The organism is Pseudomonas sp. Z2-11 (genome assembly GCF_054161305.1).
Window position 1 is genome coordinate 670,763 of record NZ_CP096395.1, and the last position, 55,968, is coordinate 726,730.

Consider the following 55,968-nt stretch of genomic DNA (forward strand, 5'->3'; position numbering starts at 1 on the left):
TATTCCACCGCCGGGATCGCCTGTTGGTTTGGCGCGGCGCCGGTGTAGAAAACGTTCGGCGACATCTCTTCGCCTTCGTACTGCACCGGATAGAACAGCAGGCCGTTGAGTTCTTCGAATACCGGCAACACGGATTTGCGCGACACCGAGGTCCAGCAGCCGAACACCACGGCGACCTTGTCCTGGGTCAGCAACTGGCGGCCCTTTTCAGCGAACAGCGGCCAGTTCGATGCCGGGTCCACGACCACCGCTTCAAGCTTCTTGCCGTTCACGCCACCCTTGGCGTTGATCTCGTCAATGGTCATCAACGCCATGTCCTTGAGGGACGTTTCGGAGATCGCCATGGTCCCGGACAACGAATGCAGGATGCCGACCTTGATGGTCTCGGCGGCCTGGACGGTCCAGGCCATGCCCATCGCGGCAATGCTTGCCGAGAGTGTAAAAGCCTTGATCAAGCTACGACGCTTCATTGTGCGATCTCCGTGGTCTTTATGTTTTTCTGGATGGCAGATGCAAACGCTGAAAGCGCTTTTGCAAGGGGTGTGCCCGGTCGGGGAAAAGCTTTGAAATGCGGGGTCGACGGCGAGAGAGGGAAGTGACGATGCACCATCAGCGACCACATCGCTGATGCTGGTGCAGGATGGCGCTCCGCATTGGGGCGCGGATGAGGTTGACCCAAGGTGAAATTATCGCCCGCCCGACTATGCTGACTCTTCTGCCATTGCGAAGTAAGGAAAGCCGTTTGAATACTGACTCTGGCGCTGCAAGTTATTTTCTTCTCGACGAGACGGCAGCATTCGCCGTGTTGCCTGAAGTCAAACCGGCCGGGCATCCGCAATGGATGCACGTGACGCATTTGCGAGAAGCGAGATATTCGCTGATTCTCACCGCCGGGGAACATCTGCGAAGTAGCCAGCTGGATGTGTTTTCCGATTCCAGACTCTACATTCGTTTTTCGGCAGCGCTGCCAGGCATCAGTGTCGACGGGCTCACGTGTTCAGTTGTTTTTGTCGATGATCCAGGTCAAACCAAATTCCCACTCGGGATCTTTCATATTTGCGGAGGATCTACGCCGTCGGAATGGCGGTCGGTGGATCTGGATCTGGCTTGGTTGGCGGGGAAACGTGGCCGTCTCTTGGTAACGTGCGGGCCAGGGGCCAAAAATGACCCTACAGCCGACTGGTTGGCGATAGCTGACTTGTGCGTTGCCAGGGAAGGAGTGATGAAGCTTCTCCTGGCGAAAACACACCATCAGATGCGCGTGAAAAACGAGATAGCACACTTCAGTAGCGTCTACCGGAACGAGTTTTACTCGAGCGTTCAGGAGCGACAGAGTGAAGCGGCCATGGGCGTTGCTCGCAACGTTCGCCGATTGAATGGACTGGCTCCGGCGCAAGGGCAGGGTGCCCAGTCCGAGATGGTGATTCTGGAGCCGTTTGAAGGAGAGGTCGCCTACTCCTATGCCACTCGTATGCTGAGGGCGAACGTCCCGCAAACGCCGCCCGACTTTCAAGCAAGGCTACGTCGGAAAGTCAGGGATCACGGTGCAATAAAAGTCCTGTCGATCTGCAGTGGTGCCGCGCGGATAGAAGCTGGTTTGTCGGCCGCTGTTCCGGAAGGCGTGGAATGGTCACTGCTGGATATCAATGAAGACCTGCTTCACATCGCGGCGAAGCAGTTTTCTTCAGGGGTCGTCCTCGATCTGATCGTGGCCGATGCGAATAACCTGGTGCCTACCGGTGAGCAGTGGGACGTTATTATCTGCGTCTCGGCATTGCACCATTTGATCGAGCTGGAAAAAGTGATGCTCTTTATCTCCCATAGTTTGAAAAACGATGGCGAGTTCTGGAGTGTGGGTGAGGCCGTGGGGCGCAATGGCAATCGCTTGTGGCCTGAGGCAATAATTGCGGCTGATGCCGCGTTCTCGGCATTGCCGGCACGCTACCGGCTGAACGCCGATACCCAGGTTGTCGATGCTGTCATTCCAGACAAGGACCACTCGATCGGGTGCTTCGAGGGTATTCGAAGTGAGGAAATTACCGCGCTCCTCGAACGTTGGCTCAAGCCGGTAGATGTTTACCGTACCAACTGCTTCCTCTGGCGAATGGTCAATCTCGCCTACAGTGGAAATTTTAATCTTGCAAAGGCCGAGGACCGGGCGTTGGTCATTGATATGGTTCGAGCGGAGCTGGAGCATTTTCGAAATGGCGGCCTTGGTACCGAGCTATTCGGCGTGTACAAGAAGAAGCACCTTTTCAGCGACGGCGCATCAGACCCATAAAGAACAGCCCACCGATAGCGGCTGTAGCGACCCCGATCGGCAAATCCTCCGGCGCGATCAGCGTGCGAGCCGCCACGTCCACCCATACCAGGAACAGGCTGCCGAGCAGCACGCAGGCCGGCAGCAGCCGACGATGCTCGGCGCCCACCAGGCGTCGCGCGATGTGGGGCACCATCAGCCCGACAAAACCGATCGAGCCGCTGATGGACACCAGTACGCCGGTCATCAAGGACGCGATCAGGAAAATCCATAGCCGTACCTTTGCCGCGTTCAGCCCCAGCGTCACGGCGGTCTGCTCCCCGGCCATCAGCGCGTTCAAAGGCCGGGCCATGCCCAGCAGCAGCACCAGCCCCAGCAGCACACTGGCGGCTGGTACCGCGAGCAGTTCCCAGCGTGCCAGGCCCAGGCCGCCGAGCATCCAGAACATCACCGCCGAACTGGCGCGATGGTCACCGAGGAACAGCAGCAGGTTGGCCGCCGCCATCATCACGAATGACACCGCTACGCCGCAGAGCAGCAGGCGATCGCTCTCCAGGCGGCCCTGGCGGGCAGCGATGGCCAGCACCAGCAACATACTCAACAGCGCGCCGATGAAGGCGGCCAGCGGCAGGGTCAGCAGGCCGATGATCTCGCCGACGTGCAACACCACGATGACCGCCCCGAGGGTGGCGCCGGAGGTGACGCCGAGCAGGTGCGGATCGGCCAGCGGGTTGCGTGTCACCGCTTGCAGCACCGCGCCGATCAACGCCAACCCTGCGCCTACCAGCGCCCCGAGCAGCAGGCGCGGGACGCGGATCAGCCAGACGATGTGTTCCTGGCCGGGCGTCCAATGCACCTCGCCGACACCGAAGGCCTTGTGCAGCAGCAGGTCCCAGACCACGGCCACCGGTATCCGCGCCGGCCCGAAACCCAGCGACACCACGCACGACACCAGTAGCAGCGCGCCGAGCAGTAGCAGCAGTGCACCATAGCGACGATCGTTCATTGGCCGTGGAAACCCCGCGCCAGGGTTTGCACCGCCAGCACGTTATCGATACCTGGCGTGGCCTGCACGTAAGGGATCACGACGAAGCGCCGGTGCTTGATCGCATCGACTGATTGCAGGGCCGGGTTGCTCAACAGGAATTGCTGTTTCTGCTCGGCACTGACTTCGCCGTAATCGACGATCACGATGACCTGGGGATTGCGCTCTACCACGTTCTCCCAGTTGACGCGGGTCCAACTGGTATCCACGTCATCCAGAATGTTGTGCCCGCCGGCCGCGTCGATCAGGGCCTGGGGCATGCCCAGGCGGCCGGAGGTCATGGCCCGGTCTTCGCCGCTGTCATACAGGAACACCCGCGGTTGTCGGGTTGGCAGGTGCTTGCGCACTTCGGCCACCTGGGCCTGCATCGTGGCGATCAGCGCGTTGGCGCGATCCTGGACGTCGAAGATTTTTCCAAGGTTGCGCAGATCGTTGTAGGTGTCCTCCAGCGAGGCCGCCGGACGTTTCATCACGAACGCGCAGGACTCGGTCAGTTCGTAGACGTTGATGCCCAGCGGCTGCAGGGTCTGCGGAGTCAGGTCGCCGCCGACGCGCATGCCGTAGTCCCAACCGGCGAAGAAGAAATCGACGTTGGCGTCGAGCAGGGTTTCCACCGAGGGATATTTGGCGGCCAGTTCCGGCAGGCCATCGAGGATCCTGGCCATGTCCGGCGTCACCGATTTCCAGCCGCTGATGCCGCTGTAGCCAACCATGCGTGGCTTTAGCCCCAGGGCCAGCATCATCTGGGTCATGTTGATGTCATGGCTGAGGGCGTGCCGAGGGGCCTCGTTGAACACCACCTGGCGGTTGCAGCTCTGGATCGTCAGCGGGTAGCGGCTGGTCTCGGCCTGGACATGCAAACTTGCCAGCAATAACGGAAGCAACAGCAGGGGACGCAGGATCATGGTTGGGTTATCCAGGTGATTCGTGGGTAGTCGGCCAGCGGGTGTTCGTCCACCAGGGCCGCGACGCCGAACACTTCGCGCAACAGGTCTACAGTGAGGACGTCCCTGGGCGTGCCGCTGGCGACGATGCGCCCGTGTTCGATCACGTACAGGCGGTCGCAGAACGCGGCGGCAAGGTTCAGGTCATGAATGCTGGCGAGGGTGCCGATGCCCAGGCCTTTGATCAGTTGCAGCAACTGCAATTGATAGCGCGGGTCGAGGTGATTGGTCGGTTCGTCGAGGATCAGCAACTGCGGCTGCTGGGCCAGGGCGCGAGCGAGGATCACCCGTTGTTTCTCACCGCCCGAGAGCGTGGCGAATGCATGGTCGCCAAAGCCTGCAAGCCCGGCCGACTCCAATGCCTGGAGCACCAGTCGGCGATCTTCCTGATTGTCACCATCGAACAGACCCTTGTGCGGCGTGCGCCCCATCGCGACCACCTCATCCACCGTCAGGCCGAAGGCGTCGGGAAACTCTTGCAGCACCACGGCGATGCGTTGGGCGCACCAGCGCGAGGGCTGTTTCCAGACGTTGTGGTGTTCGAGTCTGACCTCGCCGCTTTCTGGCCGGCTGAAGCGGTAGGCGCAGCGCAACAGGCTGGTCTTGCCGCTGCCGTTGGGCCCGATCAACCCGACAAACTCCCCGGCCGCCACCTGCAACGTGGCATCACGCAGTTGGAACTGGTGATGGCAGTGGCCATGGCCCAGCGGTGTCCAGGCGAGGTGGGAGAGGGTTAGCGAGGTCATGCATTTACTCAGATTATCGGATCGACACCCAACCCTGTGGGAGCGAGCCTGCTCGCGAAGGCGAGAGGTCAGTCACATCACTGTTGGCTGATTCAGCGCTTTCGCGAGCAGGCTCGCTCCCACGGTTTGGCTGTGGTTACAGCCGGAGAGCGCCGCGATTGTAGAGGCTTCGCGCCGCTTTCCGTTAACGCGCAATTCTCAGCTTGAAGATGAAGCGGCCTCAGGCTGGCGATTGAACCGGGTAACAAGCCGGTCCAACAGCCACACCACCACCAGCGACGCCCCCACCAACGGGAACACCACCGCCAGGGCCAACATGATGAACACACCGGTCTTCCACGTCGGCAGGTCGTGGCGCAGTGGCGGCACGCCGAACTTGCCCTGGGGCCGGCGTTTCCACCAGATCACCATTCCGCTCACGGCGCTGAGCAGGATCATCAGGCAGATCAGCAGGACGATGATCTGGTTCACCGGACCGAACATCTTGCCTTCGTGCAGCATCACCCCGGTCTCGGTGGCGCGGGCAACGAGGTTGTAGTGCTCCCAGCGCACGTCGGCCAGGACGTTGCCGGTGTACTGGTCCACGTGCAGGGTTGCGTCGTTGCGCGGGTCATCGGCGAACACGGCGATGGTGAATACGCCCGAGGCGGTCGTTGGCAAGGTAATGCTGTAGCCGGGCTCGACTTTGCGCTCGGTGGCGATGTCCTGCACCGCTTGCAGGCTGACGGTGGGTGCGGCGGGGCCTTCGTGCATGCCGCCGTGGGCCATGTGTTCGGCGTGGTCGCCGGACATCGGCATTGGCGTGTTCTCCACCGCCCAGGGCACGGTCTGGCGATGGGCATTGTTGAGGCTGCCGGCCTCGATGTCGGACTTCGGTACGTCGTTCCACATCGCCGCCGGGAAACGGTTCCACAGGTCCGCGTACTGCTTGCCCCAGAAGCCGGTCCAGGTCATGCCGCTGAGCAGCATCACCAACAAGAACGCTGCGCCCCAGAAACCGACAACGATGTGCAAGTCGCGCCAGAACACCCGACCGCGAGCACCCCAGCGCGGCCACAGCACGCCGGCCGAGGATTGCCCGCGCGGCCACCACAGGTACAGTCCGGAAACCACCAGCACCACGCCCCAGCCGGCAGCCATTTCCACCAGCCGGTCACCGACGGTGCCGATCAGCAATTCACCGTGAATCGCCCGGGCCATGGCTTGCAGGTTGTCTTTCGCGTCCTGCTCGCCGAGCACGTCGCCGTGGTACGGGTCGATGAACACATTCAGCTCCCGACCCTTGTCGATCACCACGAATTGCGCGCTGCGCTCGGCGTTGATCGGCGGCAGGTACTGTTTGACCTGGCCTTCGGGGTAGGCCTGGCGGACCTGCTTGAGCAGGTCGTCCGCCGCCAGCCTGTGATGCCCGGCCGGTACGTTCAGCAGGTTGCCGTACATCAATGGATCAAGTTGCGGCTTGAACAGGTAGATGATCCCGGTCAAGGCCAGCATCACCATGAACGGCGCCACGAACAGCCCGGCATAAAAATGCCAGCGCCAGGCCAGGTTGTAGAAATTGGGTTTCGGTTGGCTCATTGCAAAGCGCTCCGCAGGGCAAATTCGGTTCTTCAAATATCGGCTGAGCGATGCAACCTCTGTGGGAGCGAGCCTGCTCGCGAAAGCTTTCGCGAGCAGGCTCGCTCCCACGGGTTTTATGTTTGCTTCGGCCCAGATGTCAGGCACTCATCCGTGTCCAGGGCAGCGTTGGGCTGTCCTTTGCGACCGGGTGAGCAGGTGCGGGCTTACGCGTCGAGTGGCGGTGCGCGGGTGCGGGCGCCCGGAAAGAATGCCGTCCGGGCATGACCCAGGCGCGGGGAAGGGCTGGTGTAGGTGTGGCTGGGAGGGGTGTCGAAGACGGCGAATGTGTGGCCGCCAGGCAGCGCCGGGCAGTTGAACAGCAGGCTGCAATAACCGCATTTTTCCCATAACGCGTGGTGTTCGCTCTGGGGCGCGCAGTGTTCGTGCGCCGGCATGTCCATGCTCATCTCCATATCCATGCTCATGGACACAGGCATGGACATGCGCTGATCCATCGGCATCGACTGGGAAACCAGTGGTCCGATAAAGATCATCAGCATGGCGAACAGGCTGATCCAGCTGCCGCGTGTCAGGCTCATGGGCTGACGGCGGTGCCTGGACGGGCTGGCGCGACGAGGTTGCATGGGCGGCTACGTCTACTGGGCGTGCTGGTGTGTCTTGGTGCCGTCGGGTGCTTTTTTCTGCACCGCGACATCCACCGTCACGTCCCCGGCCTTTTCGAAATGCAGGGTCATGGGGAAACGTTTGCCGTCGCTGAGCAAGCTGCGGTCCTTCAGGTCCAGCAACATCACGTGATAGGCCATCGGCGCGAAGGTGACGGTCGCACCGGGGGCGATGGCGACGACGGGCACCGGTTGCATTTTCATCAGGTCGTTTTGCATCACATGCTCATGGAGCTCGGCCTTGCCGGCAATCGGCGAGTCGACGCCGAGCAGTTTGTCGGCGGTGGCGCCGCCGTTGTGAATCACGAAGTACGCGGCCACGGTTGGCGCGTTGGGTGGCAACTCCTGAGACCACGGGTGGGCGATCTCAAGCTCGGCGGCCTTGTACTGGTGAGCCTGGGCGAAGCCAACCGGGAGCAGCAGGGCGGCCAGCAGGATGAGTCTGTTCAACATGGCAATTCTCCGGAACGATTCAGGACGCAGTTTCATGCGGGAAGAATCAGACCAGAGGCGAAGCACGGGGATTGAGGCTGGGCCATTGCTGGCGCGGGGTCGGGCTGTCGAGCTTTGCGTGGGCCGTACCGCGATCGGCCCGTTGTGCGTCCAGATACAACTGCGGGGCGTGCCCGGCGAGCGCCATCAGCGGCGCCGGGCCTGAGCAGCACCAGCAATGCTGCATCGTCGAGTGATTGTCTTTCTGTGGCGTGCCTTGTTCCAGCTTGCCCAGGGAAACCGCCAGCATCTTCGTGCCGCTGGATGAGCAGAAACTGCCCCACAGCATTTGTTCCGCTGGCGTACTGGCGGCTGCACCGGCGCTATTGGAAAGCGGCATGGCAAGCATGTTGAACAGCACTGCGAAGCAGGCGATCCAGGCAAATGCAAGCCGTTGTCGGGACATGGGGCAATCCGCTCGGTTGGGCGATCAGGTGGCGGTATTTAGCCTGATCGGTGTCGAGAAGTAAAAAGGCCACGTGCGGTGTAGGGTCGCAGGGCTGGTGTTAACAGTAGCAATGGATTTTCAAATGGTCGTCGCACGTAACTTCAAGCCCAGAGCTTTCATGACTTTTATGATAGTTGTGAATTCTGGATTGCCCGCACTGCCCAGGGCTTTATAAAGACTCTCTCGCCCGAGCCCGGCATCACGGGCGATCTGCGTCATGCCTTTTGCCCTGGCGATATCGTTGAGAGCTGCGCGAACCAGTGCGCCGTCACCGCTATCTTCTTCAAAACAGGCATCCAGATAAGCGGCCATCTCCTCCGGCGTCTTGAGATAGCTGGCTGCATCGAAACGTGTGAATTCTGCGGTCATGATTCACTCCTCATCACCCATGGCTTGCGCTATTTGAACAGCGCGTTTGATGTCCCGTTTCTGAGTTGATTTATCACCTCCCGCAAGCAGCAGGTAAAGCACGGAATCTCGACGGGCAAAATACACTCGGTAGCCTGGGCCCGAGTGAATGCGCATCTCATACACGGCGTTGCCGACCGGTTCGCAATCACCAAGATTGCCATGTTCGGCAGATCGAATCCTGGCAATAATGCGAGCTTTCCCTGTGACGTCTCTCAAACCGTCAAGCCAGCTTGAGAAGATCCGGGACTGTACAAATTCGATCATTGGATCGTATTCCTTGGGATACGCTGTGGCAAGCAGCGCATTTCCAGGCGCGAGACGGATCGCTCATGCTTGATGACTGCCAGACGCTGCGGTGGGTATCAAGGAGCGGAACTATAGAATTGAACGTCTTGGACGAAACAGCCGGCTGCGTCTGGAAACTTGTCAGAAATGTCTCGCTGATCTGCTGAGTTCAAAAGCCGTTGGGTACGGATAAAGCATCCAGCACGTCATTGACCGCTGCGAACTCCCGATCCACCCCCGCCAACACCGGCCGCTTCAACACCAGCACCGGCACCCCCCGCTCCCGGGCCACCTCCAGCTTCGGCTCGGTGGCCGTGCTGCCGCTGTTCTTGCTGACCAGCACATCGATTCGTCGCCGTTCGAACAGTTCGCGTTCACCATCAATGTGAAACGGCCCACGGGCGCCGATGACTTCGCAGCGTTCGTTGCCGGGATAAACGTCCAGTGCTCGCAGGGTCCAGAACTGTTCGGCGGGGATTTCATGCAGATGCTGCAGCGGCTCCCGGCCGAGCGTGAACAAGGGGCGGCGAAAAGGCTGCAAGGCCTGGATCAGTTCGGCCCAGTCGGCCACTTCGCGCCAGTCATCGCCGGCCCGTGGGTGCCAGGCCGGACGGCGCAGGGCCCAGCAGGGGATGGCGCAGGCGCGGGCGGCACGGGCGGCGTTGTAGCTGATTTGCGCGGCGTAGGGGTGGGTTGCGTCCAATAGCAGGTCGATGCCTTCGGCGCGGATGAATTGCGCCAGGCCTTCGGCGCCGCCGTAGCCGCCGACACGTACCTGGCAGGTCAGGTCGGTGGGGACGCGACCGATGCCCGCCAAGCTGTAGATGTGCTCGGGGCCGAGCGTGCGAGCGATGGCCAGGGCCTCGGTGACGCCACCGAGGAGCAGGATGCGTTTCATTTAAAGGCTCCAGCGTGGCCGACGATTGCGCCCTGACGGTCGATGGCGAAGACTTCGACCTGGACCTGGGCCGGGACCACGCTGCGAGCGAAGGCCAGGGCGTGCTCGCACACGGCATCACCGAGGGCGATGCCGACGGCGCTGGCCATCGCGAGGGCTTGCTGGCTGGTGTTGGCTTGACGAATGTCGTGCTGCAACCTCTCATCGGCACCGATTGCCGCCGCCCATTTGGCCAGTTGTGGCAGGTCGATGCTTGAATGGCGGCTGTGCAGGTCCATATGTCCGGCGGCGAGTTTGCTGATCTTGCCGAAGCCGCCGCAAAGACTGAGCTTTTCCACCGGCACCTTGCGCACATGCTTGAGCACGGCGCCGACAAAGTCGCCCATTTCGATCAGGGCGATTTCCGGCAGGTTGTAGACCCGGCGCATGGTGTCTTCGCTGGCATTGCCGGTGCACGCGGCGATGTGCAGGTAGCCGTTGGTTTTCGCCACGTCGATGCCCTGGTGGATCGACGCTATGTAGGCTGCGCAGGAAAACGGCCGGACGATGCCGCTGGTGCCGAGGATCGACAGACCGCCGAGGATGCCCAGTCGCGGGTTCATGGTTTTCAGCGCCAGGGCTTCGCCGCCCTCGACATTGACTGTGACTTCGAACCCCCCGGCATAACCGCTTTCCTCGGCCAGGCGACCCAGGTGATCGTTGATCATTTTGCGCGGCACCGGGTTGATTGCTGGCTCACCGACAGCCAGGACCAGTCCCGGTCGCGTCACCGTGCCGACGCCACGACCGGCAACAAAACGCACGTCAGGTTCGGCAATCAGGCGCACCTGGGAAAACAACAGTGCGCCATGAGTCACGTCCGGGTCATCACCAGCGTCCTTGATCGTTCCGGCCTCGGCACCTTGTTCGGTCAGCCGGCAGAACTCCAGGCGCATCTGCACCTGCTTGCCCTTGGGCAGGACGATTTCCACGGCATCGGCCTCGGTGCCGCACAGCAGCAGTCGCGCCGCCGCCAGGCTGGTGGCCGTGGCGCAGCTGCCGGTGGTCAGGCCGCTGCGCAGGGGGGCGGGTTGCTCGGCGGTTTCGTCACGCATCGAGAGGTTTCGTCAGGTCCAGCAAGGTGATTGGCAAGGCTTGGCGCCAGGTATCGAATGCGCCCAAAGGCTGGGCCTGGGCGACATGGATGCGGGTCAGCTCACCGCCGTGGCGTTCGCGCCAGCTCATCAGTGTCATCTCGCTTTGCAGGGCCACGGCATTGGCGACGAGCCGACCGCCAGGCTTGAGCCGGGCCCAACAGGCATCAAGCACGCCTTCACGGGTGACGCCGCCACCGATGAACACCGCGTCCGGACGCTCCAGGTTCTCCAGCGCCTGCGGGGCGCTGCCGCGAATCAATTGGAGGCCGGGCACGCCAAGGGTGTCGCGGTTGCGTTCGATCAAGGCTTGGCGGCCTTCGTCGGCTTCGATGGCCAGGGCTCGGCAACTGGGGTGGGCGCGCATCCATTCGATGCCGATCGAGCCGCTGCCGGCGCCGACGTCCCAGAGCAGCTCGCCGGGGGTCGGGGCGAGGCGAGCCAGGGTGACGGCACGCACGTCGCGCTTGGTCAGCTGGCCGTCATGCTCGAAAGCGCTGTCCGGCAGGCCGGCCAGGCGTGACAGGCGCTGCGTCGACGGATCGGCGCGGCATTCGATGGCGATCAGGTTCAGATCGGCGACCGCCTCATCGGACCAGTGCGCAGCGCAACCGTCGATCCGTCGTTCTGCCGCACCGCCCAAGTGCTCCAGCACGGTCATGGCGCTCGGGCCGAATCCGCGCTCGCGCAGCAGCATCGCCACGGCGCTGGGGCTGTGGCGGTCGTTACTCAGCAGCAACAGCCTGACGCCACTGGACAAGTGCGCATTGAGCGCTGCCAGGGGGCGGGCCACCAGCGACAGCGTGACCGCGTCCTGCAACGGCCAGCCCATGCGCGCCGCCGCCAGTGAGCAGGAGGACGGCGCGGGGATGACCTGCATTTCCTCGGCCGGCAGCTGTTTCGCCAGGCTGGCGCCGACGCCATAGAACATCGGATCGCCACTGGCCAGCACGCACACCGGCTCGCCCCGTCGAGCCAGCAGCGGTTCCAGGGAGAACGGGCTTGGCCACAGCTCCCGCTCGCCGCGGATACACCGCGGCAGCAGTTCCAACTGACGGGCGCTGCCCAGTATCCGCGACGCCCGCAGCAATGCATGGCGAGCCGTTCGGCCCAGGCCTTTGAAGCCCTCTTCACCGATGCCCACTACGGTCAGCCAGGGGGTCATCTCTGTTCCTCGAATAAATGGGTTGATCGCCAGGCTTGTTGCCGCCGCGAACCGGGTCGCCATCATACCGTGCCTCGCCCGGTCAGGCGCTCCCACAATGTTGATCGGGTTGTTCACAAAAGTTGTGTTCGCCGCCATCCCCTGTGGGAGCGAGCCTGCTCGCGAAGACGTCGGTCCACTCAACATTTTCTGTTCAGGCAGACGCATTCGCGAGCAGGCTCGCTCCCACCGTTTTGGATAACGGCGTGCCGAAGTCGGGGCTTGCTGTCAGCAATCCGACCGGCAAGCTTTTCATGACCGCAGGCAAAGCAGGCATAATGGCGGCCTTCGCCGCTGCGGCGTTTCCTATTTACCGGTTCTGCCTTGAACGAACGTCCCTCTTCCAATGTCATTCGCCCCTCGGGTTGTCCGGGGTTGCTGCGTGTCGTCCAGGCACTGGACGGAGGAATCTGCCGAGTCAAGCTCGATGGCGGCGTCATCCACGCGGATCAGGCCGAAACCGTCGCGTGGGTGGCCGAGCAGTTCGCCAGTGGCGTGATCGAGGCCACCAACCGCGGCAATTTGCAGATCCGCGGTATCGGCCCTGAGCCGGATGCGTTGATCGAGCCGTTGCTGGCCGCCGGGCTTGGCCCGCGCAAGGCGGCCGGCGATGACGTGCGCAACCTGATGCTCAGCCCCTCGGCGGGGCTCGACCGGCAGATGCTGTTCGACACCCGTCCGCTGGCCGCGCAGATCCTCTTCACCCTGCAAACCCACGAACATTTCCACGAGCTCTCGGCCAAGTTCGCCGTGCAGTTGGACGGTGGCGAAGCCTTGGCGATGCTCGAGCATCACCATGACCTGTGGCTATCGGCGCTTGTTCAGCACGGCGAGCCCTGGCTTGCCTTTGGCTTGGCCGGTTCGCCATTGGACACGCCGGCGGGCAAGGTGCCCCTGGCCCAAGGGCATGCCCTGGTGGTAGCGGTGCTGGAGCTGTTTCTCGAACTGGCCCGCCCGGACCAGAACCGCATGCGCCAACTGCTGGCTGAATGTGCCGTGGATGAATTCATGACCCGGTTGGCCGGCCGCGTGCCGCTGCAACCTTGCCTTGACTGGCGGCGGAGTGCGTCGCCCGGCGGCCTGCACATCGGTATTCATTCCCAGCACGACGAACGGGTCTATGTCGGCGCGGCGGCGCCCCTCGGCCGGCTTGATACGGTCATGCTGCGCGGCGCGGCGCAGTTGGCGCGGGAGAAGGGCGACGGCAATCTTCGCTTCACTCCCTGGCAAAGCCTGTTGCTGCCCAACGTGCGCCGCGAAGATGCGGATGCCGTGTTGACCCAGCTCGACGCGCTGGGCCTGTTGTGTTCGCTCGATCACTCCCTGGCGCAACTCATCGCCTGCACCGGCTCCAATGGCTGTGGCAAAGGCCTTGCCGACACCAAGGGCGATGCCCGCCAGTTGGCGGATCTGCTGCAACGTCGGGGCCAGGCTTTGAGCATTCATCTGTCCGGCTGCCAGCGATCGTGCGCGGCGGCCCACGTCGCCCCGGCGACGTTGCTGGCGGTCGCCCCTGGTCGTTATGACCTCTATTTTCGTGATGCCGCGTTGCCGGGTTTCGGCGCGCTGCAAGCACACAATCTGACAATCGAAGCGCTCGGCCACTGGCTCGACGCTCATCCCCGGAGCCCCCTTGATGCTTGATTACATCCGCGACGGTCAGGAGATCTATCGCAACTCCTTCGCGATCATCCGCGCCGAGGCCAATCTGGCGCGCATTCCTGCCGATCTGGAAAAACTCGCGGTGCGGGTGATCCACGCCTGCGGCATGGTCGAGGTGGTCGATGGCCTGCAGTTTTCCGCAGGCGCAGGCGCGGCGGGGCGCCAGGCACTGACGGCCGGTGCGCCGATCCTGTGTGATGCGCGGATGGTGTCCGAGGGCGTGACCCGGGCGCGCCTGCCGGCCAACAATCCGGTGATCTGCACCTTGCGCGACGACAGCGTGCCAGCGTTGGCCCGCGAGCTGGGCAACACTCGCTCGGCGGCCGCGCTGGAGCTGTGGCGTCCACACCTGGAAGGTAGCGTCGTGGTCATCGGCAACGCACCGACCGCGCTGTTCTATCTGCTGGAAATGCTCGATGCCGGCGCGCCGAAACCGGCCCTGATCCTTGGCTTTCCGGTGGGTTTTGTTGGCGCCGCCGAGTCCAAGGCCGCGCTGGCGGCTGACAGCCGAGGCGTGCCGTTCGTGATCATGCAAGGCCGCCTGGGCGGCAGCGCCATGGCCGCCGCCGCCGTCAATGCCCTCGCCACGGAGGTTGAATGATGCAGCAGCCTGGACGCTTGATCGGCCTCGGCGTAGGGCCGGGTGACCCGGAACTGATCACGGTCAAGGCCCTGCGCCTGCTGCGGGAATCGCCGGTGGTGGCGTACTTCGTCGCCAAGGGCAAGAAAGGCAACGCCTTCGGCATCATCGAGGCCCATCTGCAGGACGCGCAAACCTTGCTGCCACTGGTCTACCCGGTCACCACCGAAGTGCTGCCGGCGCCGTTGTCCTACGAAAAGGTAATCGCTGACTTCTATGACACCGCCGCCGAGCAACTGGCCGTGCACCTGGATGCCGGTCGCGACGTGGCGGTGATCTGCGAGGGCGATCCGTTTTTCTACGGCTCCTACATGTACCTGCACGACCGCCTGGCCGAGCGCTACGAGGCCGAGGTCATTCCCGGCGTGTGTTCGATGCTCGGTGGTGCCTCGGTGCTGGGAGCCCCGCTGGTCTATCGCAACCAGAGCCTGTCGGTGCTCTCCGGCGTCCTGCCCCACGACGATCTCAAGCGTCGGCTGGCCGATGCCGATGCGGCGGTGATCATGAAGCTGGGGCGCAATTTTCCCAAGGTTCGGCAGGTGCTTGAGGAATTGGGCATGGACGGGCGGGCGCTGTACGTCGAGCGCGCGACCATGGCCAACCAGAAAATCGTGCCGCTGGATGAAGTCGAGCCGATGTCTTCGCCGTACTTCTCGCTGATCATCGTCCCGGGCGAGCGGTGGCAGGGATGAGGAAACCGGCGGCAATTGTCATCCTCGGCCCGGGCAGTCTCGCGACGGCCCGACGAATCCAGCAGTGCTATCCCGATGCGCTGATCCATGGCCTCGTCGGGCGGGTCGAGGGCGATCGGCAATACCTTGAGTTCGGCACCACATTGCGCGAACTCTATCAACAGGACACGCCGATCATTGCGCTGTGCGCGGCGGGCATCGTCATTCGCACCCTCGCGCCGCTGTTGCTGGAAAAAGGCGTCGAGCCGCCGGTGCTGGCGGTGGCCGAGGATGGCAGCGCCGTGGTGCCGCTGCTGGGCGGTCTGGGCGGCGTGAATGTCATGGCCCGGGAAATCGCGACAGCGCTGCAAGTTGCCCCGGCGATCACCACCAGCGGCGAGTTGCGTTTTGGCACCTGCCTGCTCAATCCACCGAGCGGCTACAGCCTCGGCGACCTGGAGCAGGGCAAGCGCTTCGTGTCCGACCTGCTCGCCGGCGAGCCGGTGCGGGTCGAAGGCGCGGCGCCGTGGCTGGACCAGGCGCAATTGCCCCAGGATGCGCAGGCACGGTTGGCGATACGCATCGACAGCGCCGCGGGTGTGCCCGCGCCGGACGAATTGCGGATCTATCCGCGCAACGTGGTGGTCGCGGTGAGTGCCGGCACGCCGGATGTGTCGACTGCGGTCAGCGACGCGCTGCACCGAGCCGGCCTCGCCGTGCAATCGCTGGCGTGCCTGCTGGCGGCGGACAGCGACATGGCCCGCGTCGAGTTGCACCACGCTGCGCTGGCGCTGGGTGTGCCGCTGCGCTTCGCGCGGGCCAGCGATGACATCGAGCAATGGTTGGGTGATGCGTTGGGCCTGCCGGTTTCGTTGCAACCAATGGGTGGCGTGGCCATCGCCGTGGCTGAGCGGCCCGTCGACCCGCTGCAGCTTGGCCGTGCGCGCGGACGTCTGGCGGTGATCGGCCTTGGCCCTGGAGCGGCAGAGTTGATGGTCCCGGCCGTACGTGCCGAACTCGACCGCGCCAACGATGTGCTCGGCTATGAGACTTACGTGCGCATGGCCGGGCCTTTGCGGGCCGACCAGGTGCAGCATTGCACAGACAACCGCGAAGAAATGCAGCGTGCCCGACATGCCTTCGTACTGGCGGCTCAGGGCCGGTCGGTGGTGGTGGTGTCATCCGGTGACCCTGGCGTATTCGCCATGGCTGCCGCTGTACTGGAAGCGCTGCATGAGTCGACTGATGCCGACTGGCATAATGTCGACCTGCAAATCCTGCCAGGCGTCTCGGCCTCCCTGGCCACGGCGGCCCAGGCCGGCGCGCCGCTGGGTCATGATTTCTGCGTGATGTCCTTGTCGGATAATCTCAAGCCGTGGTCGATCATCGAGAAACGCCTGGACCTGGCGGCCGAGGCGGACCTGGCCCTGGCGTTCTACAACCCGATCTCCCGCTCCCGTCCTTGGCAACTGGGACGAGCGCTGGAAATCGTCGCACAACACCGCGCGGCTGATACTCCAGTAGTGCTGGGACGTGACATCGGCCGACCGGGCCAGACCCTGCGCGTCATCACGCTGGGGCAACTGACCCCGGACCAGGTGGACATGCGCACCATGGTGCTGATCGGTTCTTCCACCACCTGCGTATTTCCGCGCGCTGAAGGTGGCGACTGGGTGTATACGCCGCGTTGGTACGGCGATAAGCCGTTGTGATTAATTGGCGGGCCCGCTCGGGCCGCTGTCGTTACGTTGACTGCTGTTCGTTAATCGCGCAGCAGTTGGCGTACTGGTTATTAGGCAAGGAGCGATCGCTCAGGTGGTCATTCGTAACGTAAACCGCCTGACAAGTTGCTCGTCCATCTTCTTTTTAACCAGTGCCCGTTTACTATCCAGTTCACTTCTGTTCAGCTTCAGATACGCCTTGCGTTGAATGATTTTTGCTGAGTGTTTTTCCCAGTCCCAGAACAAGAAGCTGCGCCTCCTTACCTTGACGTCCAATTCGAGTTTGAACAAGGCAATATGGAGGTTGCCCTGTGAATCGTAGCGCGCCGGGATGATCTGAAATGACTGCCCCTCCCGAGTCTCGGTATCTAGAGAGAGCAGGGCCGGATTATTGATTTTCAGTGTGTCTAGCGTATCGATCATTGCATTGGCTTGCGAAGAGTCCTTCATTGTTTCGGCGCTTTCTACCAAGAATTCCGCCACGGAGCGCGTAACGATATGTTGTGTGCTTGTATAGATGGTATCGCCACGCACCGACCAACCTAGAAAGTCCAATGTACGAGCATATTCATGAAACCAGGCCTCAGGGTTCGCGTAGCGTCGAGCGCTAAGGTCGGCTGATCGCGTCGCGATATTGTTGCAGTCGGCAATGTCATCGTGGTCTTGCTGGGAAAGTGCAGCTATGTAAGAAAATAAGTTGGGTCCTGTTACCAAGCCGATCAAGGGTCGTTGGCTCATGAAATATGCTCTACGTCGCTGTGGGTGTTGTTTTATTTCAATGCAGCGGGCGTGAGGTTGCAAGTGTGCTATGCGTTAATTTGAAGTCTGAATGTTTTGGTGGGCTTTCTTTGAGTTGTGTGGGCGATACATATTAAGCATCGAGTTTTAGTTGCTGGTGAGTGTTCAGTAATTTAAGTTAAGGCTTGTCCGCAGGAGCGGTCATAAATTAACTAAGGATGGGCTTATGTATCAGTTTGAAAGCGAAGTCAGTGTTGCGAAAAGTGTGGAATCGATTACCGCGCGTATAAACAGGCGCAAGGCGTCGGTTGCTACCCGGATCCGTGTGCGCAGGTCCGTCGTGCAGTCGCAGGACAACCCCACCAAGGAACTGGATGCGCTGATGCTGGGCGATGCGCTGGTGGGTTATGGCAATAACATGTCGCTCAATAACATGGCGATCATGGAAAATCTGATGTCCATGGCGATCATGGAGGCCAATTATGAGGTCCCCGCCGGCAAGAATTCTCGCGAGTGGTACGAGGCGTTCATTCGATGCCTGGTGGAGCTTGGATGTTTCGTTCCCGACAGTGGCTACACCCGATATTCCGAAAGTTCCGTGCGGGTAGACCTGGATCTGGTGATCAAGGATATCGTCAAAGGAATCATTGATGGAGTGAAGGCCGGTTTCCCGGCAGCGACGGTGCTTGGGGCCGTGGTGGAGACCACGATCGATGGTTTGAAGCAGGACGACAAGACCATCAACCTCTTCCACAGCCAGGCGAAGACTTTTGAGGGCGCGCGCTTGTCCGTCATTCCTTGTGAGCAGCTGTCCAACGGTCTGCTGATTGCTTCTGCCGCCTCGATAAAACAATCCGGCTCTTCAAATGAAGGCGGTGTTCTTTTCGTAAACTGGCGGGCCTCGGCGCGGGAGTTTTTCCGTGGCAGGTCGTTCGTAACCTTCAACCCCGCCCGCTATGAAGAAATCAGAGAGCAGATCGAGGAGTATCTGGGTAAATATCGCAAGGAGGTATTGAGCAAAAGGTTCAGCCGGCGCAAGCGCGGATAAATGGCTATGGGGCCAGATACCCTTTTACGCCGGTAAAAATGATCTGCGCCGCCAGCGCGCAGACAAACAGCCCCATCAGGCGGCTGACGATCTGCAGGCCCTGGTCGCCGAGGATCCGCTCGATGCGGCTGGACAGGTACAGCACGACCCCAACGGTGAAGCTGGCCAGGGCGATGCTGATGATCGCCATGAGCTTGTCGTCCCAGTGCGGCTGGCTTACGCCCATCACCAGCAGGGCACCGATGGTGCCGGGGCCGACGGTCAACGGAATGGTCAGCGGGACGATGGTCACGTCCTGCTGGACGTTGTCGGTCTGTACCGCCGATTTGCCCTGGGCCATGCCCAGCGCCGATATGAACAGCACGCTGCCGGCGCCGATACGGAATGCATCCACGGTGATGCCGAACACGCTGAAGATGACCCGCCCGAACAGATAGAGCAATACGCTGGATACCAGCGTCGCGGTCGCGACCTTCCAGGCCAGCCGACGTTGCTCCTTGCGCGAATAGCCGCGGGTCAGGCTGATAAAACACGACAGCACGAAGAACGGGCTATAAAGCACCAGCATTTTCAGGTAAACGCTGAACAGCACATGGAGCATGGTAGAGGCTCAAGGCGGAGGAGGACGACGGGAGTCTATCAGGGGTTTTGGTGCCTGTCGGCTCAGGACGTCTGCGCCGTACGGTTCTGTTGGTCGCGCTGGGCCACCCAATGCTCGATCAGCTCGCGCAACTGCGACAGCTCCACCGGCTTGGCCATATGCCCGTCCATCCCGGCCTGACGTGCGCGTTCCTTGTGTTCGGCCAGGATGTGCGCCGTCAGCGCGACCACCGGGGTGCGGGTCCGTTGGTTGCCGACTTCCCAGGCGCGTAACTGCTGGGTGGCGGAAAAACCGTCGAGTATCGGCATCTCGCAATCCATCAGGACCAGGTCGTAGCGCTGCTCCTTCATGGCCTTGAGGGCTTCTTCGCCATTGCTGGCGGTATCGGGTTGCAGGTTGAGCTTGCCAAGCATGCCGCGGATGACTTTGGTGGAGATGCTGTTGTCTTCGGCTACCAGAATACGAAAGTCGCTGGGCACTTTCACCGGCAGCAGAGGGCCGGCATTCACCGGTGCAGTCGGGGCCTGGCCTTTGTTGCGCTGGTTGAGTTCGTCCGCGAGGGTGGTCTTGAGCGTATAACCGGCGACCGGTTTGGCGAGGATGCGCTTGACGCCACTGTTGCGCGCCACGATCTTGCTCGGCGCGTTGCTGATGCCGGTGAGCATGATCAACAGGATGTCGTGGTTCAGGCTCGGGTCTTCCTTGATCTTGGCCGCCAATTGCATACCGGTCATGCCGGGCATGTTCTGGTCCAGCAGCACCACGTCGAAATAATCGCGCAGGTGCGCCTTGGTGCGCAGCAGCGCCAGGGCTTCCTTGCCCGACGGGACCGCGCTGACGTTCAGGCCCCAGGCGCTGCACTGTTGCACCAGTACTTTGCGGCAGGTGTCGTTGTCGTCGACGACCAATACCCGCGCCCCTTGCAGCGGGCTGTCGAGATCGGAAGTCGGGTGTTCGAGGCGGTCAGGGTCCAGTGGCAAGGTCAGCCACAAGGTGCTGCCCTGGCTGCTTCCACTCTTGATGCCGAATTCGCCATGCATCAGCATGATCAACTGGCGGGCGATGACCAGGCCCAGGTTGCCCCCCAGCCGCGTGGCGGAGAGAAAGTTCTTGCTGTGCAGCTCGGCGTGCATCAGCGTGTCGCGCTCCTCGGCGTCCATGGGCGAACCGCTGTCCTGCACCGCGATACGCAGGCGTGGCTGGTTGCTGCGTTCATCAAGGGCGACGACGATCAGCACTTCGCCCTCGTCGGTTTTCTTCAGGGCATTTTCCAGCAGGCTCAGCAGGGCCTGGCGCAGCCGCGTCGGATCACCACTGATGACGCGTGGCACCTGGGGCTGGATAAAACTGATCAGCTCGACATTCTGCTGTTCAGCCTTGGCGCGGAAGATGCTCAGGCAGTCCTCGATCAGCGCATTCAGGTCGAATTGCACATCGTCCAGCTCGATCTGGCCCGACTCGAGACGGGATATATCGAGGATTTCGTTGATCAGTGTGAGCAGTTCGTTGCCCGCGCTGTGGATCGTCTGCACGTAGTCACGCTGCTTGACCGACAATGGCGTGCCCAGCAGCAACTCGGTCATGCCCAGCACGCCGTTCATGGGGGTGCGGATCTCATGACTGATCTTGGCCAGGAACTCGGCCTTGGCGTTGATTTCGGCGTTGCTTGCCGCCAGGTCGCGGCTGATGCTGAAGCGGCTCTCGTTGATCGACCGCTGGCGTTCGCCCAGCGCGACGCTCATCAACAGGCCGCTGATGCAGATGAAGACCAGCAGCGTGACGATCAGGCCTTGCGGTGCGACTTCCGTCAGCCCTTGCAAGGCCGGGAGGATGATCAGCGTGCCGAGGTTGAACACCACCATGGCGGCGACGAACAGGCGTGCCGGGCGGTAGCCTTTCTGCCAGTGCCAGGCGCTGACGAACAACATGCTCAGCCCGGCCAGCGCCACCAGTGCATAGGTGATGGCGTTGAGCGGCAGCGTGTTGACGAACAGCAGCAGCAGGCTGCATAGCACAATGAAGACGATTTCCCCCACCAGCAGCCGGTTCAGCGGATGCTCGCCCAGCGGCGCGAAGAAACGAAAAGCGAACATCAAGCCGCAGGGCGCAGTCAGCAACAGCGCCAGGTACGCTCCTGGCGTCTGGATCGCCGGCCAGTCAGGCAGCCAGGCCCCGGCCAGGTTCAGCAACAGGATCAGGCTGAGCATCAGCAACCCTTCACAGGCTGCCAGCCACAGGCAACTGCGCGAGCGGGTATAGGCGTAACGGGTGAGGTTGTGCAGGATCAACATGGCGATGCAGCCGAACAGCAGGCCGTAGATCAGCGTCTGGTTCTGGTTGGCCGCCGCCGTTATGGCCGGTTGCAATGTGACGTAGGGGCGCAGTTCGTACCGTGAGGCCAATCGCAGGTAGACGTCGAGGGGCTTGTCGCTGCGCGGGAGTGCCAGCATGAGATCACTGCTGGGAGCGGACTGTCCGGTATCTGGCGAGGCATTGCCACTGATCTGTTGATCAATCAGCGTATCGCCGTCCAGCACATAAAGATTCAGGCGCGACAGGTCTGGGGCAAAGATGCGCAGAATCTGTTCATGCCGGTCAGGCGCCAGCCGGAAACGCAGCCATAACGCTCCGCCGGGTTCGGCCGCCTTGAGGTGGTCCAGGTCTATCGGGCTGAATTGATTGGTGTAGCGGGCAGAGCGGATGTCGCTCAGCTTCAGGTTACCCTGTTCGTCGAGCAATATCGCCCAGCCACTGCCTGGCGCGGCCTGGGCCGGGAACATGCAGAGCAGTGTCAGCAGGGTAACGGTGAAGCCTATGGCAATCCTGAGCCAGCGCACGGCGAAATCCCTTCATAGGTTGATGCCAGATTATAACTATGCGCGGCGCCCCGGCAGCCAGGCAAGGGCCATGGCCCTCTGCCTGGCTGAACGGCCGGGTTATTCCTGGTTTTCGCCACGCTCACGGGCAATGGCTCGGTAGCCAATGTCGTTGCGGTAGAAGCAACCTTCCCAATCAATCTGCGCGGCAAGCCGGTAGGCCTGCTGCTGGGCCACATCGACACTGGCGCCCATGGCCGTGGCGCAAAGCACGCGACCACCGGCGGTGACCACCTGTCCATCCTTCAATGCCGTGCCAGCGTGGAACACCTTGCCTTCCAATTGCGCGGCGGCGTCCAGGCCCTTGATGGCGCTGCCCTTGGCATAGTCGCCTGGATATCCACCCGCCGCCAACACTACGCCAACGCTTGGACGCGGATCCCATTGGGCTTCAACCTTGTCCAGCGCCTGGGCCAGGGCCGCTTCGACCAGCAGCACCAGGCTCGATTGCAGGCGCAGCATCACCGGCTGGGTCTCAGGATCGCCGAAACGGCAGTTGAATTCGATGACTTTCGGGTTGCCTGCCTTGTCGATCATCAGGCCAGCGTAGAGGAAACCGGTGTAGACGTTGCCTTCCTCGGCCATGCCGCGCACGGTCGGCCAGATCACCTGGTCCATCACGCGCTGGTGTACCTCGGCGGTGACTACCGGAGCGGGGGAGTAGGCGCCCATGCCGCCGGTGTTCGGGCCGCTGTCGCCGTCGCCGACACGTTTGTGGTCCTGACTGGTGGCCATCGGCAAGACATTCTTGCCGTCGACCATGACGATGAAACTGGCTTCCTCGCCATCGAGGAATTCTTCGATGACAACCCGCGATCCGGCGTCACCAAAGGCGTTGCCGGCGAGCATGTCACGCACCGCATCTTCGGCTTCGACCAGGGTCATGGCAACGATCACGCCTTTGCCGGCGGCCAGGCCGTCGGCCTTGATCACGATCGGTGCGCCTTTTTCGCGCAGGTAAGCCAGTGCCGGTTCGATTTCGGTGAAGTTCTGGTAGTCGGCGGTCGGGATCTTGTGACGCGCCAGGAAATCCTTGGTAAACGCTTTCGAACCTTCCAGCTGTGCGGCTCCGGCGGTCGGGCCGAAGCAGTCCAGGCCGCGAGAGCGGAACAGGTCGACCACGCCAGCGACCAGCGGCACTTCCGGGCCGACGATAGTCAGCGAGACGTTCTTCTCGGCGAAGTCGGCCAGTTGTTCCAGGGCCAGCACGTCGATGGCAACGTTTTCGCACTTGGCTTCGATGGCGGTGCCGGCATTGCCCGGTGCGACAAAGACCTTCTGCACGCGCGGATCCTGAGCCACTTTCCAGGCCAGGGCGTGTTCACGGCCACCGCTGCCAATGATCAAAACATTCATTTCAAAAACCTCAAATTCTGTAAGGCGCTGCTGGAGCGCTTCATGTGGGAGCGAGCCTGCTCGCGAAAGCGGTGTATCAGGCAACATCAACGTCGCTGGTAGATTGCATTCGCGAGCAGGCTCGCTCCCACATTTCGATCAGGTTGGATCAGTGACGGAAGTGGCGCATGCCCGTGAAGACCATCGCGATTCCGGCTTCATCAGCCGCGGCAATCACTTCAGCGTCACGCATCGAACCACCCGGCTGGATCACCGCCGTAATGCCGACCTTGGCCGCGTTGTCGATGCCATCGCGGAACGGGAAGAACGCATCGGAGGCCATGACGGCGCCCAGAACCTGCAAACCGGCGTGCTCAGCCTTGATCGCAGCGATGCGAGCCGAGTTGACGCGGCTCATCTGGCCGGCGCCGACACCGATGGTCTGGCGGTTCTTGGCGTAGACGATGGCGTTGGACTTGACGTACTTGGCGACTTTCCAGGCGAAGATCAGGTCGTTGATTTCCTGCTCGCTCGGCGCGCGCTGGGTCACGACCTTGAGGTCCTCGCTGCCGATCATGCCGATATCGCGGCTCTGGACCAGCAGGCCGCCATTGACGCGCTTGTAGTCCCAGGCCGGCGCGCGGTCGGCCGACCACTGACCACAGGCCAGCAGGCGAACGTTGGCCTTGGCGGCAACAATGGCGCGGGCTTCTTCACTGACGGAAGGGGCAATGATCACTTCGACGAACTGGCGCTCGACGATGGCCTTGGCGGTCTCGGCGTCCAGCTCGCGGTTGAAGGCGATGATGCCGCCGAAGGCCGACTCGGTATCGGTGGCGTAGGCCAGTTCGTAGGCCTGGCGGATGCCGCCCTCGGCGTCCGGGCTTACCGCGACGCCGCATGGGTTGGCGTGCTTGACGATCACGCAGGCTGGCTTGACGAAGCTTTTCACGCATTCCAGCGCGGCGTCGGTGTCGGCCACGTTGTTGAACGACAGTTCCTTGCCCTGCAATTGGGTCGCGGTGGCGATGCCGACTTCGGCTGGCTTGGCTTCCACGTAGAACGCCGCGCTCTGGTGCGGGTTCTCGCCGTAGCGCATTTCCTGGGCCTTGACGAACTGGGTGTTGAAGGTGCGCGGGAATTCGCTGCGGCCTTCGGTGCCCAGGGTCTCGGCCGCCTGGTTCACGGTGCCCATGTAGTTGGCGATCATGCCGTCGTAGGCGGCGGTGTGTTCGAAGGCCTTGAGCATCAGATCGAAGCGCTGGGCGTACGTCAGGCCACCGGCCTTGAGGTTTTCCAGGACGCCGGCGTAGTCGCTGGCATTGACGACAATGGCCACGTCCTTATGGTTCTTGGCCGCCGAGCGGACCATGGTCGGGCCACCGATGTCGATGTTCTCGATGGCGGCCGGCAGGTCGCAGCCGGGCTTGTTGATGGTTGCTTCGAACGGGTAAAGGTTGACCGCCACCAGATCGATCGGCTTGATGCCGTGTTCGTTCATGATGGCGTCATCGATGCCGCGACGACCGAGGATCCCGCCGTGGATCTTCGGGTGCAAGGTCTTGACCCGACCGTCCATCATTTCCGCGAAGCCGGTGTAGTCCGCAACTTCCACTGCGGCGACGCCGTTGTCCTGCAGCAACTTGAAGGTCCCGCCGGTCGAGAGAATCTCGACGCCCAGCTGTTGCAGCTCGCGGGCGAATTCAAGGATCCCGGTCTTGTCGGAGACGCTGATCAAGGCGCGGCGGATCGGCAGGCGGGTGGTCTGGTCGGTCATTTCAATTTCCATCAAAAGCAAGGGAAGTCAGCAAAAAAGGCGACCGTTTTTTACGCGGGCGCCTTTCTGGTTTGATTGAATGCTTACAGCAGATCGTACTGCTTGAGTTTCTTGCGCAGGGTGCCGCGGTTCAGGCCCAGCAGCTCACTGGCCTTGGTCTGGTTGCCCTTGACGTAGTTCATCACGCTCTCGAGCAGCGGCGCCTCGACTTCGGAAAGCACCAGGTTGTACACATCCGTGACGGCAGCGCCCTCAAGGTGGGCGAAATAATTGTGCAGCGCCTTCTCGACGCTCCCGCGAAGGGTCTGGCCTTCTTCGCTGGGCGTGTTGAGGTGCTGTTTCAAATTCACGTTGTCGCTCACGGGTGTTATTCCACTCACTAAAGTCTCGGTCATCATCGTCATGCGGCCACCCCTTCGTCCCCTGTCAGGCTCTTGTAACGTTCGGCGAAAAACGCCTGAACGTCGGCGCATTGTGCTTGCGTACCATCCAAACGATTGAAACGGGCGCGAAACTCCCTGGCGCCCGGCAGGGTTGCGAGATACCAGCCCACATGCTTGCGAGCGATGCGTACGCCCATGACTTCGCCATAGAAGGCGTGCAGCGCGGCCAGATGCTCTAGCAGAATACGTTCCACCTCGGACAATTGCGGCGCAGCGAGCTTTTCGCCGGTGCGCAGGAAATGTTCGATCTCACGAAAAATCCATGGCCGCCCCTGGGCGGCCCGGCCGATCAACAGGCCGTCGGCACCGGTCGCGTCCAGCACGTACCGGGCCTTTTCGGGCGAATCGACATCGCCGTTGGCAAACACCGGAATGGACACCGCCTGCTTGATCGCGGCAATGGTGTCGTACTCGGCTTCGCCGGTGTACAGGTCGGCACGGGTGCGGCCATGCACCGCCAGCGCCGTGATACCTGCCTGTTCGGCGATCTTCGCCACCGTCAGGCCGTTCTTGTTGTCCCGGTCCCAGCCGGTGCGGATCTTCAGGGTCACCGGCACATCGACTGCGGCGACAACCGCCTGCAGGATCTCGGTGACCAGTGCTTCATCCTTCAACAGCGCCGAGCCTGCGGCCTTGTTACAGACCTTCTTCGCCGGGCAGCCCATGTTGATGTCAATGATCTGCGCCCCCAGCTCGACGTTCGCCCGGGCCGCCTCCGCCAGCATCTGTGCGTCGCCACCGGCGATCTGTACCGAGCGGGGCTCGGGATCGCCTTCGTGGATCATGCGCAGACGCGATTTGCGGGTGTTCCACAGACTCATGTCGCTGGTGACCATTTCCGAGACCACGAGACCGGCGCCCAATCGTTTGCACAACTGACGAAAGGGCTGATCGGTAACGCCCGCCATCGGGGCGAGGACCAGACCGTTCTGCAATGTATATGGGCCGATGCGTACCGCCGACATAGGACTTCCCTGAAGTGGGGCCGGATCATGAGACTTCGAAAAAGGGTTGGCATGATACCCGCTCTCGATGACTGGATAAAGGTCGAATTGGATAAAATCTGAACAGCTATTCTGTTATCGCCAGCGGTTTGGTCTGGGTGGGTCGAGTCAGAAAGCTGCCGTCAATCAATCGGCCCTGGCGGCTTCATTCGGGTGAATGAAAGCTCAGGCTGTAGTTCACCGCTTTCGGCCCTGGATCGAGGATATCCAGGGCGATATGGATCGGCGTCTGCGGCGGCATTTCCCCCCGGCCTTCGAGATCGCCGCCCAGGTACTCGCCTGGCTTGAAGCGACGGCTGGCGATCAGGTGACCGTTGAGGTCGGCAAAACGCAACTCCAGCAGCGGGAACGGCTGGGAGAAGGGCGCGCGATTGTAGATGATCGCATCCACCACCAGGGCGCCGCTGAATTCCGGATGGCTGCGCACCACCAGGTTGCTGCTCTTGATCTTGGCGATGTCGACCTTCGACGGGACATCGCAGCCAATGACCGGGCAGACTTGCAGGAACCACGGACGGTACTGGTCCTGGCGGGCCAGTTCTTCGAAATGGTAGGCGATGTACTGGCCGGCCAGCGCTGCCGCGCCGAGCAATATCAACAGGCTCCAGAGCAGGCGACGGCCCCAGGGCGAGCGGCGTTTGCGCCAGTCCAGTTGCAATGGATCATCGTCCAGGTCCTGCAGGGCTTCGGCGCGTATCCCCGGCTCATGGCGCTCGCGCTTCTTGCGCGGCGTTGCCGCAGGCTCCGGTTCGTCATCCAGGTCGTCGGTGGCGGACAGGCGCTCAAGGTGTTCGTGCGGCTCGTCGTCCGGCGTGAGGCTGAGCGGGGCGACGGGTTCGTCGTCCGGCTCCAGGGGCTCAAGGGGCAGGGACAAGGAAGGTTCGGTCCGTGGCGGCCGGGCGGGCTCATGAGGCTCGAACGGCTCGACCGGCATTTGCAGAGCGCCTTCGGCGCGCTCGCCGGGGGCTTCGCTATAGAGGCTGTCGGACCAGGCTTCCTGCTCCTGCGGAAGTTGCTCGCGCTGGGCGCTCAGGTTGTCTTCGCGACGCCGGCCAAAGCTGTCCGGGGCGCGCTTTTCGAGGCGCTCCAGACGCGCCAGCTCCTTGTCCAGGTCATCGAGGTCGAGCTCGGCGGCGCTCCATTGTTTCTGGCTGATGGCGCGGGGCGGCGGTGTATCGACGGCTGGTGCGGCGAGAGGCGCGAGTGGGGGCGCAACGGTCTTGGCCGTGCGCTGCTCGAGCAATTGTCGCGCGGCGTTGAACACCTGCAGGCACGAGCCGCAGCGAACCACCCCGCGTGCCACGCTCAATTGAGCATGGCTGACACGAAAACTGGTGTGGCAATGCGGGCACTGGGTGACGAAGCTGTCGGTCATGCGGCAATCCGGTCGATACAGGCGGCCATTCTAGCGCCGACGTCCAGTGATGCGCACCCAGCCATCGCGATTGGCAATCGGGTCCAGGTCGAAATTCCCCGCATAGGCGGCGGCGACTTCTTCGCCCTGTTCCGCCAGGATGCCCGACAGCGCCAGGCGTCCGCCCGGCTTGACCAGGCTGGACAGCTGCGGTGCCAGCGACACCAGCGGGCCGGCGAGGATGTTGGCCACCAGTACGTCGGCTTGTACTTGGGGCAGGTCTTGGGGCAGATACAGCGGGAAAAGTGCTTCGGCAATGTTGTTGCGTCCGGCGTTGTCGCGGGACGCTTCCAGGGCCTGGACATCAATATCGGTGCCGACCGCTTCCTTGGCGCCCAGCAACAGCGCGGCAATGGCCAGGATCCCCGAACCGCAGCCGAAGTCCAGTACGTGGCAGTCCTTCAGGTCCTGGCCGTCGAGCCACTCCAGGCACAGCGCGGTGGTCGGGTGGGTGCCGGTGCCGAACGCCAGGCCCGGGTCCAGCAGCAGGTTGACCGCTTCCGGCTCCGGTGCGGCATGCCAGCTCGGCACGATCCACAAGCGCTGGCCGAAGCGCATCGGTTGGAAGTTGTCCATCCAGCTGCGTTCCCAATCCTGGTCCTCGATCACTTCGCTGTGGTGCTCGGGTAGCGGGCCGCCGGTCAGCAGCTCCAGGTGAGCAAGCACGCTGGTGGCTTCGGTGCCACCCTCGAACAGGGCCAGCAGGTGGGTGTGAGACCACAGCGGGGTAGTGTTGAGTTCCGGCTCGAAGATCGGCTGGTCTTCGGCATCCATGAAGGTGACCGAAACGGCGCCAACTTCAAGAAAGGCGTCTTCATAGGTTTCGGCTTGTTCCGGGCTGATGGCCAGACGTACTTGCAGCCAAGGCATGGCGGGCACCTTTGGAAAATGATGATTGCAGCCTAGCGGCCAGCGAAGCGCGCAAGTTTACGCGAGCGCAAGGCTTTTGTGGGAGCGAGCTTGCTCGCGAAAGCGGTCTGTCAGTCACATTGATGTCAACTGACATCGCTTTCGCGAGCAGGCTCGCTCCCACAGAGTTTACGAAACCTGCAGAAACGACAAAGCCGCCCGAAGGCGGCTTTGTCTGGTGCGGGTTGAAGCTTAGTGCTTCTCGCCAGCCAGCTTGTGCTCGAGGTAGTGAATGTTCACGCCCCCTTTGCAGAAGCCTTCGTCGCGGGTGAGGTCGCGGTGCAGCGGGATGTTGGTCTTGATCCCGTCCACCACGATCTCGTCCAGCGCATTGCGCATGCGCGCCATGGCTTCGTCGCGGGTTGCCCCGTAAGTGATCAGCTTGCCGATCAACGAGTCGTAGTTCGGCGGAACGGCATAACCGCTGTACAGGTGCGAATCGACGCGAACGCCGTTGCCGCCCGGGGCATGGAAATGCTTGACCGTGCCTGGGCTTGGCATGAAGGTTTTCGGGTCTTCGGCGTTGATCCGGCATTCCAGCGCATGACCGCGGATGACCACGTCATCCTGAGTGAACGACAGCTTGTTGCCAGCGGCGATGCTGAGCATCTCCTTGACGATGTCGATACCGGTGACCATTTCCGAAACCGGATGCTCCACCTGAACGCGGGTGTTCATTTCGATGAAGTAGAAACGACCGTTCTCATACAGGAACTCGAAAGTACCCGCGCCGCGGTAACCGATATCGATGCAGGCCTTGACGCAGCGGGCCAGGACTTCCTGGCGAGCCTGCTCGTCGATGCCTGGTGCCGGCGCTTCTTCGAGGACCTTCTGGTGACGACGCTGCAGCGAGCAATCGCGGTCGCCGAGATGAATCGCCTGGCCTTGGCCGTCGGACAGTACCTGGACCTCGACGTGACGTGGGTTGGTGAGGAATTTTTCCAGATAGACCATCGGGTTGCCGAACGCCGCGCCTGCTTCGGAGCGGGTCAGTTTTGCCGAGGAAATCAGGTCCTCTTCCTTGTGCACCACACGCATGCCGCGACCACCACCGCCGCCAGCGGCCTTGATGATCACCGGATAGCCGACTTCGCGACCGATGCGCAAGGCGGTTTCTTCGTCTTCAGGCAGCGGGCCGTCGGAGCCCGGAACGGTTGGCACGCCGGCAGCGATCATGGCGTGCTTGGCCGAGACCTTGTCGCCCATCAGGCGAATGGTTTCGGCTTTCGGACCGATGAAGGCAAAACCGGAGTTTTCCACCTGTTCGGCGAAGTCGGCGTTTTCCGCGAGGAAACCGTAGCCAGGGTGAATGGCGGTAGCGCCGGTCACTTCGGCGGCGGCGATGATCGCCGGGATGTGCAGGTAGGAGTGCGCAGCCGACGCCGGACCGATGCAGACGGATTCATCCGCCAGGCCCAGGTGCATCAGTTCTTTGTCGGCCTTGGAGTAAACGGCGACGGTCTTGATGCCCATCTCTTTGCAGGCACGCAGAATCCGCAGGGCGATCTCACCGCGGTTAGCGATCAGAACTTTTTCCAACTTCGCAGTCATCAAAGGCTCTCCGCGGTTCAAACGATGGTGAACAGCGGTTGGTCGTACTCAACCGGCTGGCCGTCTTCGACGAGGATGGACTCGATCACACCGCTGGTTTCAGCTTCGATGTGGTTCATCATCTTCATGGCTTCGACGATGCACAGGGTGTCGCCTTTCTTCACGGTCTGGCCAACTTCAACGAAGGACGGCGAGCTCGGGGAAGACTTGCGATAGAACGTGCCCACCATCGGCGAGCGAGCAACGGTGCCGTTCAGCGTCGGCGCGGCCGGTGCGGCAGGTGCCGCGGCGGCAACTGGCGCAGCTGCCGGAGCAGGTGCAGCGGCTGGCGCTTGCATCGGTGCCGGTGCATAGAACTGCTGGGCCGGGGTCTTGCTGTGGCGGCTGATGCGTACGGACTCTTCGCCTTCCTTGATCTCGAGCTCGTCGATGCCGGACTCTTCCAGCAATTCGATCAGTTTCTTAACTTTACGGATATCCATGAATCATCAACTCCCAAGGGTCGGTCAGGGGCGTTTAACGCTTGTTGTTCAAGCTGTTGCCTGTTTTTCAAGCTGCTCTAGAGCGGCCTCCAGGGCCAGTCGGTAACCGCTGGCGCCAAGGCCGCAGATCACGCCTACTGCTACATCGGAGAAGTAGGAGTGATGGCGGAAAGGTTCGCGTTTGTGCACGTTGGACAAATGCACTTCGATGAATGGGATGCTCACTGCCAGCAGCGCGTCACGTAATGCGACGCTCGTATGTGTAAAAGCCGCGGGATTGATCAGAATGAAATCCACGCCTTCGCCGCGCGCGGCATGGATGCGGTCGATCAATTCATATTCGGCATTGCTTTGCAGGTAGAGCAAATGATGGCCGGCGCTACGGGCCCGTTGCTCCAGGTCCTGGTTGATCTGGGCCAGTGTCACGGCGCCATAGACGCCCGGTTCACGGGTGCCCAGCAGGTTCAGGTTGGGTCCGTGCAGGACCAGAAGGGTCGCCATCTGCTGTTCCTTGTTGTCTGTGAGCAGGTGTCAGAACCCGGAGACTATGCCGCAAAGTCTTTGTGACTGTCCAGTTCCCGGCAATAGCCGGCACGTTGACCGATGTTTGCGCGAAGTTTGTGACCATGTATCTGGATTCGGTCACTCACGATCGGAATACTGCGCCACATCTGTGGGAGCGAGCTGGCTCGCTCCCTTTACTCAGCTGGACCAGAATGCAAATAAATACTCACCGCCGTGTAGTCTTCGTCATCGGCGTTTCGGTAGAGGGTATTGCTGTGGTAGGCGTAGATCTCCTTGTCAACCAATACCGTAATCGTCTGTTCCTGAGTGTCTATGGTTACCGAATCATCCCGAGTGACAAGAAATGGCGTCGCGGTTTTCAGTTCGGAAAGTATGTCACCGTCCGCTGCCAGGGTCCGATAGACGTAGTAGCGGTAACTGAAAGGAACCGTCGCTCCGCCACGCTCATCCTTTACGCCGTAGATAAATGCATCCTGGGACAAGGGCTTTCGTAATACGACCTCTGTCAACTCAGGCGTATTTTGACGGAAAAAGCACGTCCAACTGGTGTAAGCCAGCGCGAGGGCAAGCACTGTGCACAAGACAGCGAGAAGGGCAGGTTTTTTAGTAGTTTCTGAATTTGGCATATTTTACCCCTTCCTTGATCCATCGCTGATCTCCCGGATCGTCGCCGAAAGGGGCTTGCCCCCACCATGTCCCGAATTCTGCCGTGGTCGTTCCTGCTCGACTTTGGGCCAGACCTGCTGCCCGTAAAAGAACGTCTTCGCTGAACCCTGCTGCGGTTCCGGTGGCGCCGTAGTTGAAATTTCCGAAGGCTTCATATTCCGCGGATAGTTTCTTGTAGTCCCAAGGGCCACGATTTCTCACTTGGGTATAAAACCAAGAGTAGATAAAAGCCGATCCGGCTTTCAGAACATTTTTCTTATGGTGTGCCACGGCCATGTTTTCCTCGACAGAAACACCGGGTGGCGACGAAGGTACCCTCATTGCATGTTCCTTTTGCAATTTCTTGAAGGGCCGGGAGCCTAGCATGAGGGGGGCTGTTAAAAAATCCGTAACCTTTTTCATGCGACAACGCCTATCAGGGCCCGCCCAAGGAGCCCTGTGACTTTCAACATGGCGCATCGAAAGAAACGCTGACGGGTTCTACGGCAGATGCGCGACCCAGCGGGAGCAAGCTCCCTCGCCACAGGTTCAGTGGGCTTCTGAAATCACACCCGGAACGCCTGCACCGCCGTGTGCAACCGCCCGCCCAGGAGCAGCAGGTTGTCGCCCTGTTCCCGGCCCTGGCCGATGCGCTGCAGGTTATCCCCGCCCAGTTGGTGGATCCGCTCGCTGTGATCGCGGATTTCGCTGACGGCGCCGCTTTGCTGGGCGGTGACATCGGCGATGCGCACCGCCGTATCGGCGATGGTCTGGATCGCCTCGACGATTTTATCCAGTGCACCATCGGCCGCCTGGGCCTGGCTGGCGGTGGCTTCGGCGTGTTCGACCTGGGCGCGCATGCCTTCCACGGACTGGCGTGCAGCCTGCTGCAAACGGGCAATCAGCGCCTGGATCTCGGCCGTGGCGCCTGCGGTGCGTTGGGCCAGGGAGCGGACCTCCTCGGCCACAACCGCAAAGCCGCGGCCCATTTCCCCGGCGCGGGCGGCTTCGATGGCGGCATTGAGGGCCAACAGGTTGGTCTGGTCGGCAATCGAGCGGATGACGGTCAGCACGCCGCCGATGGTCGCCGACTCCTCAGCCAGCTGTTCGATCATTTGCGCATTGCCCTGCACTTCGCCGACGAGCGAGTGCAAGCCGGCGAGGCTCATGCCGATCACTTTCTGGCCTTGCTCCACGGCATGGCCCGCACTGCGACTGGCATCCGCGGCCTGGCTGGCATCGCCGGCCACTTGCTGGATGGTCGCTTCGAGCTCACTGAGGGAGTCGCGGATCAATGCCGTGTCACCGGCCTGGTCTTCGGCACCGCTATGCAATTCGCCACTGAGCTCGGCCAGGGTCCGGCTGCTGCCGGCCACCTGTTCGGCGTTCAGGCGGATGGTACCGACCAGATCCACCAGATAGGCGCGCAGGCGATTGAGCGAGGCTTCGATGTCCTGCAATTCACGGTTGCTGGCGCCGACACGGATATCGCCACTGAAATCGCCTTCGGCCCAAGTGGAAAGGGCCGGCGCCAGGCGGGTCAAGGTCCGGGCCAGGCGTCGCTGCAAGGTATCGATAAGAAGGGCGATCAGCAGAATCAGACCGATCATCACCCCTTGGATGACCCGTACTTCGCCCTGGATCTGCCCATGTTGGGCACGGACCGCAGGCTCCATGGCGTCGATTGCCTGTTGCACATCGGTGGTTTTCAAGTGCGTGGCATCGGCCAGCTCGGTGCGTTTCTGGATCAGTTCGCGCGTGCGCGCCAGTTCCGCGGGATAACGCCCGAGCAGGCTGTTGAGTTCGCGCTTGAGGGCAATCCCGGCGTCTTCGGCGGCGGCCTTTTCCTCGGTTTCCAGACCCATCAACGCGGCGAAGTCATCGCTGCCCGATTCGTTGCTGGCGGTGACGCCGAGCAGCGGCAGACTGTTCAGTTGCTGGGCCTGGGTGCGGACGTTGGCCAGTTCCCGTTCGACATCGGCGGCGAGTTCACTGCGGCCGCTGCTGACCAGTTTGTCCCGGGCGAGGGACAACCGGCCCAAATGCTGTGAGGCAGCAAACAGCGGCGGCAGATAAGCCGGCGCGCCGTTGGCGTACTGGGCAAGTTGGTCCAGGCTGGCGCTCAGCTCACGTTCAGCCTGCAACAACAGGGCCTGTGGATCAGCCGCCAGTTTGCCGGCGGCCAGCAGGTCGGTCTTGCTGAAACCGTCAAGGTTCGACAGGCTCGGGCTTAGCGTCCTGGCCAGGTCCGGCGGGAACTGGTCCAGATCTTTTTGCAGGGTTTCCAGGGCCTGGGTGGCTGCGCTGAGGCGCAAGGCGTCGCCGCTGGCCAGGTAATCTTCGATGTTGCGCGCCACTTCGCCCTGGAACTGCCGCGACAGGCCCAGGTAGCGTTCCATCAGCAGATAAGGACGCTCCAAGGCAATCTGCGACCACCATAGGGTGGCGCCGAGGCCAAGGCATACGGCAACTAAAAGAACAGTGTTGAGGTTGGTCAGCAGCTTCAGGCGCATCAAGGGTCTACCGGGGGCAGAATCGTAAGTGCCTGAAGTTATTGCGTTTGCGTTACACGTTTATGACCGAATCAGTCGATTCCGATGAAAAAGTGGCACTTTGCTTTGATTGCCTGGCGCTCTGCACCCGATTGCGCCCGGCGTGCTTGGCACGGTACAGCGCCTCGTCCGCCTGGCTGGCCATCATCAGGCTGTCGGACTCTTCGCTCATCTCTACCACCCCGGCGCTGAAGGTGCACCACAAGTCCTGGGGTTGGGCCGGGTAGTGAATCTCGGCAAAGCGCTGGCGGATTTCGTCCAGCACTGTGCAGGCGGCATCAATATCGGTGTCGGGCATGACGATGGCGAACTCTTCGCCGCCGTACCGGCCGATGAAATCGGTCTTGCGCAAGCGTTGCTTGAGAAAGAGCGCCAGGCTCTTGATCACCCGGTCGCCCATGGGGTGGCCGTGGCTGTCGTTGACCCGTTTGAAATGGTCGATATCGAGCATGGCGAAGCTCAAGGGCTTGCCCTCACGGCGGGCGCGGAAGCTGCAGTCTTCGAGCAATTGCAGGATATGGGTGTGGTTGTACAAGCCGGTGAGGCTGTCGCGCACCATCCGCGCCTTGAGATTGCGGGCCCGTGCTGCACGGTTGCGCACGGTGGTGATCAGGTGCCTGGGCTTGATCGGTTTGGTCAGGAAGTCATCACCGCCCTCGCTCATGGCGTCGAGCTGTTTGTCCAGGTCGTCTTCGGCGGACAGGTAAATGATCGGCACGCTGACGTAGCGGTCGTTGTGGCGGATCACCTTGGCCAGTTCCGTACCGGTGCAGGCGGGCATGTACATGTCGAGGATGATCAGGTCGGGCTGGAAGTCCGCCAGCTCGGCCATGGCCTGGATCGGCTCGATTAGCGTGCGCGTGACAATGCCGGCGCTGTTGAGCAGGCGTTCGGTGTGCAGGGCCTGGGCGCGGGAGTCATCGATGATCAACACTTTGTAGGGTTCGTACTGGGCGACGCAGGTCAGCACTTCGATTTTTTCCAGCAGGCTCGAGGCCTCCAGCGTGCCGGTGAGAAACTCCTGCCCGCCGGCGCGCACGGCGGCCAGCCGCGTTGGTGTATCGGTTTCCAGCAAACTGAAAAACAATAGCGGCAGTGGTTGATCCAGGCCTTCCTGGGCTTGGGCCGCCAGCTTCAGGCCCACGCCCGGGCCGCTGAAATCCACGTCCATGACAATGGCCGCAGGCAGGCGCTCGACCATCGCGGCCCGGAATGCAGCGACGCTGTCCAGGGACTGGGCGCTGAGGCCGAAGAATTCCAGTTGCTTGGCCAGCCGTTCGGCGCGGTCATGGTCTTGCAGCAATATGTAGATGGGCTTGCGCAGCGGCGGCAGGAAGGTTTGCTCGAGCTGGTCGCCATGGCGCAAGCCGGTGCGGGACAGGCGTTGCATCAAGCGATTGATTTCGGTGATCAGCTGGCTGCTCAAGCGCCCGCGATTGGCGTCTACCGCTTGCAACGACTGGCCGATACCTTGGGCAAGCTGGCAATGCTCAGGTTGCTCGAAACGCTCGGCAAAGCGCAGCAGGCGCAGATTGGCTTCACTGAGCTCCGACAGGTCGGTACTCGACCATTCGCTGCGTTGCAGGCGCTGCCATATCTCCAGGATCTGGCGAGCCTGATGAATTACCCGCTGGGCAAAGTGGTGCTTGAGGCGCTCGCGGCTGGGGTCTTCTGGCTCGGTCATATCCTGACTACTAGTTAGGGGGCATGCTGAGATCGACTGGTGGCTCTATGCTAGCACCTCTTTTCCCTTACATGAGTGTTCTACATCAATAATCTGCCAGGAGGCGCCATTCAGTTTCTGACCTGTCGGTCTGGAATTGCCTTTGCGGACGTGGTGACGGCCCTATAAGTAAAGGTCTTCAGGGGTTTCCAATAGCCGATCCAAGCTATTTCGGTACGGCACAACGACGCGGCTTCGGGATGTTGCTTGCGCTTTTCTCCGACGTTGTTTCTTCAATTTTCCAGCGGATGAGGTTCAGGGATTCCCCTAGGCGGGTCTTTGTCTCGTGGCGGTAATTCTCCGATAAGTCCAACGACGGATGCCGGCCAAGGCACGTTGATGTAAGGTTGTGGTCGAACCGTGAACTCAAGTGATTGAAGGGATATCGCCATGCTGGACTGGAAGAACCGCGCGGGCAGCGCGCCTGAACGCGCCGCCGAACCGAAATCGGACACCCGCAGCTATCTGGGTGGGCTGTTTTTCAGTCGGGCGCTGGCCACGCTCATTGGCCTTTACCTGCTGGTGACTATTGCGGTCGGCTGGTATTGGAGCCAGGAGCCCGAGTTGTTTCCGGTACAGCAGAACGCCCAGGCAGCGGCCGAGAAGGATGGCCGGCAGATGGTGGTCGGCTACACCACCGTGGAAACCCTCAAGACCGTCGCCGGAACCTTGCTGACCAAGCAGGGCGGCTACATTTCCAACGACCGCTTCCCGCCAGGCCTGTGGATGGACAACATGCCCAGTTGGGAATACGGCGTGCTGGTGCAGGTCCGCGACCTGAGCCGTGCCCTGCGCAAGGACTTTGCCCGTTCCCAGTCGCAGTCCGCCGAAGACGCCGACCTGGCCAAGGCCGAGCCGCGCTTCAACTTCGACAACCGCAGTTGGGTGCTGCCGTCCAGCGAATCGGAATACCAGGAAGGCATCAATTCCTTGAGCCGTTATCAGGCGCGCCTGTCCGATCCAAGTCAGAAAAGCGCGTTGTTCTACGCCCGCGCCGACAACCTGAACAACTGGCTGGGGGATGTCGGTACGCGCCTGGGGTCGCTGTCCCAGCGCCTGTCCGCCAGCGTCGGCCGGGTCAAGCTCAACACCTCGCTGAAGACCGAGGTCCCGGCGCCAGGCCAGGTGCCGCAGGTTGACGAAGAGGTGGTCGAGACACCTTGGCTGCAAATCGACAACGTGTTCTACGAGGCTCGTGGCCAAGCCTGGGCGCTGTCTCACTTGTTGCGCGCCATCGAGGTGGATTTCGCAGACGTGCTGGCGAAGAAGAACGCGACGGTCAGCGTGCGGCAGATCATTCGCGAACTGGAGGCTTCACAGGAGCCGATCTGGAGCCCGATGATTCTCAACGGCAGCGGCTTCGGGGTGTTGGCGAACCACTCGCTGGTCATGGCCAACTATATTTCTCGCGCCAATGCGGCGGTGATTGACCTGCGGCAATTGCTCAACCAGGGCTGAAGGATGGACGAAAGCACCCGGGAGGACGCTCATCGAGTGGCCTCGGATGCCGAGCTGATCGCTTGGGTCGACGAAGACGACAATCTGCTCGGCAGCCTGGTGCGCTCGGATCTGCGCGAGCGAGGCCTGATCGGACGCGGCACCTACATCATGCTGTTCAATTCGGCGGGCGAGCTGTGCGTTCATCGAAGGACTTTGAGCAAGGCTATTTACCCCGGCTATTGGGATGTCGCGGCAGGGGGAATGGTGCAGGCCCACGAGACGTACGCCGAGTCGGCGGCGCGCGAGCTGGCCGAAGAATTAGGCGTGAGCGGCGTCGAATTGGTCGCCCACGATCATTTCTATTTTGAAGACGCTGGCAGTCGCCTGTGGTGCGCGGCGTTTTCTGCCGTGTGGGACGGGCCGTTGGTCCTGCAACCGGAAGAAGTCCTGGAAGCGCGCTTTCTGCCCGTCGAGCAGGTGCTCGATGAAATCCGCCACAGACCGTATTGCCCGGACTCCCTGGCGGCGCTTGGGCGCTATTTGCGCGCCCGTGAGCGCGGCGTCGCAAAGAAGCTGTAAATTGGCGCTGATTGGCCCTTAGCAAGTGGGCTTTTTGTCGTTACACTGCGCGACTTTTCAAGCTTGGCCGACTTCGTTCGGTCCAGCTGCGCTGCCCCTGCCTGAGTGGGGCTTCGCGGTCGAGGCACTTTCGCCCCTCGACCAGTCTTTGTCCTCCGAAGAGGATTGCCGGTGGCCAAAAAAGCCGCATCCTTCGCCGCCCTGGGCGGCCTGGTATTTTCTACCGACGCCGGTCGTCATTGCCCTGATTGCCGCCAGCCGGTGGATGCCTGCATCTGCAAACAGACCGCCATACCCGCCGGGGATGGCATTGCTCGCGTACGCCGCGAAAGCAAAGGCCGAGGTGGCAAGACGGTGACCACAGTAACCGGCGTGCCGCTGGCCGAGGACGCGCTCAAAGATCTCGCAACGACGCTGAAAAAGCGCTGTGGTACCGGCGGCGCGTTGAAGGATGGCGTCATCGAGATCCAGGGCGATCACGTCGAGCTCTTGCTGGCGGAACTCACCCGACACGGTTTCAAGGCAAAGAAGTCCGGCGGCTAGCAGCTTCTGTGAAACCCACCCTGGCTTGATCCGAACCCCGGTTTGCGATCGCCCACATGGTTTTCACAGAGCCTGTTCTGAACGGGGTTCTAAACTCAGCGCTGCGGGCAGGGTCTACCTGCTTACAGGCAAATCGTCATTTCCATTCTCTAGACTGCGCCAGCCTCCGACCGGATGGTGCATTTTGACTTCTTTATAGGGGACTTCGATGTCCGTACGACGCACACGCAAAGACGATGGCAGCCAATGGACAGTTGCGGACAGCCGCAGCGTTTATGGGATCCGCCATTGGGGGGCCGGGTATTTCGCGATCAATGAAGCCGGTCGCGTCGAAGTCCGTCCGAACGGCCCCGACAGTTCGCCGATCGATTTGTACGAGCAAGTCGACCAGTTGCGCCAGAGTGGCCTTTCGTTGCCGTTGTTGGTGCGCTTCCCCGATATCCTGCAAGATCGGGTGCGTCAGCTCACCGGCGCCTTCGACAGCAACATTGCACGCCTGGAATACCAGAGCCAGTACACCGCGCTTTACCCGATCAAGGTAAACCAGCAGGAGGCGGTGATCGAAAACATCATCGCCACCCAGAATGTCTCCATCGGCCTGGAAGCCGGTTCCAAGCCCGAGTTGCTGGCGGTGCTGGCCTTGGCGCCAAAGGGCGGGACCATCGTCTGCAATGGCTACAAGGACCGCGAGTTCATCCGCCTGGCGCTGATGGGCCAGAAGCTGGGTCACAACGTCTTCATCGTGATCGAGAAAGAGTCCGAAGTCGGCTTGGTAATCGAAGAGGCTGCGTCGCTCAAGGTCAAGCCGCAGGTCGGTCTGCGGGTGCGCCTGTCGTCCCTGGCGTCGAGCAAATGGGCCGATACCGGTGGCGAAAAATCCAAGTTCGGCTTGTCCGCAGCGCAGTTGTTGTCGGTGGTCGAGCGCTTCCGCGGCGCCGGCCTCGACCAGGGCATCCGCCTGCTGCACTTCCACATGGGCTCGCAGATCGCCAACCTGGCGGACTACCAGCATGGTTTCAAGGAAGCGATCCGTTACTACGGTGAGCTGCGCAACCTCGGCCTGCCGGTGGATCACATCGATGTCGGCGGCGGTCTGGGCGTGGACTACGACGGTACGCACTCGCGCAACGCCAGCTCGATCAACTACGACATGGACGATTACGCCGGGGTCGTGGTGGGGATGCTCAAGGAGTTCTGCGATGCGCAGAGCCTGCCGCACCCGCACATCTTTTCCGAGAGCGGCCGCTCGTTGACCGCCCACCACGCGATGCTGGTGGTCCAGGTCACCGACGTCGAGAAGCACCATGACGATGTGCCGGTGATCGAAAACAAGGAAAGCCTGCCGGAAACCGTGCAATGGCTGGTGGACCTGCTGGGCCCGACCGATATCGAGATGGTCACCGAGACCTACTGGCGTGCCACCCATTACATGAGCGACGTGGCTGCGCAGTACGCCGATGGCAAGCTGACCCTGGCGGAAAAAGCCCTGGCCGAGCAGTGCTACTTCGCCGTGTGCCGTCGTCTGCACAACTCGCTGAAGGCGCGTCAGCGCTCGCACCGTCAGGTGCTCGATGAGCTCAACGACAAGCTGGCCGACAAGTACATCTGCAACTTCTCGGTGTTCCAGAGTTTGCCGGACACCTGGGCGATCGGCCAGGTGTTGCCGATCCTGCCGTTGCATCGTCTCGATGAAGAGCCACTGCGCCGCGCCGTGCTGCAAGACCTGACCTGCGATTCCGACGGCAAGATCAAGCAATACGTCGATGAGCAGAGCATCGAGACCAGCCTGCCGGTCCATTCGCTCAATCCGGGCGAAGACTATCTGCTGGGCATTTTCCTGGTGGGTGCCTACCAGGAAATCCTCGGTGATATGCACAACCTGTTTGGTGACACCGATTCGGTGAACATCTACCAGAACGCCGACGGCAGCGTGTACCACGCCGGTATCGAAACCCACGACACCATCGAGGACATGTTGCGCTACGTGCACCTGTCGCCGGAGGAGCTGATGACTCACTACCGTGACAAGTGCGCCAGCGCCCGGATCACGGCGGCCGAACGCACCCAGTTCCTGGATGCCCTGCGTCTCGGGTTGACTCGTTCCTCCTACCTGTCTTCCTGACAGGGCAATAGCGCCAAGCGCAACGCCCTCCGGGGCTGTCAGAAAATACGTCGCATGCCGCGGGTATTTTCGGACAGTTCCGGAGGGCGTTTTGATTTGCGCTGTGGAAATTTCCTCACACGGGGGCAGCTAATCGGAAAGGTCCTTATTTCGTGTAGTCCCGTTCCTTACTTGTACTTGGCCCCTCTACTCGACCCAGGCTCTCGGCCAGAATGCCCGGTCGCCCCCTCCTGTAGAGAAATGCCGATGTCCTGTCCAGCCCGCGAGTCATCATTTCGTCTGGAGATAGCCGGTCTGCCCGAGTCCTTTGTTGTCGTGGCCTTCACCGGCAATGAAAACATCAGCGAACCTTTCCTGTTCGAGGTGGAACTGGTGACCAGTGACACGCCGCTGGACCTGGCGGGCCTGCTGTACCGCAGCGTCTGGTTGAGTTTCGGGAGCTGCGGCCGGGGCATTCACGGACAGCTCCACGAAGTTGTGCAGCACCGTCATGGAGGTAATTGCCATGTGCGCATCGAGCCGAAGCTTGCATACCTGGCGCAGCGCTTCAGCCAGCGGGTGTTCAGTGGCCGCTCGGTACCGCAGATCATTCGCCAGGTCTTGAGCGGGCACGGCATCGGCGGGCGCGGGCTGTGCCTGGACTTGAGCGGTGATTTTGCGACGCGGGATGTCTGTAGCCAATACCGGGAGTCCGACCTGCAATTTCTGCAGAGGATATGCGCCGAGTCTGGTATCCGGTTCCATTTCGAGCATGCCCGGGATGGGCACTGCCTGGTTTTCTCCGATGCGCCGGGCAGTGTCTTTTCCGCTGGCGAGGTTATCTTCGGCGGTGACGGCCAGGCCGACGCCGTGCACGCCTTCAGCGCTCAGGCTGGCTTCGAGGGTATCGGCATACAGGCCGCCGAGGGCCAGAGCGATCTGATGCACTTGCACAGCGGGCAGACCCTGAGCCTGACCGCTCACCCTTTCAAGGACTGGAACCGGCGCTGGTTATTGACCAGGGTCGAGCATCGTGGCCAGTCAGGTCGATATGCCAACCGGTTCCGGGCTATTCCCTTCGCGCTGTCGTTCGTGGCAGACAAGGTGCCTGCGAAGCCGGTCATGGTGAGCCGGCAACGCGGATGGGTGGTAGACGTGGATGAGCCTGCGGATCAGGTGCCTGGGCGAGTGGCGGTGCAGTTCGACTGGGTCTATCAAGGGGAAGGGGCCAGCGCCAGCCATTGCTGGCTGCCGTTGGCGCCTGAGCTGGCGGCCTGCGCAGGCGATCGGATTCGTGAGGGCACCGAGGTCCTGGTGAGCTTTATCGAGGGTGACCCGGATCGCCCGCTTATCTGTGCCTTTCTCGGCCCACCGCCCCTCATTGGCACACAGCCAGCGCCAGCCAGTGCGAGTTTGTCAGAAACACCCGGGACGCCTGGGGTTGATGACCACCTGTTGTCTGCAGTGCGCGGTGGCGAGCCGCTGTTCCTGCTGTGCCTGTTGCCCGGCGGAGGGGCGTTCCACCCCTGCGCCCAGGCGGTGTGCATCTGCCGCCTGGTGACGCAACGTGGTGCGGGCGCAGCGCCATGAACGCTGCCGCCATGCCGGGGGCCACGCCGCAATGGCTGCTGCTCGACGCGCCGAACGGCCCCGGAGCCGCGCTGCGCCTGCGGGAGCAATTTGCCGAGGCACGGCACTTTCTTCTGTTCGAAAACACCGATCTTCACGAACTGAGGGACGATGGCCCGCTATTGGTTGATCTGCAGCGATCGCCAGCGCTGGCCAGTCTGTGCCATCTCGATAGCCGGTCCTGGCCGGGGTTGTTGATAGTGAGCGCTGCGCCTGCCGAAGTATTGCTGACGCATTTGCGGCGCATGCTGACGGTCACGCTGGGCCTGCACTACAAGGCTTTGTTGAGCTATTACAACCCGCACACCGCGAGTTATTTTTTTGATGGTTGCGACGCTCGGGAACTCAGTTGCTGGCTGGGGCCGATCAGCCTTCTGCGCTGGTTCGGAGGCACCTGGGCTGATCGGACCATGGGCTCGGAGGGCTGGCAACAGCTCGCCAATCCTGGCTTGTCGGTGCCGGCTCTGGAGAACGAGCCGGGCCTCAGTGACAGGCAACAAAGCCAGTTGCAGGCGTGTGTATTGGAGCGTCATGTCTGGCGTTGGTCCTGCTCCATTGGGCATGACTACTGGTCGCTCTGGGAATATTTGCAGCAAGGATTGGCGCTGGGGTTCAGCGAACAGAGCGCCCTCGACGGCTGGTTGTGGCTACGCTTGCAATACCCTGATGCTCAGCCAGCGCCGGAGCTGGCTGGCGGCTCGCAACACGAGCGTCTGGAGCAGTTGCGGCGGCTATGGCAAGGCAACCAGGATTGAAGGCCTCACCGGGCATTGCCACCGAGCCAGCTGTCGTGTCGTTGCAAACGCCAGGCGAAGGTACCGAGCGTCAGGCTGCGCAAGGCCATGAACAGCAGGAAAGTGATCCACAGGCCGTGATTGCCCAATCCTTGCAGGACCCAGGCGAACGGCAACGTCAGTAGCAGGGTCAGGAGCATGCCGTTGCGCATTTCCCGGGCGCGGGTGGCGCCGATGAACAGGCCATCGAGCAGGTAGCTCGATACCGCAATCAACGGTAACGCCGCCAGATAAGGCAAGTAGTGGTAAGCGGTGTTCCGCACTTCGGCGATGTCGGTCTGCATGTCGATGAACAAATGCCCAGCAAGCAGGAACAGCAGGGCAAACCCGAGGCTGGCAATCAGTGACCAGCCGCTGGCAACGACCAGCGCACGGCGCAGGGCCAGGCGGTCGCGAGCCCCAATAGCGTGGCCGCACAGTGCTTCCACGGCGTGGGCCAGGCCGTCCAGGGCGTGGGCCGTCAGCAGCAGGCCGTTGAGCAGCAGGGCATTGGCGGCCACGGTCGCATCGCCCAGACGCGCGCCTTGCACCGTGATCAGGAAAAACACCGATTGCAGCACCAGGCTGCGGATGAAAATGTCCCGGTTCACCGCCAGCAACGGTCGCCAGCTCTGCCACAAGCCCAGCGCCGCCCAGGCTATCTGCCCAGGCCAGTTGCGCAGGGTGTTGCGCGCCAGGGCCAGGCCTACCAGCGCGCCCGTCCATTCGGCGATGACCGACGCCCTGGCCGAACCGGTCACGCCCCAGTCCAGGCCGATCACGAACCAGAGGTTCAAGGCGATGTTCACCAGGTTGGTCACCAGCAGGATCGCCAGCGGCGCGCGGGCGTTCTGGGCGCCGAGGAACCAGCCGACCAGCGCATAGCTGGCCAGCGCCGCAGGCAAGCCGAAAAGGCGAGTGTGGAAGAAATCGCGGGTCAACTGGTTGAGCTCGGCGGACGGTTGCATGAAGTGCAGCGCCACGTCGCTCAAGGGAATGCCGACGGCACCGAGCAGCACCGCCAGCCCCATCGCCAGCAGCAGGCCCTGTAACAACACCTGGCGCAACGCCGCGCCGTCGGCACGCCCGGCCGCCTGGGCGGCGAACCCGGTGGTGCCCATGCGCAGGAAACCCATGGCCCATGCCAGCACCGTATACAGACTCGCTCCGACCGCCACTGCGCCTAACTGATGGGCATGGGGCAAATGGCCGATGACGGTGCTGTCCACCAGCGCCACCAGCGGCACGGAAATGTTCGAGAGAATCATCGGCGCAGCCAGCGCCCAGACCCGGCGATGAGTAAGGCGGTCGCGCCAGTCGGTAATCAGCTTGGGCATGCGGGCTCCTTGAAAGGAGCGCGATTGTAGCGGGTTATTGCAGCGTTTCATTCATCTGTGCGGCAGGCTTTTGTGGCGAGGGAGCTTGCTCCCGCTCGGCGGCGCAGCCGTCGCACTGGGGGGCGCGGTGTTTCTGGAGAACCGCGTCAGCCCGGTTTGGGACTGCTGCGCAGTCCAGCGGGAGCAAGCTCCCTCGCCACAGGGTGTCCAAGTTGGGGGCTCAGTGAATAATCCAGCTCAACAGCCACAACCCCAGCACCAGCCAGATGATGCCCATGACGATCGACGCCCGCATGAAAGCGCGGATCGCCGAGTACAGCAGCATCAGCCCGAGGATCAGCGCAATGATGCTGATGATTGAAGTATCCATTCCCAGCGTCCGGGACAGGCCTTCGACAAAATTGCCGCCGGCATTGGCCAGGGTGTTGAACAGGCCACTGAGCAGATCGACGATAAAACGGATCACCGAACCGAGCGCCTGACCGAGCCATTCGAAAAAGCTTTCTACCTGCATGTGTGCGTCCTGATGAGAGGGAATCCACGTTGAGCCTTTTGCTCCTGAATGTAGGAGCGGTCCGGGCCGGGATCGTTCGATTATGGGGCAAACTGGCGCTTTGTATCGAGACTCTTGCCTTACCTCGTCATCCCCTCGAAGCTATGCGCATCCAGGAGAGCCCGATGAACCTTGTTGAACTGACCGAACGCCTGCATGCCATCCGTGATCGTAACGATTGGCGGCAATTTCACAGCCCGAAAAACCTGGCCATGGCCGCCAGCGTCGAAATGGCTGAATTGGTGGAGATTTTCCAGTGGTTGACCGAGGAGCAGTCACGCCAGTTGCCCGCGGAAAAACTTGCCCACGCCGGGCAGGAAATCGGTGACATCGTCTTGTACCTGTTGCTGTTGTGCAGCGAGCTGGGCCTGGACATGGACGCCGTGGTGCGCAGCAAGTTGGCCGACAGCGAACGGCGGTTCGGCCAATGAGCGATCGCCATTTCGATCAACTCGCCACGCGTTTTGCCGAAAAAATCTACGGAGGAGCCAAGGGGGCGATTCGGCTGGCCGTGCTTCAGGCCGATCTCCTTGAAGCGTTGCCGGATCGCCCCTTGCGAGTGCTGGATATTGGCGCGGGGCTGGGCCACATGTCGCTGTGGCTGGCCGAGCGGGGGCATCAGGTCACCCTGGCCGAACCGGCCGAGCCGATGCTCGAAGGCGCTCGCCAACGCTTTGCCGAGGCGGGCCAGGCCGCAACGTTCATCCAGGCGCCGTGGCAGGATCTGCTCGACCAGCTCACCGAACCTTACGATCTGGTGCTGTGCCACGCGGTGCTCGAATGGCTGGCCGAGCCCCATGCGATCCTGCCGGTGCTGCATCAGTTGACGGTGCCTGGCGGCTGGTTGTCCCTGGCGTTTTACAACCGCGATGCGCTGGTCTATCGCAACCTGCTCAAGGGGCACTTTCGCAAACTGCGTAAAAACGACTTGGCCGGCGAGAAACAAAGCCTGACCCCTCAGCAACCGCTTGATCCACGAGAATTGGCGGCGCAACTTGAAGGCCTGTGGCAGGTCGAAACCCAGAGTGGGGTGCGGGTTTTTCACGACTATATGCCGGTGGAGTTCCAAGGCCGTGCAGAGCTTGCGCAACTGCTGGAGATGGAACTGGCCCACCGTCGCCATCCGGCCTTTGCCGGCTTGGGACGTTATTTGCACTGGGTTTGCCGTCCCCTCTGATCCGCAAAGCAATCGGAGAGCGAAATGAAAGGTCGTTCAGGGTTAATGGTGTTGTGCCTGGGGCTGGCGGCCTGTCAGGGCAGCAACCCTTATGTCGCGACATCCAGGCCGCTGCCGCCAGCACCACCCGAGGCCGCCACGGTATTCGATCGCAGCGCCTATCCCGCGCCGCCCCGGGATTACGGGCGCTATCGCAGCTGGTCCTGGCTCAACGGCCGACTGCCACCGGGCACGGCCTGGGCGGACTCGGCGCAGGTGGCCGAAGCGGTGAGCAATGCCCTGGACCAGCGCGGCCTGCGCCCGCTGCATGACAATCGGCCGGCGGACCTCTTCGTCAGTGCCGACCTGCGCCTGGAGACCCGCGTACGCCAGGTTCGCGACGATTATGATTCGGGCTACTACGGCGGTTACAACCGATACGGGCCGGGTTATGGCATGTACAACAGCGTCCCCGTGGTACGCACTTACCGGGAGCAGGTCGTGGTGGTTCGGGTTGATCTGTTCGATGCCCGCAACAATCAGCCGGTTTGGAGTGCCAGCGCCGAGACCAGCCAGCGAGGCAGTCAGAGCGAACGTAGCGATGCCATTCGTGAGGCGGTGGAAAAGGCTCTTTCGGCTTATCCTCCCAGTTGATTACGCAACGGAGAAAAACCATGTTCCGCCGTATCGCCCCATTTGCCCTGGCCTTGTTGCTTGGCGCCTGCACTTCCAATCAGGTCAATCATGACTTCGACACCACCCGCGATTTCGCGGCCTACCGCAGCTGGAGCTGGAAAGAGCCGGCGCTGCAGTACCGTCCGGATGACCCGCGCATCAAGAGCGACCTGACCGAACAGCGGATCCGCCAAGCCGTCGCCGATCAGCTTGATCAGCGCGGCTTGCGCCCGGCTCCGTCCGGCACCCGCAGCGATGTGCAGGTCCAGGCCTACCTGATCGTCGAGGACCGTCAGCAACAGGTGACGACAAACTACGGCGGCGGCTGGGGCGGCCCCTGGAATGGCTATTGGGGCGGGCCGATGTATAACGAAACCCGCAACGTCAGCTACAAAGTCGCCACGGTGCAGATCGACCTGCTCGACGGCAAGGATGGCAAGTTGGTGTGGCGCGGTAGCGATGAGCAACTGCTCAGCGAGTCGCCCAACCCTACGGAGCGCAGCACGAAGGTGCGCGAGACGGTGGGGCGGATCCTGTCGAATTATCCACCGCGTTGACGAATGGCCCTTGTGGGAGCGAGCCTGCTCGCGAAGAGGCCGTCCCATTCAGCAGCAGCGGCGTAGGCAGGACCATCCCCTTCGCGAGCAGGCTCGCTCCCACAGGGGACGGCGTTTTTTATTCAGGCAACCGGCTGCCAACTGCCGAGCATGTGTTCCAGTTCTCCAGCCCCCGCCAACCGCAGCTTTCCACTGGACCCCGCGGCGCTCGCCAGCAGCGTCACCTCGCTGGGCAGGCGCACCGGTTTCCTGAAGTTCACTTCGATCTCGATGTTGGCCTCGGGCAAATGGTCGTCCAGCGCCGCTAACGTCCGGGCCTTGTTCCACAGGCCGTGGGCGATGGCGGTGGGGAAGCCGAACAGCCGGGCGCTGGCGGCGCTCAGGTGGATCGGATTGTAGTCGCCGGACACCTTGGCGTATTGCCGGCCGATGTCGGCAGGTGCTGTCCAGTGCGCCACTTCCGCCAACTCAAGGATGGCAGTCGCCGGTTCCTCCACCAGCGCCCCATCAAGCTGGACGCCTTTGCACAGCATCTGGCTTTCGGCCTCCCACAGCGGTCCCAGCTGATCTTCAATGCGGGTCACGAGATCGAACACCGCGCCCTTGGCGTGCGGCTGGAGATTCTCGGCATTGACGCTGGCGCGCACCTGGCTGACCCCGCCCATGGGCCGCAGTATGCGGATGCGGTTGCTGAGGTGGATCAACCCCAGCAGCGGGAACGGAAAATCCCGATCTGTCAGTAGCTGCATTTGCAGGGCGAACGCCAGCACATGGGGATAGGTTGGTGGCAGCAGACCGTTTTCGGTAAAGCCGCAAACCTTGCGATAGGCCGCCAGGCGTTGCTGATCAACCTGGATCACTTGGCGCAGCCCAACGTCCGGCAAGGTAGTGCCGGTGATCTTGCGGCGTGTCGCGGCCTTGGCGTACAGCCCGGACATCGACGGCGCGGCGTGTATCTCATGCCATTGGATCGTCATGATCAGGCCCCCAGCAGGCTTTGCCCACACACGCGCAGCGCCTGTCCGGTCACGGCACCGGTGCCCGGTTGCGCAAGCCAGGCCACGGCTTCGGCGACATCCTGGGGCAGGCCGCCCTGGCCCAGCGAGCTCATGCGTCGCCCGGCTTCGCGCAGGGCGAAAGGAATATCTGCGGTCATGCGGGTTTCGATGAAGCCTGGCGCCACGGCGTTGATGCTGATGCCTCGGGCCTGCAGGGTTGGCGCCCAGGCTTGAGCAAGGCCGATCAGCCCGGCCTTGCTCGCGGCGTAGTTGGTCTGGCCGCGATTGCCGGCGATGCCACTGATGGATGCCAGCAGGATGACCCGGCCGTTGTCGCGCAGGGTGCCGCTGTCGAGCAGGGCCTTGGTCAGCACTTGCGGCGCATTGAGGTTGACTGCCAGCACCGCGTCCCAGAATTCCGGGGTCATGTTGGCGAGGGTCTTGTCCCGGGTGATGCCAGCGTTATGTACAACGATGTCGACGCCGTCGGGCAGGTGTTCAATCAACTGCGTGGCTGCGTCTTCTGCGCAGATGTCCAGCGTCAGGCTGCGCCCGCTCAGGCGTGCGGCCAAGGCATCGAGGTCGGCCTTGGCTGGCGGTACGTCCAGCAGGATCACATCGGCGCCATCGCGGGCCAGTGTTTCGGCAATGGAGGCGCCGATGCCACGGGCAGCGCCGGTAACGAGTGCCTTGAGCCCCGTCAACGGACGGGTCCAGTCCTGGACCTGGGTTGCACAGGCCTTGAGACGAATCACTTGCCCGGAAACGTAGGCACTCTTGGGCGACAGGAAAAACCGTAGGGCGCCTTCCAGCTGGGTTTCGGCGCCTTCGCCGACGTACAGCAACTGCAGCGTCCCGCCATGGCGCAGCTCCTTGGCCAGGGACCGGCTGAAACCCTCCAAAGCCCGCTGGGCGCTGGCGGCGAACGGGTCGTCGAGGTTTTCCGGAGCGCGGCCGAGGATGACGACATGAGCGCTGTGGTCGAGATTTTTCATCAGCGGCTGGAAAAACTCGCGCAATTGCTTGAGCTGGTCGACCTGTGCCAGGTGGCTGGCGTCGTACACCACAGCCTTGATTTTCGGGCCGTGCCCGGGGATCCATTCAGTGGCGAGCGTCGGTTCGCCACCGTAGATGAAAATGGCGTCGGTCAGGCGCTTGGCGAATGTGCCGACCTGTTCGGTCAGCGGCCCGCCGCCCAGCAGCAAGGCACCCTCGATTGGCCGCAGGCGCCCGGCTTGCCAACGCTCCAGGCGTACCGGCGATGGCAAGCCGAGAGCGCCAACCAGACGCAGGCCAATGGGCGAATTGGCAAAGTCTATGTAACGGTCTGACATGGAACACACTCCGGCTGATGAGGTTCCAAGTGTGGACCATGTTTGGCAATCAGTCGTTCGATCGGCGGGATAAAGCCTAAGCTGTGTTCCAGGGCACCGCCTTCACATGGGAACAAGCCTGCTCCCATGGGTGATGGGTCAACGCTGACGGCACATTTGGACATACAAAGGGGAGTTCTACATGGCACAGCTACGCCGCGTCGCGATCATCGGCGGTAACCGCATTCCTTTCGCCCGCTCCAACGGGCCCTATGCCACCGCCAGCAACCAGGCGATGCTGACCGCTGCGCTTGAGGGCTTGATCGAGCGCTACAACCTGCACGGCGTGCATATCGGGGAGATGGCCGCGGGGGCGGTGCTGAAGTTTTCCCGAGACATGAACCTGACCCGCGAGTGCGTGCTCGGCTCGCGGCTGTCGCCCAGCACACCCGCCTATGATGTGCAGCAGGCCTGCGGCACGGGGCTTGAGACGGTGCTACTGGTGGCCAACAAAATCGCCCTCGGGCAGATCGACAGCGCCATTGCCGGCGGCGTGGACACCACCTCCGACGCACCGATCGGCGTCAATGAAGGGCTGCGCAGGATCCTGCTGCAAGCCAATCGCGCGAAAACCACCGCCGATAAAATCAAGACGTTTTTGCAATTGCGCCCCGGGCATCTGGTACCTGACCTGCCGCGCATCAACGAGCCGCGCACTGGCCTGAGCATGGGCGAGCACTGCGAGTTGATGGCGCAAACCTGGCAGATCCCCCGACAAGAGCAGGATCAGTTGGCCGTGGAGAGTCATCAAAAAATGGCCGCCGCTTACGCCGAAGGCTGGCACAACGACCTGATGACGCCGTTTCTCGGCCTGACCCGCGACAACAACCTGCGCCCGGACCTGACCCTGGAGAAACTCGCTTCCCTCAAGGCCGCCTTCGAAAAAACCGCCAAGGGCACGCTGACGGCGGGCAATTCCACCCCACTGACCGATGGCGCCTCGCTGGTGTTGTTGGCGAGCGAGGAGTGGGCCAACGCCCGTGGGCTGCCGATCCTGGCTTACCTGCGTGACGGCGAAACGGCGGCAGTGGACTTCGTCAACGGCGCCGAAGGCCTGCTGATGGCGCCGGTCTATGCCGTGCCGCGGCTGTTGGCGCGCAACGGCCTGACCTTGCAGGACTTCGACTATTACGAGATTCACGAGGCGTTCGCCGCCCAGGTGCTGTGCACCTTGAAAGCCTGGGAAGACGCGGATTACTGCAAGGCCCGCCTGGGCCTTGATGCGCCGCTGGGTACTCTCGACCGCAGCCGGCTGAACGTGAAGGGCAGCTCACTGGCCGCCGGACATCCATTTGCCGCAACCGGCGGGCGCATTGTCGCCAACCTGGCCAAGCTGCTGGACGCGGCAGGGAAGGGCCGGGGGCTGATTTCCATCTGCGCAGCCGCCGGCCAAGGGGTGACGGCTATCATCGAGCGCTGACGATGGCCTCGCTCTTTTGCGATGCCTGCGCCCGTTGCCGGCTTGCATAGCGTTCGGCGAGGATCGAGCAGACGATCAGTTGCAGCGGGTGATAGATCATGATCGGCAGCAGGATCAGCCCGAGGCCGGGGTTGTTGCCGAAAATCAGCGCCGCCATCGGCACTCCGGCGGCCAGGGATTTCTTGCTCGCGCAAAATACCGCGGCGACTTCATCGGCGTTGTTGAAACGCAGGGCGCGAGCGGTGCGGGTGGTCATCCACAGAATGACAGCCAGCAACACCGCACTGCCCAGCACGGCGCTGAGCAGCACACCATGACCTTGTTGTTGCCAGATCCCGGAAATCATCGAATTGCAGAATGCGGCGTAAACCAGCAGCAGGATGACCAGTTTGTCGATGATGCTGGTATAGCGCTTGTAGCGCGCGAAAAAACCGGCCAGCCAGCGCCGCAGAAACTGCCCGAGCACCAGCGGCAACAGCAACATCATGCACAGGTCGGGCAGCGTCGAGCCCAGGTCGATGCCGCCGGCACCGTTGCCGACCACCAGGCTGACCAGCAGCGGCGTCAGGAGAACCCCCAGCACGCTGGACAAGCTGGCGTTGAGAATCGCCGCGGGTACGTTGCCGCCGGCGCTGCCGGTCAGGGCCACCGAGGACGAAATGGTCGAAGGCAACGCGCACAGGTAAAAGAACCCCAGCATCAACAAGGACGGCACATGGCTGCCCAGTGTCCAGTTGCCGAGCAGCCAGATCAACGGAAATACCCCAAAGGTGAAGCCTTGCACCATCAGGTGCAGTCGGATGTTTTTCAGGCCATGGCGGATCTGCTCGCCGGACAGATTGACGCCGTGGAGGAAAAACACCACGAAGATGCCAATGTTGACCACCCATTCGGCATGCATGGCGCCGCCGGTAGCGCCGAAGCGCGGGAAGAAATACGCCAGCAGCGTGGCGAGCAACATGCCGCACAGGAACCAGTCGGTCGCCATGCGCTTGAGGTGTCTGAGGATGTGCATAGGGCACCGTGGATTGTAAGAAGAGTCGTCTTAGCCTAACGTCGGCCTACCCGGTCGTCTTGCGACATAAGGCCAATCAATGCCGACTAACGGACATCAACAGCTCGAACGACGCATTCCGGACCTGACGGAGCTGCCTCGGCCGCTTTATGCCCGGGTCGAAAGTCTGAATGCCGGTTCGTGGACCCAGGCTCATCGCCACGATTGGGTGCAATTCTCCTACGCGATCAGTGGCGTGCTCGGCGTCCATACGGCCGAAGGCAGCTTCTTCGCGCCACCGCAATGGGGCATCTGGATCCCGGCGGACCTGGAGCATCAGGTCGTGACGTCCATGCGCGCGGAAATGCGCAGTCTTTACGTCCATCGCCAGGCGTGCCCGTGGGCCGATGATCGTTGCCGGGTGCTGGAAGTTACACCGCTGGCACGGGAGCTGATCAAAGTGTTCTGCCAGTTTCCCGCCACTTACCCACAGGGCGAGACCCAGGAAACACGCTTGGTCCAAGTGCTGCTGGACCAATTGGCGGCGCTGCCGGAAGTGGGCTTTTCCCTGCCATTGCCCCGTCACGCTCGTTTGCTGGAACTGTGCAACGAATTGATCGAGCAACCCGAAGGCAACGTGACCCTGCAAGCCTGGGCCGAGCGCCTGGGCACGTCGGAAAAAACTTTGATGCGCCTGTTCCAGCGTGAAACCGGTTTGAGCTTCCGGGCGTGGCGCCAGCGCATGCGCCTGTTGTCTTCCCTGGAGTCGCTGGAACAGGGCGATAGCGTGACCAGCGCGGCCTTGTCCTGTGGGTATGATTCGACGTCCGCTTTCATTGCGGCATTCAAGGGACTGTTCGGTTTTACGCCGGGGGACTGTTCAAGCGCTGACTCGTTTGGCTCTTGTCGCAACCGCTTGCCATTCACTGAGCAACCCCACGCCCGGTCTCGACTATGATTTGGCTCGGTTGTCCGACCCGGCACAGTGTGTGCATTCAGGGTTCATAGGTCGGACCCCCTCCCCGTGGAGGGAGGATTGCCGTATAACGACCTGTCATTCGCGTGTTTGGTAATAAAGGACCCAGAATAAAAGCTGATGAAGACTCCAAAACGCATTGAACCCCTGATCGAGGACGGTCTGGTCGACGAGGTGCTGCGCCCACTCATGAGTGGTAAAGAAGCAGCTGTTTATGTGGTGCGCTGCGGCAACGAGCTACGTTGCGCCAAAGTCTACAAGGAGGCGAACAAGCGAAGTTTTCGCCAGGCGGCCGAATACCAGGAAGGCCGCAAGGTGCGCAACAGCCGTCAGGCCCGGGCCATGGCTAAAGGCTCGAAGTTTGGCCGCAAGGAAACCGAAGACGCCTGGCAGAACGCCGAAGTGGCCGCGCTGTTCCGGCTGGCCAGCGCCGGCGTGCGGGTTCCGAAGCCGTATGACTTCCTCGAGGGCGTGCTGCTGATGGAATTGGTGGCCGACGAGTACGGCGATGCGGCGCCGCGTCTCAACGACGTGGTGCTGGAGCCGGATCAGGCCCGCGAGTATCACGCTTTTCTGATTTCCCAGATCGTGTTGATGTTGTGTACCGGTCTGGTGCACGGCGACCTGTCGGAGTTCAACGTGCTGCTGACGCCGACGGGGCCGGTCATCATCGACCTGCCGCAAGCGGTGGACGCTGCCGGCAACAACCACGCCTTCAGCATGCTGGAGCGGGACGTCGGCAACATGGCGTCCTACTTCGGTCGGTTTGCCCCGGAGCTGAAACGCACCAAATACGCCAAGGAAATGTGGGCCCTGTATGAAGCAGGCACCCTGCACCCGGAGAGCGTGCTGACCGGTGAGTTCGACGAGCCGGAAGAAATGGCGGATGTCGGCGGGATCATGCGCGAAATCGAGGCCGCGCGCCTGGATGAAGAGCGCCGCCAGGCCGTACGCGCCGCCGACGATGCGCCACCCGGCAAGACCGAAGAGCCGCCTCCGCCGTGGATGCAGTGATCGGTTGACCTGAAACCCGGCCATGGCCGTAATGCGGTCCACATGGAAAGTGATGGCCCTGTGGCGAGGGAGCTTGCTCCCGCTCGGCTGCGAAGCAGTCGTGAATCTGCGGGTACGGTGTATCTGATGCTCCGCATTTGGCAGGTTTTGGGGCCGCTTCGCGGCCCAGCGGGAGCAAGCTCCCTCGCCACGGGTTTGTCGGTGCCTTGAGTGAATCGCATCAGGCCGAGGCCGGGTTTTTGATGATCAGCTTGAATCCTTGTGGGAGCGAGCCTGCTCGCGAAAGCGGTGGATCAGCTTGCATCAATGCATTGGCCGCCTTCTTCGCGAGCAAGCTCGCTCCCACAGGAGGTACCAGGTCTACATCACCCCGACGCCAATTTCCTGAGGATCGGGCAGTCCGGGCGATGATCGCCCTGGCAGTGCTCCACCAAGTCCTGGAGCGTGTCGCGCAGTTCGGCCAGTTCACGGATTTTCTGGTTCAGTTCGTCGATATGCTGCCGGGCCAGGGCCTTTACGTCGGCGCTGGCGCGTTGACGGTCCTGCCACAAAGTCAGCAACTTGCCGACCTCTTCCAGGGAAAACCCCAGATCCCGGGAGCGCTTGATGAATGCCAACGTATGCAAGTCATCGGCGCCATAGATCCGATAACCACTGTCCGTGCGATGGGCTGCCCTGAGCAGGCCGATGGATTCGTAGTACCTGATCATCTTTGCGCTGAGGCCGCTCTGGCGGGCTGCCTGGCCAATGTTCATCGCTTGTCCTCCAGATGCGCGGGTGTCCAGAACTTCAACAACAATGCATTGCTCACCACGCTGACGCTCGACAGCGCCATGGCTGCGCCGGCCAACACCGGGTTGAGCAAACCGAACGCCGCCAGCGGAATGCCGATCAGGTTATAGACGAACGCCCAGAACAGATTCTGACGGATTTTTGCGTAGGTCTTGCGGCTGATGTCCAGCGCCGCCGGTACCAGGCGCGGATCGCCGCGCATCAGGGTGATGCCGGCGGCCTGCATCGCCACGTCGGTGCCGCCGCCCATGGCAATGCCGATGTCCGCGGCGGCCAGGGCCGGAGCGTCGTTGATGCCATCGCCGACCATCGCCACCACCGAGTGGGCTTTCAGTTGTTGAACGATGGCGGACTTGTCGCCCGGCAACACTTCGGCGTGGACGTTGGCGATTCCCAATGCCTGGGCAACGACCCGAGCGCTGCCCCGGTTGTCGCCCGTGAGCAGGTGGCTGGCGATGTGACGTTGCTTCAAGGCCTCGACCGCCGCCAGAGCGCCGGGCTTGAGGGTGTCGCCGAAGGCGAACAGGCCCAGGACCCGAGGCGTTGCGCCTTGCTCGACGAGCCAGGACAGGGTTCGACCTTCGGTTTCCCAGGCTTGCGCCGACTCGGCCAGCGAACCGGGGTTCAGGCCC

At 62.1% G+C, this 55,968-nt stretch carries 55 protein-coding genes (2 of these 55 only partly in view); 19 read left to right on the forward strand and 36 right to left on the reverse strand.

The features are described from left to right. Positions 1–470: the beginning of an urea ABC transporter substrate-binding protein gene (gene urtA / locus M1E16_RS02860; protein ID WP_458129148.1), read on the reverse strand. Its footprint begins 796 nt before the window's first position; only the first 470 of its 1,266 coding nucleotides appear in the window; it begins with the start codon at positions 468–470; its stop codon lies beyond the left edge, outside the window. A gap of 272 nt (positions 471–742) precedes the next feature. Between urtA and M1E16_RS02865 the strand changes: the two genes are divergently transcribed. Then, entirely contained in the window at positions 743–2,281 is a 1,539-nt protein-coding gene (locus tag M1E16_RS02865) for a class I SAM-dependent methyltransferase (protein WP_458129149.1), read from the forward strand. On the opposite strand, the gene M1E16_RS02870 is transcribed toward M1E16_RS02865, so the two are convergent. The 12 genes from M1E16_RS02870 to cbiE form a co-directional block, all read right to left on the reverse strand. Beyond that, positions 2,256–3,266, reverse strand: a complete 1,011-nt coding sequence (locus M1E16_RS02870) for a FecCD family ABC transporter permease (protein ID WP_458129150.1) — start codon at positions 3,264–3,266, stop codon at positions 2,256–2,258. The genes M1E16_RS02865 and M1E16_RS02870 overlap by 26 nt on opposite strands. Continuing rightward, positions 3,263–4,210 (reverse strand): ABC transporter substrate-binding protein, encoded by a 948-nt coding sequence (locus M1E16_RS02875; RefSeq protein ID WP_458129151.1) that lies wholly within the window; start codon positions 4,208–4,210, stop codon positions 3,263–3,265. The genes M1E16_RS02870 and M1E16_RS02875 overlap by 4 nt, the downstream gene beginning before the upstream one ends. Beyond that, positions 4,207–4,995 (reverse strand): ABC transporter ATP-binding protein, encoded by a 789-nt coding sequence (locus M1E16_RS02880; protein ID WP_458129152.1) that lies wholly within the window; start codon positions 4,993–4,995, stop codon positions 4,207–4,209. Before M1E16_RS02880 ends, M1E16_RS02875 begins: the two co-directional genes overlap by 4 nt. Positions 4,996–5,193: 198 nt before the next feature. Further along, on the reverse strand, positions 5,194–6,573 hold the full coding sequence (locus M1E16_RS02885; RefSeq protein WP_458129153.1) for a PepSY-associated TM helix domain-containing protein: 1,380 nt from the start codon (positions 6,571–6,573) through the stop codon (positions 5,194–5,196). Positions 6,574–6,779: 206 nt separating this feature from the next. Then, positions 6,780–7,199: a DUF2946 domain-containing protein gene (locus tag M1E16_RS02890; RefSeq protein ID WP_458129154.1), complete on the reverse strand. Its 420-nt coding sequence runs from the start codon at positions 7,197–7,199 to the stop codon at positions 6,780–6,782. 12 nt (positions 7,200–7,211) lie between these two features. Beyond that, on the reverse strand, positions 7,212–7,691 hold the full coding sequence (locus M1E16_RS02895; protein ID WP_434695994.1) for a copper chaperone PCu(A)C: 480 nt from the start codon (positions 7,689–7,691) through the stop codon (positions 7,212–7,214). 46 nt (positions 7,692–7,737) lie between these two features. Beyond that, positions 7,738–8,136, reverse strand: coding sequence for a DUF2946 domain-containing protein (locus M1E16_RS02900; protein WP_458129155.1), 399 nt, complete (start codon positions 8,134–8,136; stop codon positions 7,738–7,740). A gap of 120 nt (positions 8,137–8,256) precedes the next feature. Next, entirely contained in the window at positions 8,257–8,547 is a 291-nt protein-coding gene (locus M1E16_RS02905) for an addiction module antidote protein (protein WP_305497099.1), read from the reverse strand. 3 nt (positions 8,548–8,550) lie between these two features. After that, positions 8,551–8,853 (reverse strand): type II toxin-antitoxin system RelE/ParE family toxin, encoded by a 303-nt coding sequence (locus M1E16_RS02910; protein ID WP_305497097.1) that lies wholly within the window; start codon positions 8,851–8,853, stop codon positions 8,551–8,553. Between the two features lie 190 nt (positions 8,854–9,043). Further along, positions 9,044–9,772: a cobalt-precorrin-6A reductase gene (locus M1E16_RS02915; protein ID WP_458129156.1), complete on the reverse strand. Its 729-nt coding sequence runs from the start codon at positions 9,770–9,772 to the stop codon at positions 9,044–9,046. Next, positions 9,769–10,866, reverse strand: coding sequence for a cobalt-precorrin-5B (C(1))-methyltransferase (locus M1E16_RS02920; RefSeq protein WP_458129157.1), 1,098 nt, complete (start codon positions 10,864–10,866; stop codon positions 9,769–9,771). The genes M1E16_RS02915 and M1E16_RS02920 overlap by 4 nt, the downstream gene beginning before the upstream one ends. Beyond that, entirely contained in the window at positions 10,859–12,070 is a 1,212-nt protein-coding gene (cbiE, locus tag M1E16_RS02925; RefSeq protein ID WP_458129158.1) for a precorrin-6y C5,15-methyltransferase (decarboxylating) subunit CbiE, read from the reverse strand. Before cbiE ends, M1E16_RS02920 begins: the two co-directional genes overlap by 8 nt. 363 nt (positions 12,071–12,433) lie before the next feature. On the opposite strand from cbiE, the gene cobG reads away from it, so the two are divergent. The 4 genes from cobG to cobJ are packed head-to-tail and all read left to right on the forward strand — an operon-like array spanning position 12,434 to position 16,794. After that, positions 12,434–13,753, forward strand: coding sequence for a precorrin-3B synthase (gene cobG, locus M1E16_RS02930; protein WP_458129159.1), 1,320 nt, complete (start codon positions 12,434–12,436; stop codon positions 13,751–13,753). Next, positions 13,746–14,372 carry a precorrin-8X methylmutase gene (locus tag M1E16_RS02935; RefSeq protein WP_458129160.1) on the forward strand — a complete coding sequence of 209 codons (627 nt, stop codon included), beginning with the start codon at positions 13,746–13,748 and terminating at the stop codon, positions 14,370–14,372. The genes cobG and M1E16_RS02935 overlap by 8 nt, the downstream gene beginning before the upstream one ends. Beyond that, on the forward strand, positions 14,372–15,103 hold the full coding sequence (locus tag M1E16_RS02940) for a precorrin-2 C(20)-methyltransferase (RefSeq protein WP_458130278.1): 732 nt from the start codon (positions 14,372–14,374) through the stop codon (positions 15,101–15,103). The genes M1E16_RS02935 and M1E16_RS02940 overlap by 1 nt, the downstream gene beginning before the upstream one ends. Further along, positions 15,100–16,794: a precorrin-3B C(17)-methyltransferase gene (gene cobJ / locus M1E16_RS02945; protein WP_458129161.1), complete on the forward strand. Its 1,695-nt coding sequence runs from the start codon at positions 15,100–15,102 to the stop codon at positions 16,792–16,794. Before M1E16_RS02940 ends, cobJ begins: the two co-directional genes overlap by 4 nt. A 99-nt stretch (positions 16,795–16,893) precedes the next feature. Here cobJ and M1E16_RS02950 read toward each other — a convergent pair whose 3' ends face one another. After that, positions 16,894–17,541 (reverse strand): hypothetical protein, encoded by a 648-nt coding sequence (locus tag M1E16_RS02950; protein WP_458129162.1) that lies wholly within the window; start codon positions 17,539–17,541, stop codon positions 16,894–16,896. A 226-nt stretch (positions 17,542–17,767) separates the two neighbouring features. Between M1E16_RS02950 and M1E16_RS02955 the strand changes: the two genes are divergently transcribed. After that, positions 17,768–18,589 (forward strand): hypothetical protein, encoded by an 822-nt coding sequence (locus M1E16_RS02955; protein ID WP_458129163.1) that lies wholly within the window; start codon positions 17,768–17,770, stop codon positions 18,587–18,589. 4 nt (positions 18,590–18,593) lie between these two features. On the opposite strand, the gene M1E16_RS02960 is transcribed toward M1E16_RS02955, so the two are convergent. The 15 genes from M1E16_RS02960 to M1E16_RS03030 all read right to left on the reverse strand — a co-directional run bounded on the left by M1E16_RS02960 (position 18,594) and on the right by M1E16_RS03030 (position 36,387). Beyond that, positions 18,594–19,190: a MarC family protein gene (locus tag M1E16_RS02960; protein ID WP_039593516.1), complete on the reverse strand. Its 597-nt coding sequence runs from the start codon at positions 19,188–19,190 to the stop codon at positions 18,594–18,596. A gap of 62 nt (positions 19,191–19,252) precedes the next feature. Continuing rightward, positions 19,253–22,027 (reverse strand): response regulator, encoded by a 2,775-nt coding sequence (locus M1E16_RS02965; protein WP_458129164.1) that lies wholly within the window; start codon positions 22,025–22,027, stop codon positions 19,253–19,255. Between the two features lie 99 nt (positions 22,028–22,126). Beyond that, the gene (gene purD, locus M1E16_RS02970; RefSeq protein WP_458129165.1) at positions 22,127–23,422 is read right to left on the reverse strand and encodes a phosphoribosylamine--glycine ligase; all 1,296 of its coding nucleotides are present in this window, start codon (positions 23,420–23,422) and stop codon (positions 22,127–22,129) included. Between the two features lie 148 nt (positions 23,423–23,570). After that, positions 23,571–25,178, reverse strand: a complete 1,608-nt coding sequence (gene purH / locus M1E16_RS02975; protein WP_458129166.1) for a bifunctional phosphoribosylaminoimidazolecarboxamide formyltransferase/IMP cyclohydrolase — start codon at positions 25,176–25,178, stop codon at positions 23,571–23,573. Positions 25,179–25,261: 83 nt separating this feature from the next. Next, positions 25,262–25,582, reverse strand: a complete 321-nt coding sequence (gene fis / locus M1E16_RS02980; protein ID WP_025211617.1) for a DNA-binding transcriptional regulator Fis — start codon at positions 25,580–25,582, stop codon at positions 25,262–25,264. Beyond that, positions 25,579–26,586 (reverse strand): tRNA dihydrouridine synthase DusB, encoded by a 1,008-nt coding sequence (gene dusB / locus M1E16_RS02985; RefSeq protein ID WP_434569938.1) that lies wholly within the window; start codon positions 26,584–26,586, stop codon positions 25,579–25,581. Before dusB ends, fis begins: the two co-directional genes overlap by 4 nt. A gap of 184 nt (positions 26,587–26,770) precedes the next feature. Continuing rightward, positions 26,771–28,000: a DUF3426 domain-containing protein gene (locus tag M1E16_RS02990; RefSeq protein WP_458129167.1), complete on the reverse strand. Its 1,230-nt coding sequence runs from the start codon at positions 27,998–28,000 to the stop codon at positions 26,771–26,773. Between the two features lie 30 nt (positions 28,001–28,030). Then, positions 28,031–28,909 carry a 50S ribosomal protein L11 methyltransferase gene (prmA, locus tag M1E16_RS02995; RefSeq protein ID WP_458129168.1) on the reverse strand — a complete coding sequence of 293 codons (879 nt, stop codon included), beginning with the start codon at positions 28,907–28,909 and terminating at the stop codon, positions 28,031–28,033. A gap of 231 nt (positions 28,910–29,140) precedes the next feature. Then, entirely contained in the window at positions 29,141–30,499 is a 1,359-nt protein-coding gene (gene accC, locus M1E16_RS03000; protein WP_007971365.1) for an acetyl-CoA carboxylase biotin carboxylase subunit, read from the reverse strand. 17 nt (positions 30,500–30,516) lie between these two features. Beyond that, entirely contained in the window at positions 30,517–30,981 is a 465-nt protein-coding gene (accB, locus tag M1E16_RS03005) for an acetyl-CoA carboxylase biotin carboxyl carrier protein (protein WP_053118072.1), read from the reverse strand. Between the two features lie 48 nt (positions 30,982–31,029). Continuing rightward, positions 31,030–31,482: a type II 3-dehydroquinate dehydratase gene (gene aroQ, locus M1E16_RS03010; protein ID WP_305497076.1), complete on the reverse strand. Its 453-nt coding sequence runs from the start codon at positions 31,480–31,482 to the stop codon at positions 31,030–31,032. 197 nt (positions 31,483–31,679) lie between these two features. Continuing rightward, positions 31,680–32,132 carry a hypothetical protein gene (locus tag M1E16_RS03015; RefSeq protein ID WP_458129169.1) on the reverse strand — a complete coding sequence of 151 codons (453 nt, stop codon included), beginning with the start codon at positions 32,130–32,132 and terminating at the stop codon, positions 31,680–31,682. Then, positions 32,110–32,574 carry a polymorphic toxin type 44 domain-containing protein gene (locus M1E16_RS03020; protein WP_458129170.1) on the reverse strand — a complete coding sequence of 155 codons (465 nt, stop codon included), beginning with the start codon at positions 32,572–32,574 and terminating at the stop codon, positions 32,110–32,112. Before M1E16_RS03020 ends, M1E16_RS03015 begins: the two co-directional genes overlap by 23 nt. 143 nt (positions 32,575–32,717) lie before the next feature. Then, positions 32,718–34,664, reverse strand: a complete 1,947-nt coding sequence (locus tag M1E16_RS03025; RefSeq protein ID WP_434699388.1) for a methyl-accepting chemotaxis protein — start codon at positions 34,662–34,664, stop codon at positions 32,718–32,720. A gap of 52 nt (positions 34,665–34,716) precedes the next feature. Further along, positions 34,717–36,387, reverse strand: a complete 1,671-nt coding sequence (locus M1E16_RS03030) for a diguanylate cyclase (RefSeq protein ID WP_434569935.1) — start codon at positions 36,385–36,387, stop codon at positions 34,717–34,719. A gap of 429 nt (positions 36,388–36,816) precedes the next feature. Between M1E16_RS03030 and M1E16_RS03035 the strand changes: the two genes are divergently transcribed. The 6 genes from M1E16_RS03035 to M1E16_RS03060 all read left to right on the forward strand — a co-directional run bounded on the left by M1E16_RS03035 (position 36,817) and on the right by M1E16_RS03060 (position 43,473). Then, positions 36,817–37,884, forward strand: coding sequence for a DUF2333 family protein (locus M1E16_RS03035; protein ID WP_434569934.1), 1,068 nt, complete (start codon positions 36,817–36,819; stop codon positions 37,882–37,884). 3 nt (positions 37,885–37,887) lie between these two features. After that, positions 37,888–38,445 (forward strand): NUDIX hydrolase, encoded by a 558-nt coding sequence (locus M1E16_RS03040; protein ID WP_458129171.1) that lies wholly within the window; start codon positions 37,888–37,890, stop codon positions 38,443–38,445. 171 nt (positions 38,446–38,616) lie between these two features. Beyond that, positions 38,617–38,988: a translation initiation factor Sui1 gene (locus M1E16_RS03045; protein WP_458129172.1), complete on the forward strand. Its 372-nt coding sequence runs from the start codon at positions 38,617–38,619 to the stop codon at positions 38,986–38,988. Between the two features lie 208 nt (positions 38,989–39,196). Next, a complete protein-coding gene (speA, locus tag M1E16_RS03050; protein ID WP_039593533.1) occupies positions 39,197–41,110 on the forward strand; it encodes an arginine decarboxylase in 1,914 nt (637 codons plus the stop codon). 246 nt (positions 41,111–41,356) lie between these two features. Further along, positions 41,357–42,679, forward strand: a complete 1,323-nt coding sequence (locus M1E16_RS03055; protein WP_458129173.1) for a type VI secretion system Vgr family protein — start codon at positions 41,357–41,359, stop codon at positions 42,677–42,679. Continuing rightward, the gene (locus M1E16_RS03060) at positions 42,676–43,473 is read left to right on the forward strand and encodes a DUF4123 domain-containing protein (RefSeq protein ID WP_458129174.1); all 798 of its coding nucleotides are present in this window, start codon (positions 42,676–42,678) and stop codon (positions 43,471–43,473) included. The genes M1E16_RS03055 and M1E16_RS03060 overlap by 4 nt, the downstream gene beginning before the upstream one ends. A gap of 5 nt (positions 43,474–43,478) precedes the next feature. Here M1E16_RS03060 and M1E16_RS03065 read toward each other — a convergent pair whose 3' ends face one another. After that, positions 43,479–44,828: an MATE family efflux transporter gene (locus tag M1E16_RS03065; protein WP_458129175.1), complete on the reverse strand. Its 1,350-nt coding sequence runs from the start codon at positions 44,826–44,828 to the stop codon at positions 43,479–43,481. Positions 44,829–45,048: 220 nt separating this feature from the next. Next, a complete protein-coding gene (locus tag M1E16_RS03070; RefSeq protein ID WP_305497064.1) occupies positions 45,049–45,342 on the reverse strand; it encodes a hypothetical protein in 294 nt (97 codons plus the stop codon). A 164-nt stretch (positions 45,343–45,506) separates the two neighbouring features. On the opposite strand from M1E16_RS03070, the gene M1E16_RS03075 reads away from it, so the two are divergent. Genes M1E16_RS03075 through M1E16_RS03090 form a run of 4 tightly spaced genes read left to right on the forward strand, consistent with a single transcriptional unit; the run spans position 45,507 to position 47,769 of the window. Next, complete coding sequence (locus M1E16_RS03075; protein ID WP_434626302.1) at positions 45,507–45,812, forward strand: MazG-like family protein; 306 nt, start codon at positions 45,507–45,509, stop codon at positions 45,810–45,812. Continuing rightward, the gene (locus tag M1E16_RS03080; protein WP_458129176.1) at positions 45,809–46,558 is read left to right on the forward strand and encodes a methyltransferase; all 750 of its coding nucleotides are present in this window, start codon (positions 45,809–45,811) and stop codon (positions 46,556–46,558) included. Before M1E16_RS03075 ends, M1E16_RS03080 begins: the two co-directional genes overlap by 4 nt. A 24-nt stretch (positions 46,559–46,582) precedes the next feature. Beyond that, a complete protein-coding gene (locus tag M1E16_RS03085) occupies positions 46,583–47,191 on the forward strand; it encodes a DUF4136 domain-containing protein (protein ID WP_434626300.1) in 609 nt (202 codons plus the stop codon). Positions 47,192–47,211: 20 nt separating this feature from the next. Beyond that, the gene (locus M1E16_RS03090; protein WP_434695975.1) at positions 47,212–47,769 is read left to right on the forward strand and encodes a DUF4136 domain-containing protein; all 558 of its coding nucleotides are present in this window, start codon (positions 47,212–47,214) and stop codon (positions 47,767–47,769) included. Positions 47,770–47,891: 122 nt separating this feature from the next. Here the strand turns inward: M1E16_RS03090 and M1E16_RS03095 are convergent, their stop codons facing one another. Both M1E16_RS03095 and M1E16_RS03100 read right to left on the reverse strand, forming a co-directional pair. After that, the gene (locus M1E16_RS03095) at positions 47,892–48,746 is read right to left on the reverse strand and encodes a MaoC family dehydratase (protein WP_458129177.1); all 855 of its coding nucleotides are present in this window, start codon (positions 48,744–48,746) and stop codon (positions 47,892–47,894) included. Positions 48,747–48,748: 2 nt separating this feature from the next. Then, on the reverse strand, positions 48,749–50,101 hold the full coding sequence (locus M1E16_RS03100) for a 3-oxoacyl-ACP reductase (protein WP_434653767.1): 1,353 nt from the start codon (positions 50,099–50,101) through the stop codon (positions 48,749–48,751). 181 nt (positions 50,102–50,282) lie between these two features. On the opposite strand from M1E16_RS03100, the gene M1E16_RS03105 reads away from it, so the two are divergent. Further along, complete coding sequence (locus M1E16_RS03105) at positions 50,283–51,560, forward strand: acetyl-CoA C-acetyltransferase (protein ID WP_458129178.1); 1,278 nt, start codon at positions 50,283–50,285, stop codon at positions 51,558–51,560. Here M1E16_RS03105 and M1E16_RS03110 read toward each other — a convergent pair. Beyond that, the gene (locus M1E16_RS03110) at positions 51,547–52,575 is read right to left on the reverse strand and encodes a bile acid:sodium symporter family protein (protein ID WP_458129179.1); all 1,029 of its coding nucleotides are present in this window, start codon (positions 52,573–52,575) and stop codon (positions 51,547–51,549) included. The genes M1E16_RS03105 and M1E16_RS03110 overlap by 14 nt on opposite strands. A 79-nt stretch (positions 52,576–52,654) precedes the next feature. Here M1E16_RS03110 and M1E16_RS03115 point away from each other — a divergent pair, with 79 nt between their 5' ends. Both M1E16_RS03115 and M1E16_RS03120 read left to right on the forward strand, forming a co-directional pair. After that, positions 52,655–53,512, forward strand: a complete 858-nt coding sequence (locus tag M1E16_RS03115; RefSeq protein ID WP_458129180.1) for a helix-turn-helix domain-containing protein — start codon at positions 52,655–52,657, stop codon at positions 53,510–53,512. A gap of 138 nt (positions 53,513–53,650) precedes the next feature. Next, complete coding sequence (locus tag M1E16_RS03120; RefSeq protein ID WP_458129181.1) at positions 53,651–54,544, forward strand: PA4780 family RIO1-like protein kinase; 894 nt, start codon at positions 53,651–53,653, stop codon at positions 54,542–54,544. Positions 54,545–54,909: 365 nt separating this feature from the next. On the opposite strand, the gene cueR is transcribed toward M1E16_RS03120, so the two are convergent. Together cueR and M1E16_RS03130 are read right to left on the reverse strand one after the other, a co-directional pair. After that, positions 54,910–55,299, reverse strand: coding sequence for a Cu(I)-responsive transcriptional regulator (cueR, locus tag M1E16_RS03125; RefSeq protein ID WP_458129182.1), 390 nt, complete (start codon positions 55,297–55,299; stop codon positions 54,910–54,912). Continuing rightward, on the reverse strand, positions 55,296–55,968 hold the final stretch of the coding sequence (locus tag M1E16_RS03130) for a heavy metal translocating P-type ATPase (protein ID WP_458129183.1). It continues 1,721 nt past the right edge of the window; only the last 673 of its 2,394 coding nucleotides appear in the window; its start codon lies beyond the right edge, outside the window; the stop codon is at positions 55,296–55,298. The genes cueR and M1E16_RS03130 overlap by 4 nt, the downstream gene beginning before the upstream one ends.

Excerpts from the sequence above, each read along its gene's own strand:
- M1E16_RS02870 (WP_458129150.1), bottom strand. The coding sequence starts at position 3,266 with ATGAACGATCGTCGCTATGGTGCACTGCTGCTACTGCTCGGCGCGCTG.
- M1E16_RS02875 (WP_458129151.1), bottom strand. The coding sequence starts at position 4,210 with ATGATCCTGCGTCCCCTGCTGTTGCTTCCGTTATTGCTGGCAAGTTTG.
- M1E16_RS02880 (WP_458129152.1), bottom strand. The coding sequence starts at position 4,995 with ATGACCTCGCTAACCCTCTCCCACCTCGCCTGGACACCGCTGGGCCAT.
- M1E16_RS02885 (WP_458129153.1), bottom strand. The coding sequence starts at position 6,573 with ATGAGCCAACCGAAACCCAATTTCTACAACCTGGCCTGGCGCTGGCAT.
- M1E16_RS02890 (WP_458129154.1), bottom strand. The coding sequence starts at position 7,199 with ATGCAACCTCGTCGCGCCAGCCCGTCCAGGCACCGCCGTCAGCCCATG.
- M1E16_RS02895 (WP_434695994.1), bottom strand. The coding sequence starts at position 7,691 with ATGTTGAACAGACTCATCCTGCTGGCCGCCCTGCTGCTCCCGGTTGGC.
- M1E16_RS02900 (WP_458129155.1), bottom strand. The coding sequence starts at position 8,136 with ATGTCCCGACAACGGCTTGCATTTGCCTGGATCGCCTGCTTCGCAGTG.
- M1E16_RS02905 (WP_305497099.1), bottom strand. The coding sequence starts at position 8,547 with ATGACCGCAGAATTCACACGTTTCGATGCAGCCAGCTATCTCAAGACG.
- M1E16_RS02910 (WP_305497097.1), bottom strand. The coding sequence starts at position 8,853 with ATGATCGAATTTGTACAGTCCCGGATCTTCTCAAGCTGGCTTGACGGT.
- M1E16_RS02915 (WP_458129156.1), bottom strand. The coding sequence starts at position 9,772 with ATGAAACGCATCCTGCTCCTCGGTGGCGTCACCGAGGCCCTGGCCATC.
- M1E16_RS02920 (WP_458129157.1), bottom strand. The coding sequence starts at position 10,866 with ATGCGTGACGAAACCGCCGAGCAACCCGCCCCCCTGCGCAGCGGCCTG.
- cbiE (WP_458129158.1), bottom strand. The coding sequence starts at position 12,070 with ATGACCCCCTGGCTGACCGTAGTGGGCATCGGTGAAGAGGGCTTCAAA.
- M1E16_RS02935 (WP_458129160.1), top strand. The coding sequence starts at position 13,746 with ATGCTTGATTACATCCGCGACGGTCAGGAGATCTATCGCAACTCCTTC.
- M1E16_RS02940 (WP_458130278.1), top strand. The coding sequence starts at position 14,372 with ATGCAGCAGCCTGGACGCTTGATCGGCCTCGGCGTAGGGCCGGGTGAC.
- cobJ (WP_458129161.1), top strand. The coding sequence starts at position 15,100 with ATGAGGAAACCGGCGGCAATTGTCATCCTCGGCCCGGGCAGTCTCGCG.
- M1E16_RS02950 (WP_458129162.1), bottom strand. The coding sequence starts at position 17,541 with ATGAGCCAACGACCCTTGATCGGCTTGGTAACAGGACCCAACTTATTT.
- M1E16_RS02955 (WP_458129163.1), top strand. The coding sequence starts at position 17,768 with ATGTATCAGTTTGAAAGCGAAGTCAGTGTTGCGAAAAGTGTGGAATCG.
- M1E16_RS02960 (WP_039593516.1), bottom strand. The coding sequence starts at position 19,190 with ATGCTCCATGTGCTGTTCAGCGTTTACCTGAAAATGCTGGTGCTTTAT.
- purD (WP_458129165.1), bottom strand. The coding sequence starts at position 23,422 with ATGAATGTTTTGATCATTGGCAGCGGTGGCCGTGAACACGCCCTGGCC.
- purH (WP_458129166.1), bottom strand. The coding sequence starts at position 25,178 with ATGACCGACCAGACCACCCGCCTGCCGATCCGCCGCGCCTTGATCAGC.
- fis (WP_025211617.1), bottom strand. The coding sequence starts at position 25,582 with ATGACGATGATGACCGAGACTTTAGTGAGTGGAATAACACCCGTGAGC.
- dusB (WP_434569938.1), bottom strand. The coding sequence starts at position 26,586 with ATGTCGGCGGTACGCATCGGCCCATATACATTGCAGAACGGTCTGGTC.
- M1E16_RS02990 (WP_458129167.1), bottom strand. The coding sequence starts at position 28,000 with ATGACCGACAGCTTCGTCACCCAGTGCCCGCATTGCCACACCAGTTTT.
- prmA (WP_458129168.1), bottom strand. The coding sequence starts at position 28,909 with ATGCCTTGGCTGCAAGTACGTCTGGCCATCAGCCCGGAACAAGCCGAA.
- accC (WP_007971365.1), bottom strand. The coding sequence starts at position 30,499 with ATGACTGCGAAGTTGGAAAAAGTTCTGATCGCTAACCGCGGTGAGATC.
- accB (WP_053118072.1), bottom strand. The coding sequence starts at position 30,981 with ATGGATATCCGTAAAGTTAAGAAACTGATCGAATTGCTGGAAGAGTCC.
- aroQ (WP_305497076.1), bottom strand. The coding sequence starts at position 31,482 with ATGGCGACCCTTCTGGTCCTGCACGGACCCAACCTGAACCTGCTGGGC.
- M1E16_RS03015 (WP_458129169.1), bottom strand. The coding sequence starts at position 32,132 with ATGCCAAATTCAGAAACTACTAAAAAACCTGCCCTTCTCGCTGTCTTG.
- M1E16_RS03020 (WP_458129170.1), bottom strand. The coding sequence starts at position 32,574 with ATGAAAAAGGTTACGGATTTTTTAACAGCCCCCCTCATGCTAGGCTCC.
- M1E16_RS03025 (WP_434699388.1), bottom strand. The coding sequence starts at position 34,664 with ATGCGCCTGAAGCTGCTGACCAACCTCAACACTGTTCTTTTAGTTGCC.
- M1E16_RS03030 (WP_434569935.1), bottom strand. The coding sequence starts at position 36,387 with ATGACCGAGCCAGAAGACCCCAGCCGCGAGCGCCTCAAGCACCACTTT.
- M1E16_RS03035 (WP_434569934.1), top strand. The coding sequence starts at position 36,817 with ATGCTGGACTGGAAGAACCGCGCGGGCAGCGCGCCTGAACGCGCCGCC.
- M1E16_RS03040 (WP_458129171.1), top strand. The coding sequence starts at position 37,888 with ATGGACGAAAGCACCCGGGAGGACGCTCATCGAGTGGCCTCGGATGCC.
- speA (WP_039593533.1), top strand. The coding sequence starts at position 39,197 with ATGTCCGTACGACGCACACGCAAAGACGATGGCAGCCAATGGACAGTT.
- M1E16_RS03055 (WP_458129173.1), top strand. The coding sequence starts at position 41,357 with ATGTCCTGTCCAGCCCGCGAGTCATCATTTCGTCTGGAGATAGCCGGT.
- M1E16_RS03060 (WP_458129174.1), top strand. The coding sequence starts at position 42,676 with ATGAACGCTGCCGCCATGCCGGGGGCCACGCCGCAATGGCTGCTGCTC.
- M1E16_RS03065 (WP_458129175.1), bottom strand. The coding sequence starts at position 44,828 with ATGCCCAAGCTGATTACCGACTGGCGCGACCGCCTTACTCATCGCCGG.
- M1E16_RS03070 (WP_305497064.1), bottom strand. The coding sequence starts at position 45,342 with ATGCAGGTAGAAAGCTTTTTCGAATGGCTCGGTCAGGCGCTCGGTTCG.
- M1E16_RS03075 (WP_434626302.1), top strand. The coding sequence starts at position 45,507 with ATGAACCTTGTTGAACTGACCGAACGCCTGCATGCCATCCGTGATCGT.
- M1E16_RS03080 (WP_458129176.1), top strand. The coding sequence starts at position 45,809 with ATGAGCGATCGCCATTTCGATCAACTCGCCACGCGTTTTGCCGAAAAA.
- M1E16_RS03085 (WP_434626300.1), top strand. The coding sequence starts at position 46,583 with ATGAAAGGTCGTTCAGGGTTAATGGTGTTGTGCCTGGGGCTGGCGGCC.
- M1E16_RS03090 (WP_434695975.1), top strand. The coding sequence starts at position 47,212 with ATGTTCCGCCGTATCGCCCCATTTGCCCTGGCCTTGTTGCTTGGCGCC.
- M1E16_RS03095 (WP_458129177.1), bottom strand. The coding sequence starts at position 48,746 with ATGACGATCCAATGGCATGAGATACACGCCGCGCCGTCGATGTCCGGG.
- M1E16_RS03100 (WP_434653767.1), bottom strand. The coding sequence starts at position 50,101 with ATGTCAGACCGTTACATAGACTTTGCCAATTCGCCCATTGGCCTGCGT.
- M1E16_RS03105 (WP_458129178.1), top strand. The coding sequence starts at position 50,283 with ATGGCACAGCTACGCCGCGTCGCGATCATCGGCGGTAACCGCATTCCT.
- M1E16_RS03110 (WP_458129179.1), bottom strand. The coding sequence starts at position 52,575 with ATGCACATCCTCAGACACCTCAAGCGCATGGCGACCGACTGGTTCCTG.
- M1E16_RS03115 (WP_458129180.1), top strand. The coding sequence starts at position 52,655 with ATGCCGACTAACGGACATCAACAGCTCGAACGACGCATTCCGGACCTG.
- M1E16_RS03120 (WP_458129181.1), top strand. The coding sequence starts at position 53,651 with ATGAAGACTCCAAAACGCATTGAACCCCTGATCGAGGACGGTCTGGTC.
- cueR (WP_458129182.1), bottom strand. The coding sequence starts at position 55,299 with ATGAACATTGGCCAGGCAGCCCGCCAGAGCGGCCTCAGCGCAAAGATG.